Origin of the sequence: Rubrivivax sp. JA1026 (assembly GCF_011065555.1) — a bacterium.
Classification (GTDB): Bacteria; Pseudomonadota; Gammaproteobacteria; order Burkholderiales; family Burkholderiaceae_C; genus Rubrivivax; species Rubrivivax benzoatilyticus.
In genome coordinates this window covers 110,082-164,425 of record NZ_JAALCQ010000006.1, presented here as the reverse complement: position 1 = coordinate 164,425, position 54,344 = coordinate 110,082, and the positions used below count along the sequence as shown (strand labels likewise).

Sequence of the window (54,344 nt, the reverse complement as noted above, 5' to 3'; positions counted from 1 at the left end):
TCGTCTTCGGCCTGCTGCTGCTGGCCGGGCTGCTGTGCTTCGCGATGTACATCGCCACCGGCCAGGCCGGCTGGCGCCGGCGCGGCATCGTCATCGTCAAGTGGACGGTGCTGGCGGCGATCGGCTTCTTCGCGGTGCTGATCCTCGAGCGCCTGGCGCTGATGCTGTAGCGCTCGGCGCGGCGGTTATGCTCGCCGCGCCATGATCGTCGAGTCCTTCTTCGGGCTGTCCCGCGAGCCGTTCTCGATCGCGCCGGACCCGCGGTTTCTCTACCCCAGCGAGCAGCACCGCGAGGCGCTGGAGCTGCTGAACTACGGTCTGGCGCGCGGCGCGAGCTTCGTGCTGCTGACCGGCGAGATCGGCGCCGGCAAGACGACGCTCTGGCGCACGTTCCTGGAGCAGCTGCCGTCCAACGTCGACGTCGCCAGCGTCGTCAACCCGAAGCTCGGCGTCGACGCGCTGATCGCCCGTGTCTTCGAGGACCTGCACGTCGAGCTGCCGGCCGCCGACGGCCCGGTGGACATGATCGACGCGCTGCACGGCCACCTGCTGCTGGCCCATGCCCAGGGCCGGCGCACGCTGATCGTCATCGACGAGGCGCAGGCGCTGTCGCACGAGGTGCTGGAGCAGTTGCGCCTGCTGACCAACCTGGACTCCAGCGGCCGCAAGCTGCAGGTGCTGCTGATCGGCCAGCCCGAGCTGCGCGGCATGCTCGCGAGCCCGGAGCTCGAGCCGCTGGCGCAGCGCATCGTCGTGCGCGCCCACCTGGGCGCGCTGACCGAGGCGCAGACGGCGGCCTATGTCGAGCACCGGCTGCGCGTGGCCGGGCTGCAGGGGGCGCTGCCGTTCGACGGCGAGGCGCTGGGCCTGGTGCACCGCTTCAGCGGCGGCGTGCCGCGGCGTGTCAACGTGCTCTGCGACCGTGCGCTGGCGCTCGCCGCCGAGGCCGGGCAGCGGCGTGTCGACGTCGTGCGGCTCGAACGCGCCGCGCACGACGTCGCCGGCCCGCCGGTGCGGCCGGCGCCGCCGCCGTCGGCCGTGATCGCCGCGTCGGGCGGCGCCCCGGCGCGTGTGGCGCCCTGGGCCTTCGTCGCCGGGGCCGGGCTGGCGCTGGCGGCGACGCTGGGCGCCCTGTCCTGGCGCGATGCCGCGCCGCCGGCGGCCGTGGTGGCTCCGGCGGCTCCGGCGCCGGCCGCGACGGTGGCCGCGGCCCCCGCACCCGCCGCGTTCGCCTCCGCACCCGTGGCCGCACCCGTGGCCGCACCGGCGATCGCCCCGGTGGCCGCGCCGCCCTCGCCAACGCTGCCGCCGGCCGCACCGGCGTTGCCGGCAGCGGCCCCGAGCCCGCTGGCGGCACGCGCCGAGCTGCCGCCGCAGGCCTTGCTGCCGGCGGTGCACGACTACGCCTGGTTCAGCGGCGACGGTGCCGACGAGGTCGGTGCGCGGCGCCGGCTGGCACGGCTGTGGGGCCTGGGGCGTGTCGTCGGCGATCCCTGCGCGGCGGCTGCGGCGGCGGCCGGCCTGGCCTGCTGGAGCGGCCGGGTGCCGCTGTCGACGCTGCGTCAGCTCGACCGTCCCGGCCTGCTGCATCTGGCCGACGAACGCGGCCGGCCGGGTTACGCGCTGCTGGTGGCGCTGGACGAGGACACGGCGACGCTGCAGGTCGCCGAGCGCCGCGAGCATGTGCCGCTGCTGAAGCTGGCGCGCTGGTGGCACGGCGGCTTCACGACGCTGTGGCGGCCGCCGTCCGACACCGCGTGGACGGCGCGGCTGCAGGCGCTCGACGGCGAGACCGCCACCGACGCGGCCTCGCTGGCGCGGCGCATCGCCGGTTTCCAGCGCGCCCGCGGCCTGGCGGTCGACGGTGTCGCCGGCCCGCAGACGCTGATGCTGCTGGCGCGCGACGAACACGACGCCGAGCCGCGCCTCGGCCGCTGATCAGCCGTTCAGCGTCGCGGCCAGGAACTGCAGCGCACGCCCGTGCGCCAGCGCCGCGGCACGCGGTTCGTAGCTGGTGCGCGCCCAGCAGTTGAAGCCGTGCGGCGTGCCGGGGTAGACGTGGACCTCGGCGCCGGCGTGGCCCGCGAAGGCGGCACGCACCGCGTCGACGGCCGGCGGCGGGATGTACTCGTCGTCGCCGGCGTAGTGGAACTGGATCGGCACGCCGACCTGCGGCGCCAGCGCCAGGTGGTCCTGGATGCGGCCGCCGTAGTAGGCGACCGCGGCGTCGGCGCCGGCGGTCGCGGCGGCGAAGTAGGCCAGCCGCCCGCCCATGCAGAAGCCGAGCGCGCCGCAGCGCTGGCCGGCGACCTCGGGCAGGGCGCGCGCCGCGGCCATCGCGGCGGCGACGTCGGCGAGCTGCTCCGCATGGGTGTAGCCCTGGTGCAGCGCCAGGCCCTGCGCGTGGTCGTCGCCGGAGTAGGCCAGCTCGACGCGCGGCGCGCGGCGGTGGAACAGGTCGGGCGCGAGCACGACGAAACCGTCCAGCGCCCACTGCCGCGCGACGGCGCGGATGTGCGTGTTGACGCCGAAGATCTCCTGCAGCAGCACCAGGGCCGGCCCGCGGCCCGCCGGCGGCAGCGCCAGGTAGGCGGCGAAGCCGGGCGCGATGTCGATCCAGCGTGTGCTGACGGGGTCTGCGGCGGTGTTCGGGATCATCGGCTCCTCCGGTGGGGCGCGGCGCGGTAGGCGCGGCCGCGGCGGTACTGGGCGTGGGCGCGGCGCGCCAGCGGCGTGGCCTCGGCCAGCGCGGCCAGCGTGCCGCCGGCGTGGGCGTGCGCGATGGCGATGCCCAGCGCGTCGGCGGCGTCCTTGCCGGGCACGCCGGGCAGGGCGAGCAGCCGGCGCACCATCTCCTGGATCTGCTCCTTGGACGCCAGACCGTGGCCGGTGACGGCCTTCTTCATCTGCACCGCGGTGTACTCGGCCACCGGCAGCCCGGCCGAGACCAGCGCCGCCAGCGCCGCACCACGCGCCTGGCCGAGCAGCAGCGTGCTCTGCGGGTTGGTGTTGACGAAGACGATCTCGGCCGACGCGGCCTGCGGCTCGTAGCGCGAGACGACCTCGGCGACGCCCTCGAAGATGATCTTCAGGCGCTGCGGCAGGTCGCCGCGCGGCGCCTCGGCGGTGTCGATGACGCCGCTGGCGACGTAGGCCAGCCGCGGGCCGTCGGCGTCGATGACGCCGAAGCCGGTGCGTTGGAGACCGGGGTCGATTCCGAGTATGCGCATGGGGCGGGCCGCCGGGCGGCGGCGCAGTATCTCAGACGCCCTGGCCGCGGCCGGGCTACTGGATCAGCCCGTTCTTCAGCGCGTAGTAGGTGAGGTCGCTGTTGCTGGCGAGCTTGAGCTTCTCCAGCACCCGGGTGCGGTAGGTGCTGACCGTCTTGACGCTGAGGAACATGCTCTCGGCGATGTGGCCCACCGTCTCGCCCTTGGCCAGGCGCAGGAAGACCTGCAGCTCGCGTTCGGACAGCGCCTCGTGCGGCAGCTTGTCCAGGCCGCCGGCCATCGTGTCGGCGAGCAGCTCGGCGACCTGGCTGGTGATGTAGCGCCGGCCGCGCGCGACGGTGCGGATCGCCTTGACGATCTCGTCCGGGTCGCACTCCTTGTTGAGGTAGCCGCTGGCGCCCTGGCGCAGCAGCGTCGTCGCGTAGTGCGTCTCGGGGAAGCCGCTCAGGATCAGGATCGGCAGCTCGGCAGCGCGGGCGCGGATCGCCGCCAGCGCGTCGACGCCGCTCTGCCCGGGCATCGACAGGTCCATCAGCAGCACGTCCACGTCGCCGCGGCGCACCAGCTCCAGCGCCTCGGCGCCGTTGGCGGCCTCGCCGGTGACACGCAGGTCGACCTGCTCGGACAGGAACTGGCGCAGCCCGGTGCGCACGATGGCGTGGTCGTCGACGATGCCTACGCGGATGATCAACGGCTTCTCCTCGGTCGCCGCCGCCAAGGCGGCCCCGCGGCAGTGTAGCCAGCCCAATCCCCGCCTGCAGACGGGGTCGGGCACGGCCTAACCGCGGAACTGGAAGTACCAGCGCACCGAGTGGAAGAACACCGGCGCGGCGAAGCACAGCGGCGCGACACGGTCGAGCAGGCCGACGGCGCCGGTGATCGCGCTGCGGTTGCCCCAGGACGGCACGCCGGCGTCCTTCTTCAGCGCCTTCATGACGAAGTCGCCGAAGCTGCCGGCGCCAGCGGCGATGAAGGCCATCGCCAGCGCCTGGCCGGCCTTGAACGGCGTCGTCCAGTACAGCGCCGCGCCGACGATGGCGGCGGTGGTCGCGCCGATGGCCCAGGCGCGGTACGAGAACGACCGGTCGATGTGGCGCGCCACCGGCCGGCGGCGCAGCCAGCGCGCCGCGCCTTCCTGCGTGCGCTGCGCGGTGGCGACGACGACGACCAGGAAGAACACGAGGAAGGCGCCGCGCCCCTCGTAGTTCTTGAACTCCAGCAGCAGCAGCGCCGGGGCGTGGCTGAGGCCGTAGATGCAGACCATCACGCCCCACTGGATCTTGGCGTTGCGTTCGAGGAAACGCTCCGGGTCGCCGGCCAGCGCGCTGATCACCGGGATCGCGATGAACACGTAGACCGGGATGAAGACCGTGAACAGGTCGAAGGTCCGGAAGCCGACCAGCAGGTACTGCGCCGGCAGCACCACGAAGAAGGCGAGGATCAGGCTGCGGTGGTCGCTGCGCCGGGTGTGCGCCAGCGTGATGAACTCGCGCAGCGCGAAGAACGAGAAGACGGCGAACAGCAGCGTCGCGCCGACCGCGCCGGAGACCCAGGCCAGCCAGAAGACGATCGCGCCGGCCCAGATCGCGCGCAGCTCGGCCTTGACACGCTGGTGCCAGTGGCTGCCCTCCTGGTCGGAGCGGCGCAGCATGACCAGCCCCGAGACCGCGCTGACGACGACCAGCGCGCCGAACAGGATGACGAACAGCAGGCCGACCTGCTGATCCACGGTGAGCGCTCGAAGATGTCCCATGTCAGCTGGCGTGCGGGCGCAGCGCGACGACGGCCTCGCGGGCGCGGTCGAGGAAGGCGCGCTTGTCCTCGCCCGGCTCGAGCTGGATCGGCGCGCCGAAGGTCACGGTGCACAGGATCGGCACCGGCACCACTTCGCCCTTGGGCATCACGCGCTGCACGTTGTCGATCCAGGCGGGGATCAGCTGCACGTTCGGGAACTGTTCGGCAAGGTGGTAGAGCCCGGTCTTGAACGGCTGCGGCAGCCCCTTGTTGCTGCGTGTGCCCTCCGGGAAGATGACCAGCGAGTCGCCGTGGTCCAGCGCCGCGACCAGCGGCTCCAGCGGGTCCTGGTCCTCGCTGCGCTGGCGGCTGACGTAGACGGCGTGGAACACCTCGCGCGTCAGCCAGGCCTTGAACTTCGACGAGGTCCAGTAGTCGCGTGCGGCGATCGGGCGCGTCGTGGCGCGCAGGTCGCTGGGCAGCGCCGCCCAGATCAGCATCCAGTCCAGGTGGCTCTGGTGGTTGGCGAAGTAGATGCGCTGCTCCGCCTTCGGCGGGCAGCCTTTCCAGTGCCCCTGGGCGCCGGTGATCAGCCGCACGAGCGCCGTCAGCAGCAAGCCCATCAGGTCGGCTTTCGAGGCCATGGCGGGATGCTAGCGGTGCAGGCCAGGCGCCGCGAACGGGCGCATCACGGCATCGCGTGTACAGGTCATGATGGTCAGGCGATAAGCTGCCCGCACGGTCCCCCCGGGGACAGACCGCCGCAGGCGGTCAGGGGGAGCGGCGCCTCCGGAGCGGGCCGAACCCGATCCGGGTCTCCCGGTCGGGTTCGGAGCTTTGCAAGCCGCGCCGGGCCAGTGGCCCGGCTCCTCGCGTGGCGCTGTCCGTCCACTGGACGGGCAGCGTCCCCGCTCGGCCCCCTCGGGGGGGCGGCCGCCAGGCGGCCGGGGGCTCCACTCAATGCCGGAAGTGGCGCGTGCCGGTCAGGACCATCGCGATGCCGCGTTCGTTCGCGGCGGCTATGACCTCCTGGTCGCGCATCGAGCCGCCCGGCTGGATGACGCAGGTCGCGCCGGCGTCGACGACGACGTCCAGGCCGTCGCGGAACGGGAAGAAGGCATCGCTGGCGACCGCCGAGCCGTGCAGCGTCAGGCCGGCGTTGCCGGCCTTGATGCCGGCGATGCGCGCGCTGTCGATGCGGCTCATCTGGCCGGCGCCGACACCTAGCGTCATGCCGCCGCCGCAGAAGACGATGGCGTTGCTCTTGACGAACTTGGCGACCTTCCAGGCGAACAGCAGGTCTTCCATCTGCGCCGGCGTCGGCGCCAGCGTCGTGACGACCCGCAGCTCGCCCGGCTCGACGTTCTTCGCGTCCTGGCTCTGCAGCAGCACGCCGCCGCCGACACGCTTGAAGTCCAGCGTGTTCATCGCGCGTGCCAGCGGCACCTCGAGCAGGCGCACGTTCTGCTTGCCGGCGAAGACCGCACGCGCTTCCGGCGTGATCTTCGGCGCGATCAGCACCTCGACGAACTGCTTGACGACCAGCTGCGCGGCGGCCTCGTCGAGTTCGCGGTTGAAGGCGATGATGCCGCCGAAGGCCGAGGTCGGGTCGGTCTTGAAGGCCTTGGCATAGGCCTCGGCGCAGTCGGCGCCGACGGCCACGCCGCAGGGGTTGGCGTGCTTGACGATGACGCAGGCCGGCACGTCGAAGGTCTTCACGCACTCCCAGGCGGCGTCGGAGTCGGCGATGTTGTTGTAGCTGAGCTCCTTGCCCTGCAGCTGCGTCCAGCCCGACAGCGTGCCTTCGGCCGGCCGGGCGTCGCGGTAGAAGGCGGCGCTCTGGTGCGGGTTCTCGCCGTAGCGCAGGTCCTGGGTCTTGGCCAGCTGCAGGTTGAAGACCGCCGGGTACTCGGTCTTCGCCGGCACGGCCTCCAGCGCCTCCTCGACGCCGGGTTCCAGTGCCGTCAGGTAGTTGGTGATCATGCCGTCGTAGGCCGCGGTGTGCGCGTAGACCTTCTTGGCGAGCATGAAGCGCGTGGCGCGCGTCGTCGCGCCGGTGGCCAGCTCGGCCAGCACACGCTCGTAGTCGGCCGGGTCGATGACGACGGCGACGTCGGTCCAGTTCTTGGCCGCGGCGCGCAGCATCGCCGGGCCGCCGATGTCGATGTTCTCGATCGCGTCGGCCAGCGTGCAGTCGGCCTTGGCGGTCGCCTGCGCGAACGGGTAGAGGTTGACGACCAGCAGGTCGATCGTGGCTATGCCGTGTTCGGCCAGCGCCGCCATGTGCGCCGGCACGTCGCGGCGCGCCAGCAGGCCGCCGTGGATGCGCGGGTGCAGCGTCTTCACGCGACCGTCGAGCATCTCGGGGAAGCCGGTGACCTCGGCCACCTCGGTGACCGGCAGGCCGGCTTCGGCCAGCAGCTTGGCGGTGCCGCCGGTGGACAGCAGCTTGACGCCCAGGCCGTGCAGCGCACGCGCGAAGTCGACGATGCCGGTCTTGTCGGATACGGAGAGGAGGGCGGTGGTCATCGGTGGTCTCAGATCAGCTTGTGTTCGAGGAGTTTGCGGCGCAGCGTGTTGCGGTTGATGCCCAGCCACTCGGCAGCCTTGCTCTGGTTGCCGTCGGCGTGCTGCATCACGACGTCGAGCATCGGCTTCTCGACGGCGGCCAGCACCATCGCGTGGATGTCGTGCGGTTCGGTCCCCTTGAGGTCCTTGAAGTACTGCTCGAGCGTCGTGCGGACGCACTCGTCGATGTGTTTCTTGCTCATGCGCTTCTGACGGCGAGGTCGTCGTTGGCGGCTGTCGCGCAGGGCAGCTGCGGGTGGTGTTCGGCCAGTTCGGAGAAGAAGCCGTCGACGGCGCGCCACTGCGCGCCGGCTTCGGCGATGGTGTTCATCGCGGCGCGGAAGTCCTCGCCGCCGGGCAGGCCGCGCACGGCCCAGCCGATGTGCTTGCGCGCGCTGCGCACGCCGGCGTGCTCGCCGTACAGCGCGTAGTGCTCCTCGAGGTGCTCGAGCAGCCAGCCGCGCACCTCGTGCGTGGCCGGCGGCGCCAGCAGCGTGCCGGTGGCCAGGTAGTGCGCGATCTCGCGGAAGATCCACGGCCGGCCCTGCGCGGCGCGGCCGATCATCAAGGCGTCGGCGCCGGTGCGTGCGAGCACCGCGGCGGCCTTGGCCGGCGAGTCGATGTCGCCGTTGGCGACGACGGGAATGGCGAGCGCGGCCTTCACCGCGGCGATCGTGTCGTACTCGGCCTCGCCCTGATAGCCCTGTTCACGGGTGCGCCCGTGCACGGTGACCATCGCGACGCCGGCGGCCTCGGCGGCCCGCGCCAGGCGCAGCGCGTTGCGCTCCGCCGCGCACCAGCCGGTGCGCATCTTCAGCGTCACCGGCACGCCGCGCGGCGCGCAGGCGCCGACGACGGCCTCGACGATCGACAGCGCCAGCGCCTCGTCCTGCATCAGCGCCGAGCCCGCCCACTTGTTGCAGACCTTCTTGGCCGGGCAGCCCATGTTGATGTCGACGATCTGCGCGCCGCGGTCGATCTCGTGGCGCGCGGCGTCGGCCATCATCGCCGGCTCGGTGCCGGCGATCTGCACCGCGATCGGCGCCCCCTCGCCGGTGTGGTCGGCGCGGCGCGAGGTCTTGCGCGAGTCGCGCAGGTCCGGCCGCGACGTGATCATCTCGCTCACGGCGTAGCCAGCGCCCAGGCGCTTGCACAGCTTGCGGAACGCCCGGTCGGTCACCCCGGCCATCGGGGCGACGAACAGGCGATTCGGCAGCTCGAAAGCGCCGAGTCTCATCATCGGGGGGTGCTGAAAAAGGAGGCAGGAGTATACCGGTCGGCATCGGGGGCACCGGGCCGGCGCCGAGGGCGGCGGATAATCCGCACCGAGATGGAAGCATGGTTCTCCGCGCTGCTGGCGGCGCTGGCGCTGCCGCAGTACGGCCTGTCGACGGTCTTCGTCGTCGCCCTGGTGTCGGCCACGCTGCTGCCGATGGGCAGCGAGCCCGCGGTCTTCGGCCTCGTCAAGCTCGACCCCTCGCTGTTCTGGCCCGCGATCCTCGTGGCCACCGCCGGCAACACCGTCGGCGGCGCGATCACCTGGTGGATGGGCTACGGCGGCGAGATCGCCTACGAACACGCGACGCACCGCCGCCCGCGCGAGGCGCGGCCGCTGCAATGGCTGCGCCGCTTCGGCGCCAAGGCCTGCCTGCTGTCGTGGCTGCCGGTCGTCGGCGATCCGCTGTGCGCGGTGGCCGGCTGGCTGAAGCTGCCGTTCTGGCCCTGCGTGGCCTACATGGCGATCGGCAAGTTCCTGCGCTACCTCGTGATGACCGCCGGGCTGGTCTGGGCCTTCCCGGGCCAGCTCTCGTACTGACCGCGGGCGGCGAAAATCGCGCCCCGCCCCGTTTCCCGAACCTCCGCATGACCGCCACGCCCGCCTACGACGCGCTCGCCGCCACCTGGACCCGTTTGCACCGCCTGGGTCACCTGCAGTCCATCGCCAGCTGGGACCAGTCGGCCAACATGCCGCCCAAGGGCAACGAGGCGCGTGCCCAGGCGATGGCCGAGATGGCGGCGCTGCTGCACGGCCTGGTCACCGACCCGGCGCTGGCCGCGCGCCTGCAAGCCGCCGAGACCGAGCCGCTGGACGAGGCGCGCCGCGCCAACCTTGGCGAGATGCGCCGCCAGTGGCGCGCCGCCAACGTGCTGCCGACCGAGCTCGTCGAACGTCAGCAGATGGCCACCGCACGCTGCGAACACGCCTGGCGCACGCAGCGTCCGGCCAACGACTGGGCCGGCCTGGTGCCCAACCTGAAGGAGGTCGTCGCGCTGGCGCGCGAGGAGGCCTCGCGCCTGGCCGACGATCTCGGCGTGTCGCGCTACGAGGCGCTGATGGACCGCTACGAGCCCGGGCTGACGACGGCCCAGGTCGACCGTGTCTTCGGCGAGCTGCGCCAGTGGCTGCCGGGGCTGATCCGCCAGGTCGTCGAGCGCCAGTCGCGCGAGACCGTGCTGGTGCCCGAAGGCCCGTTCGCGCGCGACGCGCAGCGCCGGCTGTGCGAGGAGACGATGCGCCTGCTGGGCTTCGACTTCGACGCCGGCCGGCTGGACGTCAGCACGCACCCGTTCTGCGGCGGCGTGCCCGAGGACGTGCGCCTGACGACGCGTTTCCGCGACGACGAGTTCCTCGGCAGCCTGATGGGCACGATCCACGAGACCGGCCACGCGCGCTACGAGCAGAACCTGCCGCGCGAGTGGCTGGGCCAGCCGCTGGCGCAGGCGCGTTCGATGGCCATCCACGAGAGCCAGTCGCTGTCCTTCGAGATGCAGCTCGGCTGCCACCCCGGGTTCGTCGCCGGCCTGGCGCCGCGCATCGCCGCGGCCTTCGGCGAGCAGCCGGCCTTCGCGCCGGCCAACCTGCAGAAGCTGCTGACCCGCGTGAAGCCGGGTTTCATCCGCGTCGACGCCGACGAGGTCACCTACCCGGCGCACGTGATCCTGCGCTACGAGATCGAGCGCCCGCTGGTCGAAGGCGAGATCGAGGTCGAGGACATCCCGGCGCTGTGGGACGCCAAGATGGCCGAGCTGCTGGGCGTGGACACACGCGGCAACTTCAAGGACGGCCCGATGCAGGACGTGCACTGGCCGCTGGGGCTGATCGGCTACTTCCCGTGCTACTCGCTGGGCGCGATGTACGCCGCGCAGTGGTTCGCGGCGATGCGCCGCGCGATGCCGCACCTGGACGAGCGCATCGCCGCCGGCGAGCTGGCGCCGGTCTTCGGCTGGCTGCGCGAGAACATCTGGCTGCCGGCCAGCCGCTGGAGCACCGACGAGCTGACGCGCCGCGCCAGCGGCGAGACGCTGAACCCGGCGCACTTCCGCGCCCACCTCGAGGCGCGTTACCTGGGCTGAGTCAGCGCGCGGCGGCCAGCCGGCGCTCGAGATCGTCGAGCACCTCGTCGAGCCGCCGCATCGCCTTCGCGGTGGCGCCGCGCGCCGGGCGTGCGCGGCGTTGCAACGGGATCAGCCGGCGCGTCTCGTCGTCGAGCGCGGCGTCGTCGAGCCGGATGCCGTGCGCCGCCAGCCGCGGCGCCAGTTCGGCGCGGCGCGCGCGCAGGTCGGCCCGCGTCTGCTGGTAGGCGTGTTCGGCCATCGCCCGGCGCTGCGAGTAGCCGAAGGTGTTGGCCAGGAACATCTCCGGGTCGCGCTGGTCGGGCTCGAAGAGCACGATCTCGGTGCCCGGATGCGTCTGCTCGTAGCCGCGCATGCCGAGCTCCAGCCGCGAGTGGATCAGCGTGCGGAAGGTCTGGCTCAGCACCACCGGCAGGCCGCCGTCGGCCAGGCGCGGGATGCGCTGGCCGGCGCGGGCCGTCGGCGTCGCGTGGCGCCCGACATGGCCCGACTCGAAAGGCACCAGCGGGTTCAGGCACAGCACCAGGTCCATGTCCATGTCGAGCAGCACACGCGCGTGCAGCGTCTTCTTCAGCGCACCGTCGACGTAGCAGCGGCCGTCGATCGGCACCGGCGGGAACAGTCCCGGCAGCGCCGCGCTGGCGGCCACCGCGCGCGAGATCGGCACGTGCTCCCAGCCCGGCCGGCCGAAAGGCGCCGACTGGCCGCTGTCGAGGTCGGTGGCGACGATGACCAGCGGCCGCGCGACCTGGCGGAAGTCGTTGCTGCGCCCCGGCGCCGACAGCATGCGCGCGACCTGGCGCTCCAGCGCCTCGTGGCCGAAGAGGCCGGCCGGCAGGGCGCGGCCCAGGCGTTCGAGCGCGGTCAGCAGCGAGCGCCGCTCGAAGGCGTAGTCCCAGGCGGCGTGCGCCACCAGCGCCGGCAGCATCGCCAGCCGGCGGCCGTACTCGCGCCAGGCCGGCTGCACGAACAGCCCCGGGCGGATGACGTCGTCGTCGGGACCCTGGTTGAGGATGAACGAGGTGCAGAGCTGGCGCGGCGTGATGCCGTTGGCCAGCCCGGCGGCGATGAAGCCGCCGGCCGAGACACCGACGTAGCCGTCCAGCCGCGTGAAGTCGACGCCGACGAAGGACTCGTCGAGCGCGCACAGCGCGCCGATCTCGTAGATCGCGCCCAGCGGGCCGCCACCGGCCAGGGCCAGGCCGATGCGCTTGGAGTCGGGTGTCGTCATCGCTTGCCGGGGCGATGCGGCCCGTGGCGGGCCTGCGCCCCGCTCCGTTCAGAGGTGGTGATCAGGCGGTCTTGGTGCGGCGCACGCGCTTCTTCGCCGGGGCCGGCGCCTCGGTAGGCGCTTCGGGGGCGGCTGCGGCCGGGGCTTCGGCCACCGGCGCGGGCTTGGCGGCGGCCTTGCGCGCCGTCTTGCGCGGCGCGGCGGGCCTGGCCGGGGCTGCGGCGGCGTTCAGGCGCTCGACCGCTGCGGCCAGCGCGTCGACCCGGTCGACCAGCGCCTGCACGTCCTTGGCCGTCGGCACGCCCAGGCGCGACAAGGCCTTGGCGGTGCGCTGCTCGAAGATCGCCTCGAGCTTGTCCCAGTTCTGCCCGGCGCGCGCGGTGACGCTGCCGGCCATCGCCGTCATGCGGTCGGTGACCTCGCCGAGCTTCTCCTCGGCGACGGCCTGCGTCTTGCGCTGCAGGTGCACGCCTTCCTTGACCAGGGCCTCGAAGACGCGGCCGCCTTCTTCCTGCGCCTTGGCGAACGCGCCCATGCCGGCCAGCCAGATCTGCTGCGCCGAGTCGCGCACCGCGCCGGCCATCGCCTTGTCGCTGCGCTGGGCGGCTGCGGTCTTGCGGGCGGGCTTCGCCGTCTTGGCCGCGGCCTTCTTCGCTGCCGTGGGGGCCTTCCTGGTTGCCATCGTCGCTCCTCGTCGTCGTTCGTGGGTGCCCTCGTCAATCTTGGACGCAGGGCGGGCGGCCTGCATCCGATTACTCTAGTGAGACGGCTCTATCCACGCGGGCAGCCGTCGCCGCAGCCTTCGCAGCGGTGCACCTCGACCGTCACGTGGCGCAGCGGCGCGATCTCGGCCAGCCGCGCGCGGTAGACGGCCGCCGGCAGCGGCCGGTCGGCGACGATCGCGATCGCGGCCGACCAGGCCTGGGCGCCGACCTGCCAGACGTGCAGGTCCGACAGCCGGGCGTCGCCGTCGGCCTCGATCAGCGTGCGGATGCGACGGCTGATCTCGGGGTCGGCGGTGGCGTCGACCAGCGCGCGCGAACTCTGGCGCATGACGCCCAGCGCCCACTGTCCGATGACCAGCGCGCCCAGCAGCGCCACCGCCGGGTCCAGCCAGCGCCAGTCAAACCACAGCCCGCCGGCCAGCGCGGCGATCGCCAGCACCGAGGTCATCAGGTCGGCCAGCACGTGCAGGTAGGCGGCGCCGAAGTTGGCGTCGTGGTGGTGGTGGTGGTGGTGGCCGTGCGGATGGCCGTGGGGATGCTCGTCGTGATCGTGGTCGTCGTCGTGATCGTCGTGGCGGTGGTGATGCCCGTGGTGGTCGTGCCCGTGGTGGTCGTGCCCGCCGCGCGCCAGCAGCCAGGCGCTGACGAGGTTGACGGCCAGCCCCAGCACCGCCACGCCCATCGCCTCGCCGAAGGCGATCGGGCGCGGCTCGCGCAGCGTGCCGATCGCGTCCCAGGCGATGCCGGCGGCGGCGGCCAGCAGCAGCAGGCCGCTGGTGTAGGCCGCCAGCACCTCGATCTTCCAGCCGCCAAAGGCGTAGCTGCCGTGCGCCGCGGCGCGCCGGGCCAGCCGGTAGGCGAGCACCGCGCCGCCCAGCGCCAGCGCGTGCGTGCCCATGTGCCAGCCGTCGGCCAGCAGCGCCAGCGAGCCGGTCCACCAGCCGGCGCCGACCTCGACGGCCATCGTCACCAGCGTCAGCGCGGTGACCTGCAGCAGCGCCTTCTCGCGCCGGGCGACACCTTCGTCGGCGAAGGCATGCGGGTGCAGGAACGGCGAGAGATCCTTGTGGTGCGAACTCATGGCGCCCGACTGTACGACGCGCCCGGGTGGGGCGCCCTCCGGGGCAACCGGCAGGGCGCGGACCGCGTCCCTACAATGCCCGCCACTCCTGTTTCTGCCGACGGAAAGCCGCCGATGTCCACCGCCGAGACCCCCACCGCCCACATCACCCCGCGCGAGAAGGCCGAGATCCTGGCGCAGGCGCTGCCCTACATCCGCAAGTACCACGGCAAGACGCTGGTCATCAAGTACGGCGGCAACGCGATGACCGACCCGGCGCTGCAGCAGGACTTCGCCGAGGACATCGTGCTGCTGAAGCTCGTCGGCATGAACCCGATCGTCGTGCACGGCGGCGGCCCGCAGATCGACGAGGCGCTGTCGCGCCTGGGCAAGAAGGGCACCTTCATCCAGGGCATGCGCGTCACCGACGAGGAGACGATGGAAGTCGTCGAATGGGTGCTCGGCGGCGAGGTGCAGCAGGACATCGTCGGCCTGATCAACGCCGCCGGCGGCAAGGCCGTGGGCCTGACCGGCCGCGACGGCGGCATGATCCGCGCACGCAAGCTGAAGATGCTCGACAAGAACGACCCGTCGATCGAACACGACGTCGGCCAGGTCGGCGAGATCACCGCCATCGACCCCTCGGTGGTGCAGGCGCTGCAGGACGACCAGTTCATCCCCGTCATCAGCCCGATCGGCTTCGGCGAGAAGAACGAGAGCTACAACATCAACGCCGACCTCGTCGCCAGCAAGCTGGCCACGGTGCTGAAGGCCGAGAAGCTGATGCTGCTGACGAACACGCCGGGCGTGCTGGACAAGAACGGCACGCTGCTCACCGACCTGACGGCGCGCGAGATCGACGGCCTGTTCGCCGACGGCACGATCAGCGGCGGCATGCTGCCGAAGATCGCCGGCGCGCTGGACGCCGCCAAGAGCGGCGTCAACGCGGTGCACATCATCGACGGCCGCGTGCCGCACGCGACGCTGCTGGAGATCCTGACCGACCAGGCCTTCGGCACGATGATCCGCAGTCATTGAGCGGCGCCACGCACGACCGGGTCTGGCTGTTCGACCTGGACAACACGCTGCACGACGCGTCGCACGCGGCGTTCGGCCAGCTCAACGTCGGCATGACCGACTACATCGAGCGTGAGCTGGGCCTGAGCCGCGCCGAGGCCGACGCGCTGCGCCGGCGCTACTGGCTGCGCTACGGCGCGACGCTGCTCGGGCTGATGCGCCACCACGGCGTCGACGCCGCCCACTTCCTCGAGCAGACCCACCGGCTGCCCGGGCTGGAGGAGCGGGTGCGCGGCCAGGCTCACGACTTCGCCGCGCTGGCCCGGTTGCCCGGGCGCAAGGTGCTGCTGACCAATGCGCCGGCGCTGTACACGCAGCGTGTGCTCGGCGTGCTGGGCATCGCGCACCTGTTCGAGCGGGTGATCCCGATCGAGGACATGCGTGTCTTCGGCCAGCTGCGGCCCAAGCCCGATACGCGCATGCTGCGCCGCGTCGCCGCGCGGCTGAAGGTGCCGCCCGGGCGCTGCATCCTCGTCGAGGACACGCTGGGCCACCTGAAGGCGGCGCGCTCGATCGGCATGGGCACGGTCTGGATGCAGCGTTTCGCGCGCCGCACGCGCGTGGCGATGCCGGTCGCCTCGCGGCTGACGCTGGTGCCGCCGTACGTCGACCGGCGCATCGTGCGCCTGTCCACGCTGCTGCGCGGCTAGCGCGGCGCGGCCGTATGCCAGAATCCCAAAGTCCCCTCCCGCCCCCACGACATCCTCTTCTCGCCGCCCGAATGGAAGACCAGAGCGCCCACGCCGACCCGCTGGCCCCGGCGACGGTCTCCGAGCCGGTGACGCCGGCGGTCGCCACCGCCGCGCCGGCGCGCAAGCGCCCGCGCCCCGGCGAGCGCCGCGTGCAGATCCTGCAGACGCTGGCGCAGATGCTCGAGCAGCCGGGCGCCGAACGCATCACGACGGCCGCGCTGGCGGCGCGCCTGGACGTCAGCGAAGCGGCGCTGTACCGCCACTTCGCCAGCAAGGCGCAGATGTTCGAGGGGCTGATCGAGTTCATCGAGTCCAGCGTCTTCACGCTGGTCAACCAGATCGCCGAGCGCGAGCCTTCGGGCGCGGCGCAGGCGCGGCGCATCGTCGCGGTGCTGCTGCAGTTCGGCGAGAAGAACCCGGGCATGACGCGGGTGATGGTCGGCGACGCGCTGGTCTTCGAGCACGAGCGCCTGGCCGCGCGCATGAACCAGTTCTTCGACCGCCTGGAGTCGCAGCTGCGCCAGAGCCTGCGCGCCGCGGCCGACGAAAGCGGCTCGGCGACCCCCACGGTGGACGCCAACGCGATCGCCTCGGCGCTGGTCGCGTTCGCGGTCGGCCGCCTGCACCGCTACGCACGTTCGGGCTTCCGCCGCTCGCCGACCGAGCTGCTCGAGCCGGCGCTGCAACGCCTCGCCGCCTGAGCGCGCGGTGGTCCACGTCGAGCTTGCCGGGCAGGCGCTCGTCCTGCTGCCCGAACGCTGTGCCTTCCTGCCAGCCGAGCGCATGCTGCTTGTCGCCGACGCCCACCTGGGCAAGGCCCAGAGTTTCCGCAGCCTGGGCGTGCCGGTGCCGGCGGGCACCACGAGCCGGACGCTGGAGATGCTGGACGCCGCCATCGCCGCCACCGGCGCCGAACGCATCGTCTTCCTCGGCGACCTGATCCACTCGTCGCGCTCGCGCACGCCGGGCACGGCGCAGGCCGTGGCACGCTGGCGCGCGCGCCATCCGGGCCTGGCGCTGACGCTGGTGCGCGGCAACCACGACCGCCACGCCGGCGACCCGCCGCCGGACTGGGGCATCGACTGCGTCGACGGCCCGCTGCGTGTCGGCGCGCTGGCGCTGGCCCACGAACCCGAGCCGATCGCCGGCGCCTACGTCATCGGCGGCCATCTGCACCCGGCGGTGGCGCTCGGCGGCCCGGCGCACGACCGCCTGCGGCTGCCGTGTTTCCACTTCGGGCCCGAGGTCGGCGTGCTGCCGGCCTTCGGCGCCTTCACCGGCTGCGCCACCGTCGAGCACCGCCCGGGCGACCGGACCTGGGTCGTCGTCGACGACACGCTGCGCCCCCTACACTCGGTTCCATGATCCCGACGTCTTCCGTGGAGGCGCTGCTCGCCCGCGCCGAATCGCTGCTCGCGCGGCTGGAGTCGGTGCTGCCGCACCCGCCGGCCGCGCCCGACTGGGCCGCGTCGCCCGCCTTTCGCTACCGCCGCCGCGGCAACGCCGGCGTGCTCGAACCCGTGCGCCACGTCGCGACGATCCGCCTCGCCGACCTGAAGGAGATCGACGGCCAGAAGGAACGCCTGGTGCGCAACACCGAGCAGTTCGTCGCCGGCCGCGGCGCCAACAACGTGCTGCTGACCGGCGCGCGCGGCACGGGGAAAAGTTCGCTGATCAAGGCCTGCCTCAACGAGTACGCGCCGCGTGGCCTGCGCCTGATCGAGGTCGACAAGGCCGACCTCGTCGACCTGCCCGACATCGTCGACCTGGTTGCCGACCGCCCCGAACGTTTCGTCGTCTTCTGCGACGACCTCAGCTTCGACGAAGGCGAGCCCGGCTACAAGGCGCTGAAGAGCATGCTCGACGGCTCGGTGGCGCAGACCGCCGACAACGTGCTGATCTACGCCACCAGCAACCGGCGCCACCTGCTGCCCGAGTACATGCGCGAGAACCTCAGCTACACGCACACCGACGACGGCGAGGTGCATCCGGGCGAGGTCGTCGAGGAGAAGATCTCGCTGTCCGAGCGTTTCGGGCTGTGGATCAGCTTCTACCCGTTCTCGCAGAACGAGTATCTGGCGATCGTCGCGCAGTGGCTGCGGGCCTTCGGCGTCGGCGAGCAGGCCATCGCCGCGGCGCGCCAGGAGTCGCTGGTCTGGGCGCTGGAGCGCGGTTCGCGCTCGGGCCGTGTCGCGCAGCAGTTCGCACGCGACTACGCCGGGAGGCTGGGCGATGGCTGAGGCGAGCGAGCGCACGCCGGTCGACGTCGGGTCATCTGAACCGCGCCGTCCGGTGGACGTCGCGGTCGGGGTTCTCGTGGCCCCCGACGGCCGCTTCCTGCTGACCAGCCGCCCCGAGGGCAAGGTCTACGCCGGCCACTGGGAGTTCCCGGGCGGCAAGCTGGAGGCCGGCGAGACCGTCGAAGAGGCGCTGCGGCGCGAGCTGCACGAGGAACTCGGCATCACGATCGGCCCGGCCGAGCCCTGGAAGATCGAGCTGATGGACTACCCGCACGCTCGCGTGCGGCTGCACTTCTGCAAGGTCTACCGCTGGGAAGGCGAGTTCGAGATGCGCGAGCGCCAGCAGATGGCCTGGCAGACGCTGCCGGTCGAGGTGAGGCCGGTGCTGCCGGGCACGGTGCCGGTGCTGGCCTGGTTCGCCGAGGAACGGGGATTCACCGGCCCGACGCACACGGCTGCGTAAACTGCCCCCATGGACTGGCTCGACAGCGTGAAGTGGGGCGACGACGGCCTGGTGCCGGCGATCGCCCAGGAAGCGACCACCGGCGACGTGCTGATGGTCGCGTGGATGAACCGCGAGGCCCTGGCCGAGACCGCGCGCCGGGGCGAGGCGGTCTACTGGAGCCGCTCGCGAAAGCGCCTGTGGCACAAGGGCGAGGAATCGGGCCACGTGCAGACCGTGCACGAGCTGCGCCTGGACTGCGATGCCGACGTGATCCTGATGAAAGTCACGCAAACCGGGCACGAACCGGGCATCGCCTGCCACACCGGTCGGCACAGCTGCTTCTTCCGGCGTTACGAGAACGGGGCCTGGCAGACGGTGGAGCCGGTGCTGAAGGACCCCGAGAGCATCTACAAATGAACGAACCCGTTTCCGCGTCGCCGGCTGCCGGCGACGACACGCTGGCGCGGCTGGCCGACGTCATCGACTCGCGCCACGGCGGCGACCCCGACAAGAGCTACGTCGCGCGCCTGTTCCACAAGGGCACCGACGCGATCCTGAAGAAGGTCGGCGAGGAGGCCACCGAGGTCGTCATGGCGGCCAAGGACGGCGTGCCCGAGCGCCTGGTCGGCGAGGTGGCCGACCTGTGGTTCCACAGCCTGGTCGCGCTGTCGCACTTCGGGCTGCGGCCCGAGCAGGTGCTGGCGGAACTGCGGCGCCGCGAAGGACTCTCCGGACTGGAGGAGTTCGCGCTGCGCAAGGTGCGCCAGCGCGAGAGTTCCGAAGGAGGATGACGATGACGAACGATGTCGTGGCCGCCGCCGAGCGCGAGGCCTCGCTGAAGACGCTGGGGCACGTGAGCTACCTGCTGCACGCGATCGTCGCGGTCAGCGCGGTCGTGCCCGGCATCCAGGCGAGCATCGTGCTGCTGCTGATCGCCTTCGTCATCGACCTCGTCAAGCGCGGCGACGCGCTGGGCTCCTGGCAGGAGTCGCACTTCCGCTGGCGCATCCGCAGCGTGATCTTCGCCGGGCTGGCCTACCTGCTGACGATCCCGCTGTGGCTGCTGTTCGTCTTTCCGGGCTGGATCGCCTGGATGCTGATCTCGATCTGGTTCCTCTACCGCATCGTCCGCGGCTGGAGCGCCCTCAATTCCAACCAGGCCCTCCCGGCATGAAGCACGACCCGAACTGCATCTTCTGCAAGATCGCCGCCGGCCAGATCCCGGCGAAGAAGGTTTACGAGGACGACGAACTGCTCGTCTTCCACGACATCAACCCCTGGGCGCCGGTGCACGTGCTGGTGATTCCCAAGGAACACGTCGCGACGCTGGCCGACACCGGCCCCGAGCACGAGGCGCTGCTCGGCCGCATGCTGGCGCTGGCGCCGAAGCTGATGCGTGAGCTGGGCGTCACCAACGGCTTCCGGGTCGTCGTCAACAACGGGCCCGACGGCGGGCAGGAGGTCTACCACCTGCACATGCACGTGATGGGCGGCCCGCGGCCCTGGGCCAAGGGCTGACATCACCGGCCCCGGGGTGCCGGGCGCTCTCGCCATAGAATTTGCGGTTCCTCCAAAGGAGTTAAGACATGGGTTCCTTCAGCATCTGGCACTGGCTCATCGTGCTGCTGGTCGTGGTGTTGATCTTCGGCACGAAGAAGCTGAAGAACATCGGCGCCGACCTCGGCGGCGCCGTCAAGGGCTTCAAGGACGGCGTCAAGGGCGCCAACGAAGCCGAAGACACGCCGCCGGCGCCGCCGCAGCAGGTGACCACGGCCCAGCGCAACGACGCCAACACCGTCGACGTCGACGCCAAGACCAAGCACTGATCCCGTGCTCGACTTCGGTTTCGACAAGATCGCGCTGATCGGCGCGGTCGCGCTGATCGTCATCGGGCCCGAAAAGCTGCCCAAGGTGGCGCGCACGCTCGGACACCTGTTCGGCAAGGCGCAGCGCTACGTCGCCGACGTCAAGGCCGAGGTCAACCGCTCGATCGAGCTCGACGAGCTGCGCAAGATGAAAGACCAGTTCCAGGACGCCGCGCGCGACGTCAGCCAGACGGTGCAGCGCGAGGTGCAGGCCGCCGGCAGCGCCGTCGAGTCCGAGTGGCGCGAGGCCGCCGACGCCTGGTCCGGCGGCTCGCCGGCCACGGCGACCGAGGCGCTGTCCACCCCGGTGCCCGAGTACCGGCCGCCGAAGAAGAACTGGCGCCTGAAGCGCGGTGCCACGCCTCTCTGGTACAAGCAGCGCCACGGCGTGCGCACCCGCGCGCAGTCCGGCGCGGCGCGTGTCGCGCGCTTCCGTCCGCCCGGTCTCGGGCCGCGTCGATGAGCGCGCCGGACCCCAAGGACGACGAACTCGCCGGCACCGAAGCCCCGTTCGTCTCCCACCTGATCGAACTGCGCGACCGGCTGATCCGGGCGCTGATCGCGATCGGCATCGCCTTCGCCGTGCTCGCCCTGTGGCCCGGGCCCTCGGCGCTGTACGACCTGCTGGCCGCGCCGCTGGTCGCGCACCTGCCCAAGGGCGCGACGCTGATCGCCACCAACGTCATCTCGCCGATCCTGGTGCCGCTGAAGATCACGCTGATGGCGGCGCTGATGCTGGCGCTGCCGATCGTGCTCTACCAGGTCTGGGCCTTCGTGGCGCCAGGGCTGTATTCGCACGAGAAGAAGCTGGTGCTGCCGCTGGTGATCAGCAGCACCATCCTGTTCATCGTCGGCGTGGCCTTCTGCTACTTCATCGTCATCCCGGGGATGTCGAAGTTCATCCAGGCCTTCGCGCCGAGCGCGATCACCGCGGCACCGGACATCGAGGAGTACTTCGGCTTCGTGCTGACGCTGTTCCTGGTCTTCGGCGTCGCCTTCGAGGTGCCGGTGGCGGTGGTCGTGCTGGCGCGCATCGGCATCGTCACGATCGCCCAGCTGCGCAAGGCGCGCGGCTACTTCATCGTCGGCGCGTTCATCGTCGCCGCGGTCGTGACGCCGCCGGACGTGATCTCGCAGCTGGCGCTGGCGATCCCGATGATCCTGCTCTACGAGGCCGGCATCATCGCCGCGCAGCTCTTCATCCGGCACACCAAGGCGCCCGAGGAAGCGGCCGACGGCAGCCAGAAGCCGGGCTGAGCCCGGCCGGGCTTCAGCGCGGCACCCGGCGCATCGCCGCCGGGCGTTCGCCGATCACCAGCCGCACCTCGAGCCCGCGCTCCCCGCGCTGCACCGCGATCAGCGCCTCCGAGCGCGGCCGCAGCGCCGCCACCGCCGACATCAGCTCGGTCGTGTTGCCCACCGCGGTGTCGCCGATGCGGGTGACGACGTCGCCCGGGCGCAGGCCGCCGCGGCTGGCCGGCCCGTCCTGCAGCACGCCGGTGATCAGCACGCCGTTGTTCACCGGCAGGCCCAGGCTCCTGGCGATCTCGGGCGTCAGGTCGCGCGGCTCGACGCCGATCCAGCCGCGCGTGACGCGGCCCTCGCTGACGATGGCCTCCATCACCTGGCGCGCGATGTCCACGGGGATCGCGAAGCCGATGCCCATGCTGCCGCCGCTGCGCGAGAAGATCGCGGTGTTGATGCCGACGAGGTTGCCGGCCGCGTCGACCAGCGCGCCGCCGGAATTGCCGGGGTTGATCGCGGCGTCGGTCTGGATGAAGTTCTCGAAGGTCGACAGGCCGAGCTGGTTGCGCCCCAGCGCGCTGACGATGCCGGCGGTGACGGTCTGGCCGACGTTGAACGGGTTGCCGATGGCCAGCACGACGTCGCCGACCTGCAGCGAGGGCGCGTCGCCGAAGGCGATGATCGGCAGCTTGTCGAGCTCGATCTTCAGCACCGCGAGGTCGGTCTCGGGGTCGGCGCCGATGACACGCGCACGCACCTGGCGGCCGTCGACGAGCTGGACCTCGATCTCGTCGGCGCCTTCGATGACGTGGTTGTTCGTCAGCAGGTAGCCCTCGGGCGAGGCGATGACGCCCGAGCCCAGGCCGGTCTGCGCCTGCGGGCGCGCCGCCTCGTCGCCGAAGAAGAAGCGAAAGCGCGGGTCGTCGGCGTGCGGGCTGCGCCGCGCCATCTTGGTCGCGACGATGCTGACGACGGCCGGCGTGGCGCGCCGCGCCGCGGCGCTGTAGCCGCCGGCGTGCAGCCCGGCGGCGGCCGAGGCCGCGCTCAGCGGCGCCGGGGCCTGCAGGATCGTCGCGCCCGGCAGGACCGGGCCGCCGCGCGGCAGCCAGTCGGGCTTGAGCGTCTCGACGACGAAGAGTCCGCCCAGCGCGACGGTGACCGCCTGCGAGAATACGAGCCAGGTTCTGCGCAACATGGACGAGAAGGAGACGGCGCCGGTGGCCGAGCTGAAAGAGATCGACGCCTTCCTCAAAGGGCTGCTGAAACCCGAGGCGTTCCGGGATTATGGGCCGAACGGCCTGCAGGTCGAGGGCCGTGCCGAGGTGCGGCGCATCGTCTCGGGCGTCACCGCCAGCCGCGAGTTCATCGACGCCGGCATCGCCGCCGGCGCCGACCTGCTGTTCGTGCACCACGGGCTGTTCTGGCGCGGCCAGGACGGGCGGCTGACCGGCTGGCTGGGCGAGCGCGTGCGCCGGCTGATGAAACACGACCTGAGCCTCGTCGCCTACCACCTGCCGCTGGACGCCCACGCCGAGCTCGGCAACAACGCCCAGCTCGGCCTGCGCCTGGGCCTCGCGGCCGACGCCCGTTTCGGCGAGCAGGACATCGGCTTCATCGGCCCGGCCGCCGGCATCGCCGATGCCTCGGCGCTGGCGGCGCGTGTCGAGCAGGCGCTCTCGCGAGAGCCGCTGCTGCTGCCCGGCGACGGCCGGCCGCTGCGGCGCATCGCCTGGTGCAGCGGTGGCGCCCAGGGCCACTTCGAGGCCGCGATCGCCGCCGGCGCCGACGCCTTCCTGACCGGCGAGGTCTCGGAGCAGCAGGCCCACCTGGCGCACGAGACCGGCGTCGCCTTCCTGGCCTGCGGCCACCACGCCACCGAGCGCTACGGCGCGCCGGCCGCCGCCGCCGCGGTGGCGGCGCACTTCGGCCTGGAGCACCGCTTCATCGAGATCGACAACCCGGTATGAACACGCCGCTGTTGATCACGATGGGCGACGCCGCCGGCGTCGGGCCGGAGATCGTTGCCGCGGCCTTCCGCCGGGGCGAGGCCGACGGCTGCGTCGTCGTCGGCGACCCGGCGGTGCTGCGCCGTGCCGGCGCCGGCATGGTCGCGGTGATCGACTCGCCGGCCGATCTCGCGGAGGTGCCGCCGGGATGCCTGCCGGTGCTGGTGCCGCCCGCGCTGCCCGAAGGCCTGGCGGCGCTGCCCTGGGGCCGTGTCGACGCCCGTGCCGGGGCGGCGGCGGCGGCCTGCATCGAGGAGGCGGTGCGCCGGGTGCGTGCCGGCGAGGCTTCGGCCCTGGTCACCGCGCCGATCCACAAGGAGGCGCTGGCGGCCGCCGGCGTGCCGTTTCCGGGCCACACCGAGATGCTGCAGGCCCTGGCCGCCGACGGCGCCGCGCTGCCGCCGGTGCGCATGATGCTGGCCAACGAGGAGCTGCGTGTGGTGCTGGTGACGATCCACGTCGCGCTGCGCCAGGCGATCGAGCTCGTCACCCACGACGCCGTGCTGCGCACGCTGCGCATCGCGCATGCGGCCGCCGCCGCCTGGGGGCAGCGCGCGCCGCGCATCGCGGTGGCCGGGCTGAACCCGCATGCCGGCGAGGGTGGGCTGTTCGGGCACGAGGAGATCGAGATCATCGCCCCGGCCATCGAGGCCGCACGCGCCGAAGGCATCGACGCGCAGGGCCCGTTCCCGCCGGACACGGTGTTCATGCGCGCGCGCCGCGGCGCCTTCGATCTGGTCGTCGCGATGACCCACGATCACGGCCTGATCCCGGTGAAGTACCTGGGTGTCGAGCACGGCGTCAACGTGACGCTGGGCCTGCCCTTCGTGCGCACCAGCCCCGACCACGGCACCGCGTTCGACATCGCGGGGCAGGGCCGGGCCGACCCGGCCAGCCTCGTGGCGGCGATCCGCTGGGCGCGTGCGGCGCTGGCCGCGCGCGGCGGCTGACTCAGGCGCCGCCGCCGACGCCGGCGAGCTGGCGCCGCGCGCGCGCCGTGGCGCGTTCGAGCAGGTAGGCGTTCTCGAAGGCGCGCAGCCGGCCGGTCTCGCACAGCCGCACCAGCATGCGGTGGGTCAGCGAGATCGTCTCCTTGTGGCGCGAGCCGTGGTGGAAGACGAAGAACGTGCGCCCGGCGCTGACGTGCACCAGGCGCACCTTCTGCCAGGCGTCGGCGATGTGCATGCGGTAGGCGAAGCCGACCTGCACGTGCTCGGCCAGCGCGCGGCCCTCGGTCGGCTCGACCGGCTCCGACGGCAGCGGCAGGCCGCCGATCGCGGTGTCGGCAGCGGTGACCGGCGCGTCCTCGCCGACGACGATGTCGATCTGCCCGTCCCAGTCGACCTGGCTCTCGTCGACCAGGCCCACGCAGGCGGCTTCCTCGGGGCTGAAGCGCGGCTCGGCGATGACGTCGTCGAGCACCGGCAGGTTGGCCGGCGCGCCGCGCAGCTCCTCGGGTGTCGGCAGCGGGCGCTGCAGCGCGCCTTCGACCTCGCGCGCGAGCAGGTTGAAGTCCAGCGGCCGCAGCGGCGTGGCCTTCAGCGACTCGGCATGCGCCGGCAGCAGGCGGCCGAAGAACTCGCGCCGCGAGGCTTCGGGCCAGCCGATCAGGTCCAGCCCTTCGCCCAGCTCCTTCATCAGCTTGGGCAGCTCGGCGAGGAAGGCCTTGCGCTGCGCCGACGAGGTCTTGGCCTGCACGCTCATGAAGAGCTCGCGGCCGACCTGGCGCAGCTGGCGCACCGACTCGGCCTCGGCGCCGTCGCGTGCGCTGGCGGCGACGACGACCTGGCTCCAGACCTGGCTGATGAAGTCGCGCAGGAACGGCGGCGCCGACAGGTCCTTCAGCTCGCCGTGCAGCTGCTGGGCGTAGAGCTGGCGCAGGCGCAGCTCGTCTTCCTTGGCGGCGAGCAGATCGGCGGCACCCTGCTCGCCGGCCTCGGCGCGGCCCTGTTCGGCGACGAAGGCCTCCAGCGCGGCGAGCTTGCTCTGGTAGACCTCGAGCTGGTCGAAGTCGCCGTCGACGACCTCGTCGACGAGGCCGCGGATGCGCGCCAGCACACGCTGCGCGCCGTCGTCGCCGATGTCGTCGAAACCCGCGCCCAGCGAGGCGATGCGGTTGACGAAGCGGCGCACCGGATGGCGCCGCGACGAGAAGAAGCTCGGGTCGCCGAGCGCGGCACGCAGCACCGGCAGCTGCAGCCGCGCGATCTGGCGCGCGACCTGCGGCGGCACCTTCGGGTCCGACAGGATCTGGTCGAACAGGCTGCCGATGACGTCGATGACCATCAGGTCCAGCGACCCGGCGGCGGCCTGGCGCAGCTCTTCGCGGTGGACGTGGATCAGGTTGGGCAGTGCGGCGCCGCTGGCGCCGGCGTCGGCGGGCTCGCCGATGGCCGCGGCCTCGGCGTAGGCGATGCGGCGCATCAGCGCCATCATCGCCGGGTCGACCTCGCCCAGCGGCGTGCCGCGGCTGGCCGCGGCGCCGCCGGAACGTGTGCTCGGCGCGAAGTGGCTGGCGCCGGCGCGGCGGCTGCTCCAGCGGCTGTCGGCGTCCGGGGAGAAGGCCGCGCGCTCGGACACGGTGCCGCGCTCCGAGGCGCCGAAGCCGGTGCTCGGCGCGCCGCTGCGCGAGTCGGCGTTGCGCACCGTCAGCCCCGCGGGCTGGATGCCGGCACGGCGCAGGTCGGAGACGATCTCGGCATAGGCCGTGCGCAGCAGCGTCGCCAGCGAGCGCGCCATCTCCTTGGCCAGCGCGGCGCGCACCTCGGGGCGTTCGGAGACGGTCTCGATGGCCTGGTACATCGCGTGGCCGACGATCTCGGGGCGCAGCGGGTTGCGCGGCTCGCGGTCGCCGCGGGCGCCCTCGAGCAGCGCGCCGACGTAGGCGCCGAGTTCACGCAGTTCCCACTCGCAGGCGTGCGCGGTCTCCAGGCCGAAACGTTCCGCGGCGACCTCGATCTCGAGCTCGCGGTCCTCGACGAGGCGCAGCGACTCCCAGCTCGCGCTCTGCGTCGAGTCCTCGCTCGCGCGCGGCGCGACCTCGCGCAGCACGCGCCGGTCGAACTCCTCGTTGAACGCCAGCGCGAAGACGGCGGACTTGCGGTTGAGCTCGAACTGCGCGCCCAGCAGGCCGTCGCGCTGGAAGGCGTTGTTCGACGCGAGCGCGGCGAGCCCCAGGCTCTCGATGGTGCGCTCGGTGGCCTGCCGCGCCGCCAGCTTGACGCGCTGGACGGCGGCTTCGAGCGGGGCGGGCAGGCGGTGGACGGGGTGGGGATTCATGCGCGCGACGAGAGTCCCCAAGTATGCGGCAACTGCCGCATCCCTCTCCCGGATTACGCCTTGCGGGCGAGCGCGTCGCGGATCTCGCGCAGCAGCAGCACGTCCTCGGGCGTCGGCGCGGGGGCCGGGGGCGGCGGCGGCGGTGCGTTGCGCTTGATGCGGTTGATCTGCTTGACCATCACGAAGATGATGAAGGCGAGGATCACGAAGTTGACGGACACCGTGATGAAGCTGCCGTAGGCGAACACGGCGCCGCCCTTCTTGGCCTCGGCCAGCGTCGTGGCGGCCTGTCCGGCCAGCGGGATGAAGTAGTTGCTGAAGTCCAGCCCGCCGAAGACCTTGCCCACGAGCGGCATGATGACGTCGCCCACCAGCGACTCGACGATCTTGCCGAACGCGCCGCCGATGATCACGCCAACGGCGAGGTCGACGACGTTGCCCTTGGTGGCGAACTCCTTGAATTCCGATGCGAAGCTCATGCGAGCCCCCTCCTGCTTGTCGTTGAAGTGGTCCGGCCCTCGGTCGCGAAGGTCTTTCGGGGCCCCGGGCACGGTAGGTCGGGGCCTTGGCCTCGTCAAGCACGCCGGTGAGCGGCGGATGTCCCTTCGGCGTCGGTTAGAATCACGGGTTGACCCGAATCCCCCCTCCCGAGCAACACCCGAGGACATCCATGAGTGACGCTGCCGTCGACCAAGGACGACGCACCTGGATCGCCATCACCTGCGGCGCTGGTGCCGTCGGTGGCGCGGCGGTCGCCGTTCCGTTCGTCAGCACTTTTGCGCCTTCCGAACGGGCCCGCGCCGCTGGCGCTCCCGTCGAAGTCGACATCAGCAAGCTGGCCCCCGGTGACCGCATGACCGTCGAATGGCGCGGCAAGCCGGTCTGGATCCTGCGTCGCACGCCGGAACAGATCGAGCAGCTGAAGTCGCTCGACGGCCAGCTCGCCGACCCGAACTCCGAGCGCACCGCCTACCCGATCCCCGAATACGCGAAGAACACCGGGCGCTCGATCAAGCCCGAGTTCCTGGTCGTCATCGGCATCTGCACGCACCTGGGCTGCTCGCCCGGCGGCGTGGCCAAGGGCAGCGGCAACGCCAGCGTGCCCGCCGACTGGCCGGGCGGCTTCCTCTGCCCCTGCCACGGCTCGACCTTCGACCTGGCCGGCCGCGTCTACAAGAACAAGCCCGCGCCGGACAACCTCGAGGTTCCGCCGCACATGTACCTGTCCGACACCGTTCTGCTGATCGGTGAGGACAAGAAGGCCTGACGCCGCAAACCACGAAGTCCGAGGTCAATTCGATGGCTGAATTCAAGCAAGCGCGGCCGGGTGCGCCGATGGCCGAGCAGTTCATGACATGGGTGGACAACCGGTTCCCGGCCACCAAGCTCTTCAAGGAGCACATGTCGGAGTACTACGCTCCGAAGAACTTCAACGTCTGGTACTTCTTCGGCTCGCTGGCGATGCTGGTCCTGGTGATCCAGATCGTCACCGGCATCTTCCTCGTGATGCACTACAAGCCCGACGCCGCGCTCGCGTTCGCGTCGGTCGAGTACATCATGCGCGACGTGCCCTGGGGCTGGCTGGTGCGCTACATGCACTCCACCGGCGCCTCGGCGTTCTTCATCGTCGTGTACCTGCACATGTTCCGCGGGATGATCTACGGCAGCTACCGCAAGCCGCGGGAGCTGGTGTGGGTCTTCGGCTGCGCGATCTTCCTCGCGCTGATGGCCGAAGCCTTCATGGGCTACCTGCTGCCGTGGGGCCAGATGAGCTACTGGGGCGCCCAGGTCATCATCAACCTGTTCGCCGCGATCCCCTTCGTCGGCAACGACCTGTCGCTGCTGATCCGCGGTGACTTCGTCGTCGGCGACGCGACGCTCAACCGCTTCTTCAGCTTCCACGTCATCGCCGTGCCGCTGGTGCTGCTGGGCCTGGTCGTCGCGCACATCATCGCGCTGCACGAAGTGGGCTCGAACAACCCCGACGGCATCGAGATCAAGGCCAAGACCGACGCCAAGGGCGTGCCGCTGGACGGCATCCCGTTCCACCCGTACTACACGGTGCACGACATCTTCGGCGTGGCGATCTTCCTGATCATCTACAGCGCCGTGCTGTTCTTCGCGCCCGAAGGCGGCGGCTACTTCCTGGAGTTCAACAACTTCATCCCGGCCGACCCGCTGAAGACGCCGCTGCACATCGCGCCGGTGTGGTACTTCACGCCGTTCTACTCGATGCTGCGCGCGGTGACCGACGACATGGTCACGGTGCTGGTGGTCCTGGTGGCCGCGGCCGGTGTGCTCGGCTTCCTGAAGGGTGGCTTCAAGGGCCCGTGGAAGTTCGCTCCGCTGATCGGCGCCGTTGCGCTGGTGGTGCTGCTGAAGGTCTTCGACGCCAAGTTCTGGGGCGTCGTGGTGATGGGCGTCGCGGTGCTGATCCTCTTCTTCCTGCCCTGGCTGGACCGCAGCCCGGTGAAGTCGATCCGCTACCGCCCGACCTGGCACAAGGTGGTCTACGGCGTGTTCGTCGTCAACTTCGTGGTGCTCGGCTACTACGGCATCCAGCCGCCGTCGACCGCCGGCACGATCATCTCGATGGTCGGCACGCTGTTCTACATGGGCTTCTTCCTGCTGATGCCCTGGTGGAGCCGCATCGGCGAGTTCAAGCCGGTGCCTGAGCGCGTGACCTTCCGCGCCCACTGAGCCGACGAGAGCGGAGTCCTAGACACCATGAAGAAACTGATTCTCTCCCTGCTCGCCAGCCTGGCCTTCGTCGGCGCGGCCCACGCCTCGTCGGCCGGCCCGGCCTGGGACAAGTTCCCGACCGAGCGCCTGAACGACCAGGCGGCGCTGCAGCGCGGCGCGCAGACCTTCGCCAACTACTGCCTGAACTGCCATTCCGCCTCGTACATGCGCTACAACCGCATGCTCGAGATCGGCCTGACCGAGCAGCAGATCCGCGAGAACCTGATCTTCACCGGCGTGAAGGTCGGTGACCTGATGACCGCGTCGATCGATCCGCGCGACGCCAAGGAATGGTTCGGCGCCACGCCGCCGGACCTGACGCTGGTGGCGCGCTCGCGTGCCGACGGCTCCAAGGGCAGCGGCGCCGACTACCTCTACACCTACCTGCGCGGCTTCTACCGCGACGACAGCCGTCCCACCGGCTGGAACAACATCGTCTTCCCCGCCGTCGGCATGCCGCACGCGCTGTGGGAGATGCAGGGCACGCAGCACGCGGTGTTCGAGGAGCACAAGGATCCGCAGGACCCGACCAAGGTCACGCACGTGTTCAAGGGTTTCGAGATCGAGACCCCCGGCACGATGTCCAAGGCCGAGTACGACGCCACCGTCGCCGACCTCGTCGCGTTCATGACCTGGATGGCCGAGCCGATGCGTTCCACCCGCACCCAGCTGGGCATCGGCGTGCTGATCTTCCTGGCCATCTTCACCGTGATCGCCTGGCGCCTGAACGCGGTGTACTGGAAGGACGTCAAGTAGACGTCCACCACGCCCGGCGGTGGGCCGGGCCATGGAGCGCAGTGGCAGCCTTCGGGCGACCACTGCGTTCGCTTCTTTTGACGCGGGGCCCGTCCACGGCCCCCACTGACGATTGAGGGCCCCACGCCATGATGGTGCTTTACTCCGGAACGACCTGCCCCTACTCGCACCGCTGCCGCTTCGTGCTGTTCGAGAAGGGCATGGATTTCGAGATCCGCGACGTCGACCTCTTCGCCAAGCCCGAAGACATCGCGATGATGAATCCGTACAACGAGGTGCCGATCCTCGTCGAGCGCGATCTCATCCTCTACGAGTCGCACATCATCAACGAGTACATCGACGAGCGTTTCCCGCATCCGCAGCTGATGCCGGGCGACCCGGTGGCCCGTGCGCGCGTGCGCCTGTTTCTCTTCAACTTCGAGAAGGAACTGTTCGCCCACGTCAACCTGCTCGAGGGCCGCGGCATCAAGGCGACCGACAAGCAGCTCGAGAAGGCGCGTGCGCAGATCCGCGACCGCCTGACGCAGCTCGCGCCGATCTTCCTGAAGAACAAGTACATGCTCGGCGACGACTTCTCGATGCTCGACGTCGCGATCGCGCCGCTGCTGTGGCGCCTGGACTACTACGGCATCGACCTGTCGAAGAACGCCGTGCCGCTGCTGAAGTACGCCGAGCGCATCTTCTCGCGCCCGGCCTACATCGAGGCGCTGACGCCCTCGGAAAAGGTGATGCGCAAGTAAGCCGACAGGGCCTCGAGCGATGAGCGCGACCAGCGACAACCAGGGTTCCTCCACGCGCCCGTACCTGCTGCGGGCGCTGCACGACTGGTGCACCGACAACGGCTTCACGCCGTACCTCGCGGTCTATGTCGACGCGAGCGTGCAGGTGCCGATGGAGTACGTGAAGAACCACGAGATCGTGCTCAACGTCGGCTTCGAGGCCACGTCCGGGCTCAAGCTCGGCAACGAGTTCATCGAGTTCAAGGCCCGCTTTGGCGGCGTGCCGCGCGACATCGTCGTGCCGGTCGATCACGTCGTCGCGATCTACGCGCGCGAGAACGGGCAGGGCATGGCCTTCCCGGCGCCGGCCGAGGCGGCCTCGCCGGCGGCGGCGGCCGAGCCGGCGCGCGCGCCGACGCCGCTGCGCTCCGGGCTGCGTCTGGCGTCCGAGTCCGGCGAGCCGCCGGCGCCCGCCGACCACGCGCCTCCGCCGGACGATTCTCCCGAGCCCGGCGGCTCGGGCGGCCGGCCCTCGCTGAAGCGGATCAAGTAGGCGCTCCTACAATCCCCAGCTCGCGCCGGCTTAGCTCAGTTGGTAGAGCACCCGCCTTGTAAGCGGAAGGTCGTCAGTTCGACTCTGACAGCCGGCACCAGACTCCCGTCAGCCCCGCCTCAGCGGCGAATGCCCGGCTCGGGCGGCAGCACCCGCACCTTGATCGCCACCGGCGCCCAGCCGGCACCGCGGAGACGCGCGTCCAGCCGCGGCAGCAGCTGGCGCAGCTTGGCTGCGGCCGCCCCGTGGTTGGCCAGCAGCGTCCAGCCTTCCTCGTCCAGCGGCCCGGGTCGCACCGCGCCGCGCAGGCCGCCGGCCAGCAGCGGCGCGATCGCGTCGTAGCGTTCGCGCGACTCGCGCACCCGCTGCAACAGGCCCGCCAGCGGCGCATGGCCGCCGAGCGCGTCGCTGAAGCTGAGGGTGCCGGCGAGAGGGGAGCGGGGGGCCATCACGGCAGTCTAGCCGGATGGCCGCGGGACGGCGGGGCTGCCGTTGGCCGGCAATGTCCGGGTGCTAAACTCGTCGGCTTCGTGCCCGTGCGCCAGCGCGACGCCCGAGCGCCACCGAGCGAACCGCCCGACCCCGCCGCCGCACGGCCCGGGGTCGCCATGCGCGGCTCGCCTGAGCCCGCCCGGCCCGCAGCGCGGGCACCGCACACACCTCGAGCGCGGACTTCATGTTTCCCAAGATCCTGACCCAGATTTTCGGCAGCCGCAACGAACGCCTGCTGAAGGGCTACCGTCGCACGGTCGAGAAGATCAATGCGCTGGAGTCTCAGCTGCAGAAGCTCGACGACGCCGCCCTGCGCGCCAAGACCGACGAGTTCCGCCAGCGCCTGGCGCAGGGCACCGCGCTCGACGACCTGCTGCCCGAGGCCTTCGCCGTCGTGCGCGAGGCCGGCAAGCGCGTGCTGAAGATGCGCCACTTCGACGTCCAGCTGATCGGCGGCATGGCGCTGCACGACGGCAAGATCGCCGAGATGCGCACCGGCGAAGGCAAGACGCTGGTCGCGACGCTGCCGGTGTACCTGAACGCGCTGCCCGGCAAGGGCGTGCACGTCGTCACCGTCAACGACTACCTCGCGCGCCGCGATGCCGAGTGGATGGGCCGGCTCTACGGTTTCCTCGGCCTCACGGTCGGCGTCAACGTGCCGGGCCTGTCGCGCGAGGAGAAGCAGGCCGCGTTCGCCGCCGACGTCACCTACGGCACGAACAACGAGTTCGGCTTCGACTACCTGCGCGACAACATGGTCTACGACGTGCGCGAGCGTGTCGCGCGCGGCCTGAACTACGCCATCGTCGACGAGGTCGACTCGATCCTGATCGACGAGGCGCGCACGCCGCTGATCATCAGCGGCCAGGCCGAGGACCACACCGAGCTGTACGTCAGCGTCAACGCGGTGATCCCCAAGCTCAAGAAGCAGATCGGCGAAGCCGACCCGCGCACCGGCGAAGGTGTCATCGAGCCCGGCGACTTCACCGTCGACGAGAAGGCGCACCAGGTCTTCCTGACCGAGGCCGGCCACGAGAAGGCCGAGCAGATCCTCTCCGAAGCCGGCCTGCTGGCGCCGGGCGCGAGCCTGTACGACCCGGCCAACATCGCGCTGATGCACCACGTGTACGCGGCGCTGCGGGCCCACCAGCTCTACAACCGCGACCAGCACTACGTCGTGCAGAACGGCGAGGTCGTCATCGTCGACGAGTTCACCGGCCGCCTGATGACGGGCCGGCGCTGGAGCGACGGCCTGCACCAGGCCGTGGAAGCCAAGGAAGGCGTCCGGATCCAGAGCGAGAACCAGACGATGGCCTCGGTCACGTTCCAGAACTACTTCCGCATGTACGGCAAGCTCGCCGGCATGACGGGCACGGCCGACACCGAGGCCTACGAGTTCCAGGAGATCTACGGCCTCGAGACGGTGGTCATCCCGCCGAACAAGCCGACGATCCGCAAGGACGAGAACGACCTCATCTACAAGACGGCCAAGGAGCGCTACGACGCCGTCATCGCCGACATCCGCGACTGCTACGAACGCGGCCAGCCGGTGCTCGTCGGCACGACCTCGATCGAGAACTCGGAGCTGATCTCCGATCTGCTGAACAAGGCCGGGCTGCCGCACCAGGTGCTCAACGCCAAGCAGCACGCCAAGGAAGCCGAGATCGTCGCCCAGGCCGGCCGGCCGAAGATGGTGACCATCGCCACCAACATGGCCGGCCGCGGCACCGACATCGTGCTCGGCGGCAACGTCGAGAAGCAGATCCAGTTCCTCGAGGCCGACCCGGCGCTGTCCGACGAGGAGAAGCAGGCGCGCGCCCGCCAGCTGACCGACGAGTGGCAAGGCCTGCACGAGCAGGTCAAGGCGCTGGGCGGGCTGCGCATCGTCGCCACCGAGCGCCACGAGAGCCGGCGCATCGACAACCAGCTGCGCGGCCGCTCGGGCCGCCAGGGCGACCCGGGTTCCAGCCGCTTCTACCTGAGCCTGGACGATCCGCTGATGCGCATCTTCGCCGGCGACCGCGTGCGCGCGGTGATGGACCGGCTGAAGATGCCCGAAGGCGAGGCCATCGAGGCCGGCATCGTCAACCGCTCGATCGAGAGCGCGCAGCGCAAGGTCGAGGCGCGCAACTTCGACATCCGCAAGCAGCTGCTCGAGTACGACGACGTCTCCAACGACCAGCGCAAGGTCATCTACCAGCAGCGCAACGAGATCCTCGAGTCGGCGTCGCTGGACCAGCAGATCGCCAACCTGCGCCGCGCGACGATGGAAGACGTCGTGCGCACCTACGTGCCCGCCGAGAGCCTGGAGGAGCAGTGGGACCTCGAGGCCCTGGAGCGCGTGCTGCGCGACGAGTGGCAGCTCGAGCTGCCGCTCAAGAGCATCGTCGAGGGCAGCGAGAGCATCACCGACGAGGAGATCGTCGAGAAGGTCGCCGCGGCCGCCGACGCGCACTTCCAGGCCAAGGTCGACCTCGTCGGCGCCGACCAGTTCACGCCGTTCATGCGCATGGTGCTGCTGCAGGCGATGGACTCGCACTGGCGCGAGCACCTCGCCGCGCTGGACTACCTGCGCCAGGGCATCCACCTGCGCGGTTACGCGCAGAAGAACCCGAAGCAGGAGTACAAGCGCGAGGCCTTCGAGCTCTTCAGCCAGCTGCTCGACGTCGTGAAGATGGAAGTCACGCGCGTGCTGATGACGGTGCGCATCCAGTCGCGCGACCAGGCCAGCGAAGCCGCCGAGGCGATCGAGGAGCAGGCCAGCCAGGTCAGCAACGTGACCTACACCCACCCCAACGAGGACGGCAGCGTCTCGCAGGAGGCCGACCCGGCGACCGCCGTGGCCGAGGTGCCGCGTGTCGGCCGCAACGACCCCTGCCCCTGCGGCAGCGGCAAGAAGTACAAGAACTGCCACGGCAAGCTGGCCTGAGGCCCGCCGTGCGGGGCCGCCGGCCCGTGCACGCCTGACCCGGCGCCGCCAGCGCCGCATTCGACGGGGCCCTTCGGGGCCCCGTTTCGTTGGCCGCCGCGGCGATGAAAAAGGGGCCCCGAAGGGCCCCTTGGACGGCGCAGCCTGCGTTCAGGGCCGCGCGATGGTGATGACCGGCGAGGTCCAGGTCTCCCAGTCGGTGGCCGTGCCCTCGTTGCCCAGCGCCTTCAGCACCGAGACCTTGACGACGTAGCGCCCGTTCGGCACGGTCGTCCAGGCGCGCGGGTTCTGGCCCTTGCCGCGGAAGGTCGTGCCGTCCCAGGTGTAGGCGAAGAAGCCGCCCGGCGTCGAGTTGCGGGTCACGTACTCGTCCAGGCTGACGCGGTGCCAGGACTTGCCGGTGTCGGCGTCGTAGGCCTCCAGCACCACCTTGCGCGACAGGTGGTCGAAGTGCACGAGGAAGTACGGGATGTCCCCGTCGGCCATCGTGTAGCTCGCGCCTTCGGGCTGGTTGGTGTAGGTGCCGGCCGCCAGCTTGCTCAGCCAGGGGAAGCCGTTGGCCGTCGGCGTCAGCACCACCGTCGACTGGTAGTCGCCCTTGAAGCCGGCATACGGCACGCGCAGCGGGGCCGTGCCGTTGGTCGGCGTCAGCACGATGTAGCCGCCGTACAGGCCGCGCTCGACCAGGGAGGCGTTGGCCGTGATCGTGGCGCTGAACTTGGCCGTGCCGCGGGCCGGCACCGTCAGCGTCGACTGGCTGAAGCTCACCGTGGCCGGTGCCGCGAAGACACCACTGAGGTTGTAGCTGGCGCCGGTCGTCGTGTTCGGCCCGCTCGCCAGCGCCTCGACGTGCGAGATCGTGTAGGTCACCGGGGCGCCCGAACGGTTGCTCACCGTCAGCGTGCGCTGCGACGGCCCGGCCGCGCTCTCACCCAGCGCGAGCTGGCTCGGCGACACCGTCGCGGTGTTCTGGATCACGCCGACGATGTCCAGCATGCCCGAGCCCTGGCGGTGGGCGAAGTCGAGGTAGCCGAGCGCCGGGTTGCCCGACCAGTTGACCGGATCGGCGGTGTTGTAGATCCGCTCGGCCACCTGCGCCGGACGCAGCCGCGGGTTGGACTCCAGGATCAGCGCGACGCCGCCGGCCACGTGCGGCGAGGACATCGACGTGCCCGACAGGCTGGCCGCGCCGCCGAGCTCCAGCGGGTAGCTCGAGTAGATGCCGCCGCCCGGGGCCCCGACGTTGGGCTTGAACGAGAGATCCGCGGCCAGGCCGTAGGAGCTGAAGCCGGAGATCAGGCCGCCGGTGCCGTAGGGCCAGGAGACGTAGCTGCCGGTCCAGGCCAGGCTGGCGTTGCCGGCGGTGATGGCGGCGTCGAGCGCCGCGCCCTGCTCGGCGGTGACGGCGACGACCGGGATCGTCACCGCCGGGGTGCCGGCCACCGTCGGGCTCAGTGCGCCGGCGGCGTTGTTGTAGAGGATGACCGCCGCGGCGCCGCCGAGCTGCGCGTTGTAGGCCTTCTGGTAGAAGCTGCAGGTGCCGCGGCGGATCAGCACCGCCTTGCCGGTCAGGCTGTCGGCCGCCGGGGCGACGCAGGCGTCGTCGGCGGTGGTCGTGGTGCCGGTCTTGGCCAGCGGCAGCGAGCCGCTGGTCGGCGCCATCGGCGAGCCGGTGGCGGCGGTGTAGCCGAACGGCGTGGTGCCGACCTTGAACGACAGCTGCGCGTTGTCGTAGGAGGCCACGCCGATGACCTTGTCGCCGACGCCGGGCGCACCGGCGGCGTACAGCGCGTCCGGCGACGAGCCGCCCGGGCCGTTGTTGCCGATCGACGCGACGACGACCACGCCCTTGGACACCAGCTTGTCGGCGGCCTTGGCGGTCGGGTACTGCGGCCACTGCCGCGCCGCGCCCAGGCTCATGTTGATGACCTGCATGCCGTCCTCGTAGGCGCGCTCCATCGCCGCGAGCATGATGTCCGACGAGGTCGTGCCGGTGCAGCCGAACACCCGGTAGGCGCCGAACGTGACCTTGGGCGCCACGCCGAGCAGGCCGCCGCCGTTGGCGCCGACGATGCCGGCGACGTGCGTGCCGTGGCCGCCGCAGTCGTCCGGGTTCTCGTCGGGCACCGGCACGAGCGCGTCGCCGCTGCCGCCGCTGTTGTAGGCGTCACCGACGAAGTCGTAGCCCTTGACGACCCGGGCGGTCGGGAACGCGGTCGTGCCGTTGCTGCCGCTGCCGCCGAAGGCCGGGTGGTCGATGTCGATGCCGGTGTCGATGATGCCGACCTTGACGCCCTGGCCGCTGAGGCCCAGCTGCTGCTGGGCGACCGCGGCGCCGGTCATGTGGATCGCCGCGGCCAGGTCGGGCGCGGTGCCGGCGCCCTTCACGGGCTCGGGGGCCGCGATCTGGGTCACGGGGTAGATCGCCTGCACGCCGGGCAGCATCGCCAGCTTGGCGCGGTCGGCGGCGTCGACCTTGACGACGAAACCGTTGAACAGCGTGTCGTAGGCGCGGCGCTCCTTCAGGCGCAGCTTGGCGCCCTTGATGGCCGTGCGCATCGCCGCCTGTTCGGCGCGCACCGAGGCGCGCGTGTTGCCGTCGGCCACCGGCTTGCCCGCGAGTTCGACGAACCAGAGGCTGCCCGATTCGGCCGCAGAAGCCGGAACCGAACCCGACGCGGCCTGCGCCGACGCGCCGAACAGCGCGACTGCCGCCGCGACGGCGGTCAGCATCGGCACGAGGTGATGCTTTCTCATGAGGTCATTCACTCCTGTGCGGGCGCCGTCTCGCGGCGCCTCTGTGGCGGCCATGGGGTGGAGATGCGAGCGAGAGCTGCCGGTTCGGGGCGTGGCCCGCGGGGCAGCCGTCGAATGCGTTTCGGGTGGCAGGCTGCCGGTCCGCCCCCGAAGTGCGAACGATTATGGGTAGTGGCCCCCTGGGCGTGCAGCGCCGCGGCAGGCCCCCGGGACCCCCCATCCCGCGACTGCGGGGGCGGGTTGGACCGGGGTTCCCCGCGGCGGCGCAGCGCTGCACCGCACGGGGGCAGGGTTGCACCGGAGGCGCTCCTAGAATCCGCTTTCCATCCGCCTCGCCGTTGCGCCGCCGCCATGCCCGTGAACCTGTCCGCCCCTGTTCCCGCGTCCCTGTTGCCGGTCGCCGGCGTGCGCCTGGGTGTCACGATGGCCGGCATCCGCAAGGCCGGCCGGCGCGACCTCGTCGTCTTCGAGCTCGCCGAAGGTTCGGCGGTGGCCGGCGTGTTCACCCAGAACCGCTTCTGTGCCGCGCCGGTGCAGGTCTGCCGCGAGCATCTGGCCGGCGGTGACGGCATCCGCGCGATCGTCGTCAACACCGGCAATGCCAACGCCGGCACCGGCGCCGACGGCCTGGCGCGCGCGCGCCGCAGCTGCGACGCGCTGGCCGCGGTGGCCGGCGTCGCGCCGCGCCAGGTGCTGCCGTTCTCGACCGGCGTCATCATGGAGACGCTGCCGGTCGAGCGCCTCGAAGCCGGCCTGCCGGCCGCCTGGGCCGCGCTGCGTGCCGACGGCTGGGCCGAGGCCGCCGAAGGCATCATGACCACCGACACGCTGCCGAAGGCGGCGTCGCGGCAGGTGCAGATCGGCGGGCGCACGGTCACCGTCACCGGCATCGCCAAGGGCGCCGGCATGATCCGCCCGAACATGGCGACGATGCTCGGCTTCGTCGCCACCGACGCCGCCGTCGATGCGGCGCTGCTGCAGCCGCTGGTGCGCGAGGCCGCCGACCTGAGCTTCAACCGCATCACGATCGACGGCGACACCTCGACCAACGACTCGTTCGTGCTGATCGCCACTGGCCAGGCCGGCCACGCGCCGATCACCACGCTCGACTCGGCCGAAGGCCGCACGCTGCGCGACGCCGTCATCGCGGTGTCGCAGCAGCTCGCGCAGGCCATCGTGCGCGACGGCGAAGGCGCGACCAAGTTCATCACCGTCACCGTGCAGGGCGGCCGCGACGAGGCCGAATGCCGCGCCGCGGCCTACGCGGTGGCGCATTCGCCGCTCGTCAAGACGGCGTTCTTCGCCAGCGACCCCAACCTCGGCCGCATCCTGGCGGCCGTCGGCTACGCCGGCATCGCCGACCTCGACCAGGGCCTGATCGACCTCTTCCTCGACGACGTGCACGTCGTGCGCGAAGGCGGCCGCCATCCGGCGTACCGCGAGGAGGACGGCCAGCGCGTGATGAAGCAGGCCGAGATCACGGTGCGGGTCGACCTGCACCGCGGCGCGGCGGCGGCGACGGTCTGGACCTGCGACTTGTCGCACGACTACGTCAGCATCAACGCCGACTACCGCTCCTGATCCCTTCTCCGGCGGTCGTGCCGCCGGTCCGGGGCTGCTAGGATCGCCGCCCCTTCCCCCCTCGACGGCCGGCCGGCGTCCACCGCCCCAGCCGCCGTCGACAGGCCGGCGCGCCGCGCGCCGGCCGCGGGCCGCCGATCGTGTCGTCTCGGTGTCGCCCGTGTTCCGCGGCAGGCCCGCATCCGACGACCGGAGATCCGCACGATGACCCGCGCGCTGCTCGCCCGCCTGCGCGCCGCCCTGACGCTGCCGCCGGGCGACCTGCTTCGAAACGCCACCTACCGCCGGCTCTGGACCTCGATCCTCATCAGCTCGCTCGGCGGCCAGGTGACGATGCTCGCGCTGCCGCTGACCGCGGCGGTGCTGCTGCATGCCACGCCGACGCAGATGGGGCTGCTGACGGCGATGGAGATCGCACCGTTCGTGCTGTTCTCGCTGCCGGCCGGCGTCTGGCTGGACCGCGTGCGCAAGCTGCCGGTCTACATCGCCGGCGAGGTGCTGATCGGCGTCGCGGTGGCCAGCGTGCCGCTGGCCTGGGCGATGGGCTGGCTGGCGATGCCCTGGCTGTATGCCGTCGGCTTCTTCATCGGCTGCATCTTCACGGTGGCCGGCACCGCCTCGCAGATCGTGCTGACCCAGGTCGTCGAACGCGATCGCCTGGTCGAGGCGCACGCCAAGAACGCGCTCGCGACCTCGGGCTCCGACGTCGCCGGCCCCGGGTTCGCGGGCCTGCTGATCAAGCTCTTCGGCGCGCCGCTGGCGCTGCTGGTCGACGCGGTGCTGGTCATCGTCTCGGCGGCCATCCTGCGTGGCATCCATGTCGACGAACGGCGCACGCCGCGCCCCGACGCGCGCTTCGGCCGCGAGCTGGCCGAAGGTCTGCGTTTCGTCGCCGAGCACAAGCTGCTGGTCGCGCTGGCCGTCGCCGTCGGCACCTGGCAGCTGTGCCAGAACGCGGCCCAGGTGGTGCAGATCCTGTTCGCGACGCGCACGCTCGGTCTGTCCGAACACGCCGTGGGCCTGTGCTACATCGCGCTGGGCGCCGGCACCGTGACGGCCAGCGTCTGGGGCAACCGCATCAGCCGGCGCATCGGGCCAGGGCCGAGCATGGTGCTGGGCTTCGGGGTCTGCGGCAGCGGCTGGCTGCTGCTGGCGGCGGCGCCGGTCGGCCCCTGGGGCGTGGCCGCGTTTGCCGCGACGCTGGCGCTCTACGGCGCCGGCGCGGTGCTGGCCTTCATCAACTTCCTGGCGCTGCGCCAGGCGGTGACGCCGGAGCCGATGCTCGGCCGCATGACGAGCACGATGCGCTGGCTGATCCTGCTGCCGGCCGGCCCCGGTGCGCTGATCGGCGGCTGGCTCGGCGAGCACCACGGCCTGCGCTCGGCGCTGGCCTTTGCCGGCGGCGTGTCGATGCTGCTGGTGATCGCCGCCTGGTGGCACCCGGTGATCCGCGGCGTGCGCTCGCTGCCCAGCGCGGCCAAGCCGGTGACGGCCGGCGGCGCCTGAGCCGCGGCTTCAGTCGACGACGCGTGCGGCGTCGGGCGAGAAGCGGTCGACGGCGTCGGTGATCAGCCCGGCGACGCCGGCGGCGAGCAGCCGGCGCGCCTCGGCCGGGTCGTTGACGGTGTAGCAGAGCACGCGCAGGCCGTCGGCGCGCGCGCGTTCGACCAGCGCCGCGTCGACGAGGCGGTAGTTCGGGATCACGGCGACGCAGCCGAGCGCCAGCGCCTCCTCGTACCAGCCGTCGCGCAAGGTGTCGATCAGCAGCGCCCGCGGCAGCTCGGACGCCGTGGCGCGCGCCCCGGCCAGCGCCTCGGGCTGGAACGAGCTGAGCAGCGGCGGCACGTCCTGGCCGGCCCACAGCCGGCGGCAGGCGGCGGCGACGACCTCGCCGGTGCGGCGCTCGGTGCCCGGTGTCGGCTTGATCTCCAGGTCGAGATGGAAGCCGTTGCGCAGCAGCCAGGCGGCGATCGCCTCCAGGCTGGGCGGCGGCTCGCCCGCGTAGGTCCGCGAGTGCCAGCTGCCGGCGTCCAGCCGGGACAGCTCGCTCCAGGGGCGGTTGCCGGCGACGCCGCTGCCGTTCGTCGTGCGCTCCAGCGTCGCGTCGTGCAGCAGGAAGGGCACGCCGTCGGCACTGAGCTTCACGTCGCACTCGTAGGCCCGGTAGCCGTGCGACGCGCCGAGGCGGAAGGCGGCCAGCGTGTTCTCCGGCGCCAGCTTGCCGGCGCCGCGGTGCGCCAGCCACAGCGGATAAGGCCAGGCTTGCATCAGCCGACCCGCTGGCCGCTGGCGGCATCGAACCAGTGCAGATGCTCGGGCCGCACGACCAGGCCGACGGTGTCGCCTGCGGCTGGGGGCACCAGCGTGCCGTCGATGCGCAGCGTGAACGCGGCGGTGCCGACGTGGCCGTAGACCAGGCGCTCGGCGCCCAGCATCTCCAGCATCTCGACCTTCAGCGGCCAGCCGCCGGCGCCCAGCGCGGCGTGTTCGGGGCGCACGCCCAGCGTCAGCGCGCCGTCGCGCGGCGCCGCGGCCGGCAGGGCGATCGTCGCGCCGCCGAGCTCGAAGCGGCCGCCTGCGGCCTGGCCGGCCATCAGGTTCATCGGCGGCGAGCCGATGAAGCCGGCGACGAAGGTCGAGGCCGGGCGGCCGTAGACGTCCTCGGGCGTGCCGATCTGCTCGATGCGGCCGGCGTTCATGACGATCAGCCGCTGGCCCAGCGTCATCGCCTCGACCTGGTCGTGGGTGACGAACAGCGAGGTGACGCCGAGCTCGCGGTGCAGCTTCTGGATCTCCAGCCGGGTCTGGGCGCGCAGCTTGGCGTCGAGGTTGGACAGCGGCTCGTCGAACAGGAAGACCGCCGGCTGGCGCACGATCGCGCGCCCCATCGCGACCCGCTGGCGCTGGCCGCCGGACAGCTCGCGCGGGCGGCGCTGCAGCAGCGTGCCGAGCTCGAGGATCTTCGCCGCCTTCTGCACGCGGCGCTCGATCTCGTCCTTGGGCACCTTGGCGATCTTCAGGCCGTAGGCCATGTTGTCGTAGACCGTCATGTGCGGGTACAGCGCGTAGTTCTGGAAGACCATCGCGATGTCGCGCTGCGCCGGCTCGAGCTGGTTGACGACACGCCCGCCGATGTCGATCTCGCCGCCGGAGATGTCCTCGAGCCCCGCCACCATGCGCAGCAGCGTGCTCTTGCCGCAGCCCGAGGGGCCGACGATGACGATGAACTCGCCGTCCGCGATCTCGGCGTCGACGCCGTGGATCGCCTTGAAGCTGCGCGCGCCGGCGCCGTAGGTCTTCTCGACCTGTCTGAGGGAAATCGAACCCATGTCTTCTCGCGTGTCTTGTCGATGAGCGCGTGGATCACCCGCGCTCGGCCCGATCAAGCGGCCGCCGCGGAACCGGCTTCTCCGGGCCGCTGGCGGCGCCCCCCTGGGGGGGAGCGCCGAAGGCGCTTCGGGGGGGATTCATTTCTCGCTGTCGGTGAGGCCCTTGACGAACCACTTCTGCATCAGGATGACCACCGCCGCCGGCGGCAGCATCGCCAGGATCGCGGTGGCCATCACCGCGTTCCACTCGGTCTGCGCGTCGCCGCCGGAGATCATGCTCTTGATGCCCATGACCACCGGGTACATGTCCTCGCTGGTCGTGATCAGCAGCGGCCACAGGTACTGGTTCCAGCCGTAGATGAACTGGATGACGAACAGCGCCGCGATCGAGGTGCTCGACAGCGGCAGCAGCACGTCCTTGAAGAAGCGCATCGGCCCGGCGCCGTCGATGCGTGCGGCCTCGACCAGCTCGTCGGGCACGGTGAGGAAGAACTGCCGGAACAGGAAGGTCGCGGTCGCCGAGGCGATCAGCGGCACCGTCAGCCCGGCGTAGGTGTTGAGCATGCCGAGGTTGGAGACGACCTCGTAGGTCGGGCCGATGCGCACCTCCACGGGCAGCATCAGCGTCACGAAGATCATCCAGAAGACGAGGCCGCGGCCGGGGAAGCGGAAGTAGACGACGGCGAAGGCCGACAGCAGCGAGATGACGATCTTGCCGATGGCGATGACCAGGGCCATCACCAGGCTGACCTCTAGCATCGGCAGCACCGGCGCGATCTTGCTGCCGTAGCCGCTCTGGCCGCCGAACAGCGCCAGCTTGTAGCTCTCGAGCATGTTGTCGCCGGGCAGCAGCGACATCGGCACGTTCTGCACGATCTGCTCGGCGGTCTGCGTGCTGGCGATGAAGGTGACGTAGACCGGGAAGGCGACGATCAGCACGCCGAGCGCCAGCACGAGGTGCGACAGCAGCGTCGCGACGGGGCGGTTCTCGACCATCAGTAGTTGACCCGTTTTTCGACGTAGCGGAACTGGATCACCGTCAGCGCGACGACGATGACCATCAGCACCACGCTCTGCGCGGCCGAGCCGCCCAGGTCCAGCGCCTTGAAACCGTCGTAGTAGACGCGGTAGACGAGGATCGCCGTGTCCTTGCCCGGGCCGCCGTGGGTGGCCGCGTCGACGATCGCGAAGGTGTCGAAGAAGGCGTAGACGATGTTGATGACCAGCAGGAAGAAGCTGGTCGGCGTCAGCAGCGGGAACTGCACCGTCCAGAAACGCCGCCAGGGGCCGGCGCCGTCGATCGCGGCGGCCTCGATCAGCGACTTCGGGATCGACTGCAGCCCGGCCAGGAAGAACAGGAAGTTGTAGGAGACCTGCTTCCAGACCGCGGCCATGACGATCAGCGCCATCGCGTCGCCGCTGTCGAGCAGGTGGTTCCAGTCGATGCCGGCCTCGCGCAGCCAGTAGCTGACGATGCCGATCGACGGCGCGAACATGAACAGCCACAGCACGCCGGCCAGCGCCGGCGCCACCGCGTAGGGCCAGATCAGCAGCGTGCGGTAGAAGCGCGCGCCGCGCACCACGCGGTCGGCCATCACCGCCAGCACCAGCGACACCGAGATGCCGACGACGGCCACCAGCGTCGAGAACACGGCGGTGATCTGGAACGACTGCAGATAGCTCTCGTCGTCGATCAGGCGGCGGAAGTTCTCCAGCCCGACGTACTCGACGCTGGTGCCGAACGCATCCTGCTGCAGCAGGCTGTAGTGCAGCGCCTGCGCCGCCGGCCAGAAGAAGAAGACGAGGATGACCGCCATCTGCGGTGCGATCAGCACCCAGGGCAGCCACGCGTTTTTGAAGCGGACTCTTTTTTCTGCAGCCAACGCTGGCTTCCCGTCACGACGACGGCGGGCGCCCGCCAGGGGAACGCCCGCCGCCCGGAGCGCCCCGCAGGGCGCGAAACAAAGACCGCGAGCCTAACAGGCTCGCGCGCCGCGTCCACCCGGCAATGGATGCGCGGGGGCTGCGGCGACACTCACGACCGGTTGGCCTTCTCGAAGCGCTGCAGCTGCTCGTCGCCGCGCTTCTTGGCCGCTTCCAGCGCTTCCTTGGCGGTCTTCTTGCCGCCCCAGACCTGCTCCATCTCCTCGTCGACGATGGTGCGGATCTGCACGAAGTTGCCCAGGCGCACGCCGCGCGACTTGTCGGTGACCTTGCGGATCATCTGCGTCACGGCGACGTCGGTGCCCGGGTTCTCCTTGTAGAAGCCGGACTTCTCGGTCAGCTCGTAGGCCGCGGTCGTGATCGGCAGGTAGCCGGTGCGCTGGTGGCTGGCGGCCTGCACCTTCGGGTCCGAGATGTACTGGAAGAACTGCGCGACGCCCTTGTACTCGGCCGGCTTCTTGCCGCTCATCACCCACAGGCTGGCGCCGCCGATGACGGTGTTCTGCGGCGCGCCTTGCACGTCGGGGTAGTAGGGAAGGGCGCCGATGCCGCCGGTGAACTTGGCGTTGCGCTTGACGTTGCCGTACAGGCCCGAGGAGCCGGTCATCATCGCGCACTCGCCGGAGACGAAGGTGGCGTCGGCGGCGTTGCCGCGGCCCTTGTAGACGAACAGGCCCTGCTTGGCCATGTTGGCCAGGTTCTCGATGTGACGCACGTGCAGCGGCGTCGTGAACGCCAGGCGCGTGTCCAGGCCGCCGAAGCCGTTGCGCTTGGTCGCGTACTCGACGTTGTGCCAGGCCGAGAAGCTCTCCAGCTGCGTCCAGCTGACCCAGCTCGTCGTGAACGGGCACTTGTGGCCGCTGGCCTTGAGCTTGGCGGCGGCCAGCGCCACTTCCGGCCAGGTGGTCGGCGGCTTGTTCGGGTCCAGGCCGGCGGCCTTGAAGGCGTCCTTGTTGTAGTGGAAGACGGTGGTCGAGCTGTTGAACGGCAGGCTCATCATCTGGCCGTTCGGCGCCGTGTAGTAGCCGGCGACGGCGCTGATGTAGCGCGTCGGGTCGAACTTGACGCCGGCTTCGGTCATCAGCTGGGCCACCGGCTTCACCGCGCCCTTGCTGGCCATCATCGTCGCGGTGCCGACTTCGAAGACCTGCAGGATGTGCGGCGCGTTGCCGGCGCGGAAGGCGGCGATCGCGGCGGTCATCGACTCGTCGTAGGTGCCCTTGAACACCGGGACCACCTTGTAGTCCTTCTGCTGGGCGTTGAAGTCCTTGGCGAGGTCGTTGACCCATTCGCCCAGTGCGCCGCCCATCGAGTGCCACCACTGGATCTCGACCTGGGCCTGCGCGGGCACGGCGAACAGCGCCGCCACCGTGGCGGCGGCGGCGAACATCGGCTTCTTGATCATGAAAGAGGGCTCCTGCAGCGAGTTGTCAGCACGCGAAGCATGCGTGCCATTTGTGACAGTTGCCGGTTCTGTCACGCGCCGCCCGGCGCGGACACCCGGGTTTACCCGCTGGCACTCAAGACCCGGATCCGGTCTCGATGTTGCACTGCGGTAGCATGCGAGGTTCTCCATGAACGCGCCGCAAGCCTTTGCCACACCTCAAGTCCCGGCCGACGCCGCCCTGCGTGGCGCCCCGGACCGTGGTGACGACGCACCCGCGCGGCTGCGCGAGATCCCGTACAACTACACCTCGTTCTCGGACCGCGAGATCGTGCGCCGCCTGCTCGGCGCGCGTGCCTGGGAACTGCTGGACCGGCTGCGCCAGGAGCGCCGCACCGGGCGTTCGGCGCGCATGCTCTACGAGGTGCTGGGCGACATCTGGGTCGTCCAGCGCAACCCGTACCTCGAGGACGACCTTCTCGACAATCCGAAGCGCCTGCGCCTGCTGACCGACGCGCTGGAGCACCGGCTGCGCGAGATCGAGCGCCGCCGCCAGCCCGACGACACCGAGCGCGACGGCCACGTCGGCGAACTGCTGGCCGCCGCGCGTGCCGCCGTCGCGCGTTTTGCCGGCCGCTTCGAGGAAGTGCGCGCGCTGCGCCAGCGCGCCCGCCGCGTGCTCGGCCGCGTGACGGCCAAGGACAACATCAAGTTCGACGGCCTGTCGCGCGTGGCGCACGTCACCGACGCCACCGACTGGCGCGTCGAGTACCCCTTCGTCGTGCTGACGCCCGACACCGAGGCCGAGACGGCCTTGCTGGTCAAGGGCTGCATCGAACTGGGCCTGACGATCATCCCGCGCGGCGGCGGCACCGGCTACACCGGCGGCGCCGTGCCGCTGGCCTGGAACAGCGCCGTCATCAACACCGAGAAGCTCGAGTCGATGACCGAGCTCGAGCGCGTGACGCTGCCCGGCCTGGACGAGCCGGTGGCCACGATCTGGACCGAAGCCGGCGTCGTCACGCAGCGCGTGGCCGACGCCGCCGAGCGTGCCGGCCACGTCTTCGCCGTCGACCCGACCTCGGCCGAGGCCTCGTGCATCGGCGGCAACATCGCGATGAACGCCGGCGGCAAGAAGGCGGTGCTGTGGGGCACGGCGCTGGACAACCTGGCGTCCTGGCGCATGGTCACGCCCGAGGCCAAGTGGCTGGAGGTGGTGCGCATCGGCCACAACCTCGGCAAGATCCACGACGTCGAGACCGCCGTCTTCGAGCTGCGCACCTACGACACCAGCGGCCGCACGCTGGAGCACACCGAGCGCCTGGAGATCCCCGGCCGCGTGTTCCGCAAGGAAGGCCTGGGCAAGGACGTCACCGACAAGTTCCTCGCCGGCCTGCCCGGCATCCAGAAGGAAGGCTGCGACGGCCTGATCACCAGCGCACGCTGGGTCGTGCACCGCATGCCGGCGCACACGCGCACCGTCTGCCTGGAGTTCTTCGGCAACCCGAAGGAGGCGGTGCCGTCGATCGTCGAGATCAAGGACTACCTGTTCGCCGAGGCGAAGAAGCCCGGCGGCGCCATCCTGGCCGGCCTGGAACACCTGGACGACCGCTATCTGAAGGCCGTCGGCTACGCGACCAAGAGCAAACGTGCGCTCAAGGGCAAGGGCCTGCCGAAGATGGTGCTGATCGGCGACATCGTCGGCGACGACGAGGACGCCGTCGCGCGTGCCACCAGCGAGGTCGTGCGCATCGCCAACAGCCGCAGCGGCGAGGGTTTCGTCGCCGTCAGCGCCGACGCGCGCAAGAAGTTCTGGCTCGACCGCAAGCGCACCGCGGCGATCGCGCGCCACACCAACGCCTTCAAGGTCAACGAGGACGTCGTCATCCCGTTGCCGCGCATGGGCGAGTACACCGAGGGCATCGAGCGCATCAACGTCGAGCTCTCGCTGCGCAACAAGCTGGCGCTGGTCGACCGCCTGAAGGCCTTCTTCGCCGACGGCCCGCTGCCGATCGGCCCCGGTGGCGAAGCCGGCGAGATCCCCGGCGCCGAGATCCTCGAGGACCGCGCCGCCGAGGCGCTGACGCTGCTGTCCGAGGTCGGCGCGCTGTGGCGCTTCTGGCTCGAGAACCTGGACGTGGTGCAGGCCGACAGCGGCCGCACGGTGTTCGCGCTGCTGCAGGACGACACGCTGCGCGCGTCGTGGAAGCGGCAACTGTACAAGCCGCTGCAGGCGGTGTTCGCCGGCGGCGCCTTCGCGCCCATCCTCGACGCCTGCCGGGCGATCCACAAGGAGGTACTGCGCGGGCGCGTCTGGGTGGCGCTGCACATGCATGCCGGCGACGGCAACGTGCACACCAACATCCCGGTCAACAGCGACAACTACGAGATGCTGCAGACGGCGCATGAAGCCGTCGCCCGCATCATGGCGCTGGCGCGCCGGCTGGGCGGCGTCATCAGCGGCGAGCACGGCATCGGCATCACCAAGCTGGAGTTCCTGACCGACGAGGAGCTGGCGTCGTTCGCCGCCTACAAGGCCAAGGTCGATCCTGAGGGTCGCTTCAACAAGGGCAAGCTGATGCGCGGCGGCGTCGCCGGCGCGATGGCCGCCGACCTGAGCGACGCCTACACGCCGAGCTTCGGGCTGATGGGCCACGAGTCGCTGATCATGCAGCAGAGCGACATCGGCGCGATCAGCGAGAGCATCAAGGACTGCCTGCGCTGCGGCAAGTGCAAGCCGGTGTGCTCGACGCACGTGCCGCGTGCCAACCTGCTGTACAGCCCGCGCAACAAGATCCTCGCCACCTCGCTGCTCGTCGAGGCCTTCCTCTACGAGGAGCAGACGCGCCGCGGCGTCAGCCTGCGCCACTGGGAGGAGTTCGAGGACGTCTCCGAGCACTGCACCGTCTGCCACAAGTGCCTGACGCCGTGCCCGGTGAAGATCGACTTCGGCGACGTCTCGATGAACATGCGCAACCTGCTGCGCAAGATGGGGCAGAAGAGCTTCCGTCCTGGCAGCGCGGTGGCGATGACCTTCCTGAACGCGACCAGCCCGCAGACCATCAAGCTGATGCGCGGCGCGATGGTCGGCGTCGGCTTCAAGGCCCAGCGCCTGGCCAACGACCTGCTCAAGCCCGTCCTGCGCCGCCAGACCGGCGCGCCGCCGGCGACGCTGGGGCCGGCGCCGGTGAAGGAGCAGGTGCTGCACTTCATCAACAAGAAGCTGCCCGGCGGGCTGCCGACGAAGACCGCGCGTGCGCTGCTGGACATCGAGGACCGCGAGTACGTCCCGATCATCCGCGACCCGCAGGCGACGAGCGCCGAGACCGAGGCCGTCTTCTACTTCCCCGGCTGCGGCAGCGAACGATTGTTCAGCCAGGTCGGCCTGGCGACGCAGGCCATGCTGTGGCACGCCGGCGTGCAGACCGTGCTGCCGCCGGGCTACCTGTGCTGCGGCTACCCGCAGCGCGGCAGCGGCCAGTTCGACAAGGCCGAGAAGCTCATCACCGACAACCGGGTGCTGTTCCACCGCGTGGCCAACACGTTGAACTACCTGGACATCAAGACCGTGGTCGTGTCCTGCGGCACCTGCTTCGACCAGCTGCAGGGCTACAAGTTCGAGGACATCTTCCCCGGCTGCCGCATCGTCGACATCCACGAGTACCTGCTGGAGAAGGGCGTCACGCTGCCCTCCGGCAGCGGCGCGTTCCTCTATCACGACCCCTGCCACACGCCGATGAAGCAGCAGGACGCGATGAAGACCGTCAAGGCGCTCGTCGGCCCCGACGTCGTGAAGAGCGAGCGCTGCTGCGGCGAGAGCGGCACGCTCGGCGTCTCGCGCCCGGACATCAGCACCCAGGTGCGCTTCCGCAAGGAAGAGGAGATCCGCAAGGCCGAGGCCGCGCTGCGCGCCTCGGGCGCGGTGGCCCCGGGTGCCGGTGTGAAGATCCTCACCAGCTGCCCGAGCTGCCTGCAGGGCCTGAAGCGCTACCAGGACGATCTGGCGTCCGGCCTGCTCGAGGCCGACTACATCGTCGTCGAGATGGCGCGCCGCATGCTCGGCGAGACCTGGCTCGAGGACTACGTCGCCCGCGCCAATGCGGGCGGCATCGAACGCGTCCTGGTGTAAGGCCGGCGCGCCCGGCCGCTGCGCGGGCGCCGCCGCGGCGCATGCGGTGGCCGGCGACGTGTCACGGCCCCACTTGGGTCAAGGGCGGTGCCGGGCCGGGCCCTGATTTCGTGGGGGGCGGCGATACACTCGCGCGTCCCGTTCACGCCCCCCGCCAGCATGAGTCCGCCCCGCGCGCCGCAACCCACGTCGATCACCGTCCACCAGGCGTCCCGCGTGCTGGAGGTCGGCTTCGAGGACGGCGCCCGGTTCCGCATTCCGTTCGAGCTGATGCGCGTGTACTCGCCGTCGGCCGAGGTCCAGGGCCACGGCCCCGGCCAGGAGACGCTGCAGACCGGCAAGCGCGGCGTGCTCGTCGAGGCGCTCGAGCCCGTCGGCCACTACGGCGTGCGCCCGACCTTCTCCGACGGCCACGACAGCGGCATCTACACCTGGGACTACCTCTACCGCCTGGGTGCCGACGAGGCCGCCCTGTGGACGCGTTACGAGGAGCAACTGGCCGCCGCCGGTGTCGACCGCGACGCGCCGATGCCGCCCAAGCCCGCCCGCTCCTGCGGCTCCCACCATTCCTGAACTCCCATGGCCCAGACCCATTTCGGCTACCAGACCGTCGACGAGAGCGAGAAGGCGCGCCGTGTGCGCGGCGTCTTCGACTCGGTCGCCTCCCGCTACGACCTGATGAACGACCTGCTGTCGATGGGCATGCACCGGGCGTGGAAGGCCTACACGGTGGCGGTGGCCAACGTGAAGCCGGGCGACCGCGTGCTCGACATCGCCGGCGGCACCGGCGACCTGGCGCGCGCCTTCGCGCGCAAGGTCGGCGAGAGCGGCACGGTCGTGCACACCGACATCAACGAGGCCATGCTGCGCACCGGCCGCGACCGCCTGCTCGACGAGGGCCTGGTGCTGCCGACGACGACCTGCGACGCCGAGCACCTGCCGTTCGCCAGCGGCAGCTTCGACCTCGTCACCGTCGCCTTCGGCCTGCGCAACATGACGCACAAGGACGCCGCGCTGCGCGAGATGGGCCGTGTGCTGCGCGACGGCGGCCGGCTGATGGTGCTGGAGTTCTCCAAGGTCGCCGCGCCGCTGGCGAAACCCTACGACTGGTATTCCTTCAACGTCATGCCGAAGATCGGGCGTTTCGTGGCCGGCGACGAGGACAGCTACCGCTACCTCGCCGAGTCGATCCGCATGCACCCCGACCAGCAGACGCTCAAGACGATGATGAAGGAAGCCGGCTTCGGCCACGTCGACGTGCACAACATGAGCGCGGGTGTCGTCGCGCTGCACGTGGGGATCAAGTGCTGAGTCGGCTGGCGCGCCTGAAGCGGCGCGTCGTCCCGCTGCGGCCCGTCGCGCGTCCCGCCCCCGTGGCGGCCGCCGGCGACGACGTCGAGGCTTTCCTGCGTGTCGCGCGGGCCAGCTTCGTCGAGCTGCAGGCCGCCTGGGACGCCGCCGATCTGCGCGCGCTGGCCGCCATCACCACCGAGGAGCTGCTGGCCGAGCTGCGCGAGCAGCTCGAGGTGCGCGGCCCCGGTCCCAACCGCACCGAGGTGCTGGCGCTCGAGGCCCGGCTGCTCGGGCTCGACGAGGTCGGCGACGGCCTCGTCGCCAGCGTCGAGTTCTCGGGCTGGATCCGCGAGCGCCTCGAGGAGCGCGCCGCGCCGTTCCGCGAGCTCTGGCTGCTCGCCAACCTGAAGTCCGCCGACCGCGGCTGGCAGATCGCGCGCGTCCAGGCGCTGAGCTGAGCGCCCCGTGCCGTGCCGGCGCCGGATGCGCGTCGGCAGGCCGCCCAGCGCCTACACTCCCGGCCAGTCGTTTGCCAGGAGCGTTCACGTTGAAAGTCACCGTCGTCGGTACCGGTTATGTCGGCCTCGTCACAGGCGCCTGTCTGTCCGAGATGGGCAACCACGTCGTCTGCCTCGACGTCGACGAGCGCAAGATCCGCATCCTCAACGAGGGCGGCATCCCGATCCACGAACCCGGGCTCGAGGAGATCGTGCGCCGCAACGCCGCCGCCGGCCGGCTGCAGTTCACGACCGACGTCGAGGCCGCCGTCGCGCACGGCACGGTGCAGTTCATCGGCGTCGGCACGCCGCCCGACGAGGACGGCTCGGCCGACCTGCAGTACGTGCTGGCCGCGGCGCGCAACATCGGCCGCCACATGACCGACTACAAGGTCATCGTCGACAAGAGCACGGTGCCGGTGGGCACCGCGGCCAAGGTGCGCGAGGCGGTGCGCCAGGCGCTGGCCGAGCGTGGGCTGGAGATGGACTTCTCGGTCGTCTCCAACCCCGAGTTCCTGAAGGAGGGCGCCGCGGTCGAGGACTGCATGCGTCCGGACCGCATCGTCGTCGGCGCCGACGACGAGCGTGCGGTGCTGCTGATGCGCGCGCTGTACACGCCGTTCATGCGCAACCACGACCGCCTGCTGGTCATGGACCTGCCCAGCGCCGAGTTCACCAAGTACGCCGCCAACGCGATGCTGGCCACGCGCATCAGCTTCATGAACGAGCTGTCGCGCCTGGCCGAGAAGGTCGGCGCCGACATCGAGAGCGTGCGCAAGGGCATCGGCAGCGATCCGCGCATCGGCACCCACTTCCTGTACGCCGGCACCGGCTATGGCGGCAGCTGCTTCCCGAAGGACGTCAAGGCGCTGATCCACACCGGGCGCGAGAACGGCGTGCGGCTGGAGGTGCTGGAGGCCGTCGAGTCGGTCAACGACCGGCAGAAGCTGGTGCTGGTCGACAAGATCGTCGCGCGCTACGGCGAGGACCTCGCCGGCCGCACCTTCGCGCTCTGGGGCCTGGCCTTCAAGCCCAACACCGACGACATGCGCGAGGCGCCCAGCCGCGTCGTCGTCGAGGCGCTGCTGGCGCGTGGAGCGCGGGTTCGCGCCTATGACCCGGTGGCGATGGACGAGGCGCGCCGCGTGATGGAAGGCCTGCAGGGCGTCGACTTCGTCGCCTCGCAGGCCGAGGCGCTGGCCGGCGCCGACGCGCTGGTGCTCGTCACCGAGTGGAAGGAGTTCCGCAACCCCGACTTCGACGGCATCAAGGCGGCGCTGAAGCAGCCGGTGATCTTCGACGGCCGCAACCTCTACGACCCGGCCTACATGAAGTCGCTGGGCTTCGAGTACCGCGCGATCGGCCGCGCCGGGGCCTGATCCCGACCCCGGGGCCCGGCATGGCGCCGGGCCCGTGCCGGTTCAGCCGGCGGTGCGCCCGTAGGTGTCCTCGAAGCGCACGATGTCGTCCTCGCCGAGGTAGCTGCCCGACTGCACCTCGATCAGCTCCAGCGGCAGCTTGCCCGGGTTGCGCAGCCGGTGCGTCTCGCCCAGCGGGATGTAGGTGCTCTGGTTCTCGGTGAGCAGGATCACCTTGTCGCCGACCGTCACCTCGGCGGTGCCGCTGACGACGATCCAGTGCTCGGCGCGGTGGTGGTGCATCTGCAGGCTCAGGGATGCGCCCGGCTTGACCATGATGCGCTTGACCTGGTGGCGCGGCCCGGCGTCGACGCTGTCGTACCAGCCCCAGGGCCGGTGCACCTTGCGGTGCAGCGTGTGCTCGCCGCGGCGGGCGCTGCCCAGCCGGTTGACGATCTGCTTGACCTCCTGGCTGCGCGCGCGGTCGGCCACCAGCACCGCGTCCGGCGTCTCGACGACGACGACGTCGTCGAGCCCGACCACGCCGACCAGCCGGCTCGTCGCGTGCACCAGCGTGCCGCGGCTGTCGTGCACGATGGCGTCGCCGACCGCGGCGTTGCCGTCGGCGTCCTTGGCGGCGACCTGCCACACCGCCTCCCAGGCGCCAAGGTCGTTCCAGCCGGCGTCGAGCTCGACCATGCGGATGTCCTGGCCGCTGCCGGGGCAGCGCTCCATCACCGCGTAGTCGACCGACTCGGCCGGCACCGCCGCGAACTCGGCCTTGCCCGGACGCACGAAACGCTGGTCGGTGCTGCGCGCGGCCCAGGCCGCGCGGCTGGCCGCGGCGATGTCCGGCCGCCAGCGCTCCAGCGCCGCCATCCAGACGCTGGCCTTCAGCACGAACATGCCGGCGTTCCAGAAGTAGCCGCCTTCGGCCAGGTAGCGCGCCGCGGTCTCGGCGTCGGGCTTCTCGACGAACTGGGCGACGACTCGCGCACCGCTGGCGCGTTCGGTGCGGATGTAGCCGTAGCCGGTCTCCGGCCGGTCGGGCGTGATGCCGAGGATGACGATCGAGCCCTGCGCCGCGACCTCGATCGCCGCGGCCATCGCGGTGCCGAACGCGGCCTCGT

General features: G+C 71.1%; 54 protein-coding genes and 1 tRNA gene (2 of these 55 cut by a window edge). 33 read left to right on the top strand and 22 right to left on the bottom strand.

Translation table 11 applies throughout. The features are described 5' to 3' along the window. Together G5B56_RS12100 and G5B56_RS12095 are read left to right on the top strand one after the other, a co-directional pair. A protein-coding gene (locus G5B56_RS12100; RefSeq protein ID WP_014427223.1) for a hypothetical protein crosses the window boundary here: on the top strand, positions 1-170 show its 3' portion. The gene continues 16 nt to the left of window position 1, outside the view; the window shows 170 of its 186 coding nt (coding positions 17-186); its start codon lies beyond the left edge, outside the window; its stop codon occupies positions 168-170. Positions 171-201: 31 nt separating this feature from the next. Then, positions 202-1,938 (top strand): ExeA family protein, encoded by a 1,737-nt coding sequence (locus G5B56_RS12095; protein ID WP_240920801.1) that lies wholly within the window; start codon positions 202-204, stop codon positions 1,936-1,938. On the opposite strand, the gene G5B56_RS12090 is transcribed toward G5B56_RS12095, so the two are convergent. The 8 genes from G5B56_RS12090 to dusB all read right to left on the bottom strand — a co-directional run bounded on the left by G5B56_RS12090 (position 1,939) and on the right by dusB (position 8,769). Then, positions 1,939-2,658, bottom strand: a complete 720-nt coding sequence (locus G5B56_RS12090) for a dienelactone hydrolase family protein (RefSeq protein WP_009856585.1) — start codon at positions 2,656-2,658, stop codon at positions 1,939-1,941. Next, positions 2,655-3,230, bottom strand: coding sequence for a crossover junction endodeoxyribonuclease RuvC (ruvC, locus tag G5B56_RS12085; RefSeq protein ID WP_009856586.1), 576 nt, complete (start codon positions 3,228-3,230; stop codon positions 2,655-2,657). Before ruvC ends, G5B56_RS12090 begins: the two co-directional genes overlap by 4 nt. 55 nt (positions 3,231-3,285) lie before the next feature. After that, the gene (locus tag G5B56_RS12080) at positions 3,286-3,918 is read right to left on the bottom strand and encodes a response regulator transcription factor (protein ID WP_029718665.1); all 633 of its coding nucleotides are present in this window, start codon (positions 3,916-3,918) and stop codon (positions 3,286-3,288) included. 90 nt (positions 3,919-4,008) lie between these two features. Then, complete coding sequence (locus G5B56_RS12075) at positions 4,009-4,983, bottom strand: phosphatidate cytidylyltransferase (protein ID WP_164963349.1); 975 nt, start codon at positions 4,981-4,983, stop codon at positions 4,009-4,011. A 1-nt stretch (position 4,984) separates the two neighbouring features. Next, positions 4,985-5,608, bottom strand: a complete 624-nt coding sequence (locus G5B56_RS12070) for a 1-acyl-sn-glycerol-3-phosphate acyltransferase (protein ID WP_164963348.1) — start codon at positions 5,606-5,608, stop codon at positions 4,985-4,987. Between the two features lie 313 nt (positions 5,609-5,921). Then, positions 5,922-7,493 carry a bifunctional phosphoribosylaminoimidazolecarboxamide formyltransferase/IMP cyclohydrolase gene (gene purH, locus G5B56_RS12065; RefSeq protein ID WP_164963347.1) on the bottom strand — a complete coding sequence of 524 codons (1,572 nt, stop codon included), beginning with the start codon at positions 7,491-7,493 and terminating at the stop codon, positions 5,922-5,924. 8 nt (positions 7,494-7,501) lie between these two features. Continuing rightward, the gene (locus tag G5B56_RS12060; RefSeq protein ID WP_009856591.1) at positions 7,502-7,735 is read right to left on the bottom strand and encodes a Fis family transcriptional regulator; all 234 of its coding nucleotides are present in this window, start codon (positions 7,733-7,735) and stop codon (positions 7,502-7,504) included. Next, on the bottom strand, positions 7,732-8,769 hold the full coding sequence (gene dusB, locus G5B56_RS12055) for a tRNA dihydrouridine synthase DusB (protein WP_164963417.1): 1,038 nt from the start codon (positions 8,767-8,769) through the stop codon (positions 7,732-7,734). The genes G5B56_RS12060 and dusB overlap by 4 nt, the downstream gene beginning before the upstream one ends. A 93-nt stretch (positions 8,770-8,862) precedes the next feature. On the opposite strand from dusB, the gene G5B56_RS12050 reads away from it, so the two are divergent. Then, complete coding sequence (locus tag G5B56_RS12050) at positions 8,863-9,348, top strand: YqaA family protein (RefSeq protein ID WP_009856593.1); 486 nt, start codon at positions 8,863-8,865, stop codon at positions 9,346-9,348. A 47-nt stretch (positions 9,349-9,395) separates the two neighbouring features. After that, complete coding sequence (locus G5B56_RS12045) at positions 9,396-10,886, top strand: carboxypeptidase M32 (protein WP_164963346.1); 1,491 nt, start codon at positions 9,396-9,398, stop codon at positions 10,884-10,886. A gap of 1 nt (position 10,887) precedes the next feature. On the opposite strand, the gene G5B56_RS12040 is transcribed toward G5B56_RS12045, so the two are convergent. The 3 genes from G5B56_RS12040 to dmeF form a co-directional block, all read right to left on the bottom strand. Further along, positions 10,888-12,117, bottom strand: coding sequence for a patatin-like phospholipase family protein (locus tag G5B56_RS12040; protein ID WP_164963345.1), 1,230 nt, complete (start codon positions 12,115-12,117; stop codon positions 10,888-10,890). Between the two features lie 61 nt (positions 12,118-12,178). Next, positions 12,179-12,799 carry a phasin family protein gene (locus tag G5B56_RS12035; RefSeq protein WP_164963344.1) on the bottom strand — a complete coding sequence of 207 codons (621 nt, stop codon included), beginning with the start codon at positions 12,797-12,799 and terminating at the stop codon, positions 12,179-12,181. A gap of 89 nt (positions 12,800-12,888) precedes the next feature. Beyond that, entirely contained in the window at positions 12,889-13,923 is a 1,035-nt protein-coding gene (gene dmeF / locus G5B56_RS12030; RefSeq protein ID WP_164963343.1) for a CDF family Co(II)/Ni(II) efflux transporter DmeF, read from the bottom strand. A 114-nt stretch (positions 13,924-14,037) separates the two neighbouring features. Between dmeF and argB the strand changes: the two genes are divergently transcribed. The 13 genes from argB to tatC all read left to right on the top strand — a co-directional run bounded on the left by argB (position 14,038) and on the right by tatC (position 21,478). Continuing rightward, complete coding sequence (gene argB / locus G5B56_RS12025) at positions 14,038-14,940, top strand: acetylglutamate kinase (protein WP_009856598.1); 903 nt, start codon at positions 14,038-14,040, stop codon at positions 14,938-14,940. Then, positions 14,937-15,629: a pyrimidine 5'-nucleotidase gene (locus G5B56_RS12020; protein WP_164963342.1), complete on the top strand. Its 693-nt coding sequence runs from the start codon at positions 14,937-14,939 to the stop codon at positions 15,627-15,629. Before argB ends, G5B56_RS12020 begins: the two co-directional genes overlap by 4 nt. 71 nt (positions 15,630-15,700) lie before the next feature. Further along, positions 15,701-16,372, top strand: coding sequence for a nucleoid occlusion factor SlmA (gene slmA / locus G5B56_RS12015; RefSeq protein WP_009856600.1), 672 nt, complete (start codon positions 15,701-15,703; stop codon positions 16,370-16,372). A 7-nt stretch (positions 16,373-16,379) separates the two neighbouring features. Then, positions 16,380-17,036, top strand: a complete 657-nt coding sequence (pdeM, locus tag G5B56_RS12010; RefSeq protein ID WP_009856601.1) for a ligase-associated DNA damage response endonuclease PdeM — start codon at positions 16,380-16,382, stop codon at positions 17,034-17,036. Beyond that, positions 17,033-17,911 carry an ATP-binding protein gene (locus tag G5B56_RS12005; protein ID WP_029718662.1) on the top strand — a complete coding sequence of 293 codons (879 nt, stop codon included), beginning with the start codon at positions 17,033-17,035 and terminating at the stop codon, positions 17,909-17,911. Before pdeM ends, G5B56_RS12005 begins: the two co-directional genes overlap by 4 nt. Continuing rightward, the gene (locus G5B56_RS12000) at positions 17,904-18,374 is read left to right on the top strand and encodes an NUDIX domain-containing protein (protein WP_240920800.1); all 471 of its coding nucleotides are present in this window, start codon (positions 17,904-17,906) and stop codon (positions 18,372-18,374) included. The genes G5B56_RS12005 and G5B56_RS12000 overlap by 8 nt, the downstream gene beginning before the upstream one ends. Before the next feature lie 9 nt (positions 18,375-18,383). Then, the gene (gene hisI / locus G5B56_RS11995) at positions 18,384-18,773 is read left to right on the top strand and encodes a phosphoribosyl-AMP cyclohydrolase (RefSeq protein ID WP_043815435.1); all 390 of its coding nucleotides are present in this window, start codon (positions 18,384-18,386) and stop codon (positions 18,771-18,773) included. Then, positions 18,770-19,147 carry a phosphoribosyl-ATP diphosphatase gene (locus G5B56_RS11990; RefSeq protein ID WP_009856605.1) on the top strand — a complete coding sequence of 126 codons (378 nt, stop codon included), beginning with the start codon at positions 18,770-18,772 and terminating at the stop codon, positions 19,145-19,147. Before hisI ends, G5B56_RS11990 begins: the two co-directional genes overlap by 4 nt. Positions 19,148-19,149: 2 nt before the next feature. Then, positions 19,150-19,530 carry a membrane protein gene (locus G5B56_RS11985; RefSeq protein ID WP_009856606.1) on the top strand — a complete coding sequence of 127 codons (381 nt, stop codon included), beginning with the start codon at positions 19,150-19,152 and terminating at the stop codon, positions 19,528-19,530. Further along, positions 19,527-19,874, top strand: a complete 348-nt coding sequence (locus tag G5B56_RS11980) for a histidine triad nucleotide-binding protein (protein ID WP_164963341.1) — start codon at positions 19,527-19,529, stop codon at positions 19,872-19,874. The genes G5B56_RS11985 and G5B56_RS11980 overlap by 4 nt, the downstream gene beginning before the upstream one ends. A 68-nt stretch (positions 19,875-19,942) precedes the next feature. Continuing rightward, positions 19,943-20,182 (top strand): Sec-independent protein translocase subunit TatA, encoded by a 240-nt coding sequence (gene tatA, locus G5B56_RS11975; RefSeq protein ID WP_009856608.1) that lies wholly within the window; start codon positions 19,943-19,945, stop codon positions 20,180-20,182. A 4-nt stretch (positions 20,183-20,186) separates the two neighbouring features. Further along, a complete protein-coding gene (tatB, locus tag G5B56_RS11970) occupies positions 20,187-20,684 on the top strand; it encodes a Sec-independent protein translocase protein TatB (protein ID WP_009856609.1) in 498 nt (165 codons plus the stop codon). Further along, positions 20,681-21,478: a twin-arginine translocase subunit TatC gene (gene tatC / locus G5B56_RS11965; protein ID WP_009856610.1), complete on the top strand. Its 798-nt coding sequence runs from the start codon at positions 20,681-20,683 to the stop codon at positions 21,476-21,478. Before tatB ends, tatC begins: the two co-directional genes overlap by 4 nt. Positions 21,479-21,491: 13 nt before the next feature. On the opposite strand, the gene G5B56_RS11960 is transcribed toward tatC, so the two are convergent. Then, entirely contained in the window at positions 21,492-22,658 is a 1,167-nt protein-coding gene (locus tag G5B56_RS11960; RefSeq protein ID WP_029718660.1) for a S1C family serine protease, read from the bottom strand. A 1-nt stretch (position 22,659) separates the two neighbouring features. Between G5B56_RS11960 and G5B56_RS11955 the strand changes: the two genes are divergently transcribed. Then, positions 22,660-23,433 (top strand): Nif3-like dinuclear metal center hexameric protein, encoded by a 774-nt coding sequence (locus tag G5B56_RS11955; RefSeq protein WP_164963340.1) that lies wholly within the window; start codon positions 22,660-22,662, stop codon positions 23,431-23,433. Next, complete coding sequence (pdxA, locus tag G5B56_RS11950; RefSeq protein ID WP_164963339.1) at positions 23,430-24,422, top strand: 4-hydroxythreonine-4-phosphate dehydrogenase PdxA; 993 nt, start codon at positions 23,430-23,432, stop codon at positions 24,420-24,422. Before G5B56_RS11955 ends, pdxA begins: the two co-directional genes overlap by 4 nt. A 1-nt stretch (position 24,423) precedes the next feature. Here the strand turns inward: pdxA and G5B56_RS11945 are convergent, their stop codons facing one another. Together G5B56_RS11945 and mscL are read right to left on the bottom strand one after the other, a co-directional pair. Beyond that, the gene (locus tag G5B56_RS11945; RefSeq protein WP_164963338.1) at positions 24,424-26,751 is read right to left on the bottom strand and encodes a DUF1631 family protein; all 2,328 of its coding nucleotides are present in this window, start codon (positions 26,749-26,751) and stop codon (positions 24,424-24,426) included. A gap of 53 nt (positions 26,752-26,804) precedes the next feature. After that, a complete protein-coding gene (mscL, locus tag G5B56_RS11940; RefSeq protein ID WP_009856615.1) occupies positions 26,805-27,230 on the bottom strand; it encodes a large conductance mechanosensitive channel protein MscL in 426 nt (141 codons plus the stop codon). 191 nt (positions 27,231-27,421) lie between these two features. On the opposite strand from mscL, the gene petA reads away from it, so the two are divergent. From petA to G5B56_RS11910, 6 genes are all read left to right on the top strand, one after another. Then, positions 27,422-28,018: a ubiquinol-cytochrome c reductase iron-sulfur subunit gene (gene petA, locus G5B56_RS11935; protein WP_009856616.1), complete on the top strand. Its 597-nt coding sequence runs from the start codon at positions 27,422-27,424 to the stop codon at positions 28,016-28,018. Positions 28,019-28,050: 32 nt separating this feature from the next. Continuing rightward, positions 28,051-29,451, top strand: coding sequence for a cytochrome bc complex cytochrome b subunit (locus G5B56_RS11930; protein WP_164963337.1), 1,401 nt, complete (start codon positions 28,051-28,053; stop codon positions 29,449-29,451). A 27-nt stretch (positions 29,452-29,478) separates the two neighbouring features. After that, positions 29,479-30,249: a cytochrome c1 gene (locus G5B56_RS11925; RefSeq protein WP_009856618.1), complete on the top strand. Its 771-nt coding sequence runs from the start codon at positions 29,479-29,481 to the stop codon at positions 30,247-30,249. Between the two features lie 128 nt (positions 30,250-30,377). Further along, positions 30,378-30,989, top strand: coding sequence for a glutathione S-transferase N-terminal domain-containing protein (locus tag G5B56_RS11920; RefSeq protein WP_009856619.1), 612 nt, complete (start codon positions 30,378-30,380; stop codon positions 30,987-30,989). Between the two features lie 19 nt (positions 30,990-31,008). Next, positions 31,009-31,521, top strand: coding sequence for a ClpXP protease specificity-enhancing factor (locus G5B56_RS11915; protein ID WP_164963336.1), 513 nt, complete (start codon positions 31,009-31,011; stop codon positions 31,519-31,521). A 24-nt stretch (positions 31,522-31,545) separates the two neighbouring features. Beyond that, positions 31,546-31,621: transfer RNA gene (locus G5B56_RS11910), tRNA-Thr, on the top strand. 19 nt (positions 31,622-31,640) lie between these two features. Here the strand turns inward: G5B56_RS11910 and G5B56_RS11905 are convergent. Further along, entirely contained in the window at positions 31,641-31,970 is a 330-nt protein-coding gene (locus tag G5B56_RS11905) for a hypothetical protein (RefSeq protein WP_009856621.1), read from the bottom strand. A 227-nt stretch (positions 31,971-32,197) separates the two neighbouring features. Between G5B56_RS11905 and secA the strand changes: the two genes are divergently transcribed. Further along, a complete protein-coding gene (secA, locus tag G5B56_RS11900) occupies positions 32,198-34,942 on the top strand; it encodes a preprotein translocase subunit SecA (protein WP_009856622.1) in 2,745 nt (914 codons plus the stop codon). A 150-nt stretch (positions 34,943-35,092) separates the two neighbouring features. Here secA and G5B56_RS20080 read toward each other — a convergent pair whose 3' ends face one another. Next, positions 35,093-37,699 carry a S8 family serine peptidase gene (locus tag G5B56_RS20080; protein ID WP_240920799.1) on the bottom strand — a complete coding sequence of 869 codons (2,607 nt, stop codon included), beginning with the start codon at positions 37,697-37,699 and terminating at the stop codon, positions 35,093-35,095. A gap of 351 nt (positions 37,700-38,050) precedes the next feature. On the opposite strand from G5B56_RS20080, the gene argJ reads away from it, so the two are divergent. Next, positions 38,051-39,280, top strand: coding sequence for a bifunctional glutamate N-acetyltransferase/amino-acid acetyltransferase ArgJ (argJ, locus tag G5B56_RS11890; protein ID WP_029718657.1), 1,230 nt, complete (start codon positions 38,051-38,053; stop codon positions 39,278-39,280). 204 nt (positions 39,281-39,484) lie between these two features. Beyond that, positions 39,485-40,786 (top strand): MFS transporter, encoded by a 1,302-nt coding sequence (locus tag G5B56_RS11885; protein WP_164963335.1) that lies wholly within the window; start codon positions 39,485-39,487, stop codon positions 40,784-40,786. A 9-nt stretch (positions 40,787-40,795) separates the two neighbouring features. Here the strand turns inward: G5B56_RS11885 and ugpQ are convergent, their stop codons facing one another. The 5 genes from ugpQ to ugpB form a co-directional block, all read right to left on the bottom strand. Further along, complete coding sequence (gene ugpQ, locus G5B56_RS11880) at positions 40,796-41,548, bottom strand: glycerophosphodiester phosphodiesterase (protein WP_164963334.1); 753 nt, start codon at positions 41,546-41,548, stop codon at positions 40,796-40,798. After that, complete coding sequence (locus G5B56_RS11875; protein WP_164963333.1) at positions 41,548-42,609, bottom strand: sn-glycerol-3-phosphate import ATP-binding protein UgpC; 1,062 nt, start codon at positions 42,607-42,609, stop codon at positions 41,548-41,550. Before G5B56_RS11875 ends, ugpQ begins: the two co-directional genes overlap by 1 nt. A 138-nt stretch (positions 42,610-42,747) precedes the next feature. Next, a complete protein-coding gene (gene ugpE, locus G5B56_RS11870; protein ID WP_009856628.1) occupies positions 42,748-43,605 on the bottom strand; it encodes a sn-glycerol-3-phosphate ABC transporter permease UgpE in 858 nt (285 codons plus the stop codon). After that, on the bottom strand, positions 43,605-44,426 hold the full coding sequence (gene ugpA, locus G5B56_RS11865; protein WP_050801745.1) for a sn-glycerol-3-phosphate ABC transporter permease UgpA: 822 nt from the start codon (positions 44,424-44,426) through the stop codon (positions 43,605-43,607). Before ugpA ends, ugpE begins: the two co-directional genes overlap by 1 nt. 218 nt (positions 44,427-44,644) lie before the next feature. After that, positions 44,645-45,958, bottom strand: coding sequence for a sn-glycerol-3-phosphate ABC transporter substrate-binding protein UgpB (ugpB, locus tag G5B56_RS11860; protein ID WP_206023516.1), 1,314 nt, complete (start codon positions 45,956-45,958; stop codon positions 44,645-44,647). 169 nt (positions 45,959-46,127) lie between these two features. Here ugpB and G5B56_RS11855 point away from each other — a divergent pair, with 169 nt between their 5' ends. The 5 genes from G5B56_RS11855 (at position 46,128) to G5B56_RS11835 (ending at position 53,235) form a co-directional block, all read left to right on the top strand. Continuing rightward, positions 46,128-50,066, top strand: coding sequence for a DUF3683 domain-containing protein (locus G5B56_RS11855; RefSeq protein WP_206023515.1), 3,939 nt, complete (start codon positions 46,128-46,130; stop codon positions 50,064-50,066). 159 nt (positions 50,067-50,225) lie between these two features. Continuing rightward, positions 50,226-50,639, top strand: coding sequence for a gamma-butyrobetaine hydroxylase-like domain-containing protein (locus tag G5B56_RS11850; protein ID WP_029718655.1), 414 nt, complete (start codon positions 50,226-50,228; stop codon positions 50,637-50,639). 6 nt (positions 50,640-50,645) lie between these two features. Next, complete coding sequence (gene ubiE / locus G5B56_RS11845; RefSeq protein ID WP_009856633.1) at positions 50,646-51,377, top strand: bifunctional demethylmenaquinone methyltransferase/2-methoxy-6-polyprenyl-1,4-benzoquinol methylase UbiE; 732 nt, start codon at positions 50,646-50,648, stop codon at positions 51,375-51,377. Beyond that, positions 51,371-51,817 (top strand): TIM44-like domain-containing protein, encoded by a 447-nt coding sequence (locus G5B56_RS11840; RefSeq protein ID WP_009856634.1) that lies wholly within the window; start codon positions 51,371-51,373, stop codon positions 51,815-51,817. Before ubiE ends, G5B56_RS11840 begins: the two co-directional genes overlap by 7 nt. Positions 51,818-51,906: 89 nt before the next feature. After that, entirely contained in the window at positions 51,907-53,235 is a 1,329-nt protein-coding gene (locus tag G5B56_RS11835) for a UDP-glucose/GDP-mannose dehydrogenase family protein (RefSeq protein WP_164963332.1), read from the top strand. Positions 53,236-53,277: 42 nt separating this feature from the next. Here the strand turns inward: G5B56_RS11835 and G5B56_RS11830 are convergent, their stop codons facing one another. Next, positions 53,278-54,344, bottom strand: the 3' portion of a protein-coding gene (locus G5B56_RS11830; RefSeq protein WP_164963331.1) for a mannose-1-phosphate guanylyltransferase/mannose-6-phosphate isomerase. 376 nt of this gene lie beyond the right edge of the window; 1,067 of the gene's 1,443 nt are visible here — the last part of the coding sequence; its start codon lies off the right edge, out of view — the gene reads right to left on this strand; it ends in the stop codon at positions 53,278-53,280.

What these genes read in the sequence shown, in the direction of transcription:
- G5B56_RS12095 (WP_240920801.1), top strand. Translation starts at nt 202, where the DNA reads ATGATCGTCGAGTCCTTCTTCGGGCTGTCCCGCGAGCCGTTCTCGATC.
- G5B56_RS12090 (WP_009856585.1), bottom strand. Translation starts at nt 2,658, where the DNA reads ATGATCCCGAACACCGCCGCAGACCCCGTCAGCACACGCTGGATCGAC.
- ruvC (WP_009856586.1), bottom strand. Translation starts at nt 3,230, where the DNA reads ATGCGCATACTCGGAATCGACCCCGGTCTCCAACGCACCGGCTTCGGC.
- G5B56_RS12075 (WP_164963349.1), bottom strand. Translation starts at nt 4,983, where the DNA reads ATGGGACATCTTCGAGCGCTCACCGTGGATCAGCAGGTCGGCCTGCTG.
- G5B56_RS12070 (WP_164963348.1), bottom strand. Translation starts at nt 5,608, where the DNA reads ATGGCCTCGAAAGCCGACCTGATGGGCTTGCTGCTGACGGCGCTCGTG.
- purH (WP_164963347.1), bottom strand. Translation starts at nt 7,493, where the DNA reads ATGACCACCGCCCTCCTCTCCGTATCCGACAAGACCGGCATCGTCGAC.
- G5B56_RS12060 (WP_009856591.1), bottom strand. Translation starts at nt 7,735, where the DNA reads ATGAGCAAGAAACACATCGACGAGTGCGTCCGCACGACGCTCGAGCAG.
- dusB (WP_164963417.1), bottom strand. Translation starts at nt 8,769, where the DNA reads ATGAGACTCGGCGCTTTCGAGCTGCCGAATCGCCTGTTCGTCGCCCCG.
- G5B56_RS12050 (WP_009856593.1), top strand. Translation starts at nt 8,863, where the DNA reads ATGGAAGCATGGTTCTCCGCGCTGCTGGCGGCGCTGGCGCTGCCGCAG.
- G5B56_RS12045 (WP_164963346.1), top strand. Translation starts at nt 9,396, where the DNA reads ATGACCGCCACGCCCGCCTACGACGCGCTCGCCGCCACCTGGACCCGT.
- G5B56_RS12040 (WP_164963345.1), bottom strand. Translation starts at nt 12,117, where the DNA reads ATGACGACACCCGACTCCAAGCGCATCGGCCTGGCCCTGGCCGGTGGC.
- G5B56_RS12035 (WP_164963344.1), bottom strand. Translation starts at nt 12,799, where the DNA reads ATGGCAACCAGGAAGGCCCCCACGGCAGCGAAGAAGGCCGCGGCCAAG.
- dmeF (WP_164963343.1), bottom strand. Translation starts at nt 13,923, where the DNA reads ATGAGTTCGCACCACAAGGATCTCTCGCCGTTCCTGCACCCGCATGCC.
- argB (WP_009856598.1), top strand. Translation starts at nt 14,038, where the DNA reads ATGTCCACCGCCGAGACCCCCACCGCCCACATCACCCCGCGCGAGAAG.
- slmA (WP_009856600.1), top strand. Translation starts at nt 15,701, where the DNA reads ATGGAAGACCAGAGCGCCCACGCCGACCCGCTGGCCCCGGCGACGGTC.
- G5B56_RS12005 (WP_029718662.1), top strand. Translation starts at nt 17,033, where the DNA reads ATGATCCCGACGTCTTCCGTGGAGGCGCTGCTCGCCCGCGCCGAATCG.
- G5B56_RS12000 (WP_240920800.1), top strand. Translation starts at nt 17,904, where the DNA reads ATGGCTGAGGCGAGCGAGCGCACGCCGGTCGACGTCGGGTCATCTGAA.
- hisI (WP_043815435.1), top strand. Translation starts at nt 18,384, where the DNA reads ATGGACTGGCTCGACAGCGTGAAGTGGGGCGACGACGGCCTGGTGCCG.
- G5B56_RS11990 (WP_009856605.1), top strand. Translation starts at nt 18,770, where the DNA reads ATGAACGAACCCGTTTCCGCGTCGCCGGCTGCCGGCGACGACACGCTG.
- G5B56_RS11985 (WP_009856606.1), top strand. Translation starts at nt 19,150, where the DNA reads ATGACGAACGATGTCGTGGCCGCCGCCGAGCGCGAGGCCTCGCTGAAG.
- G5B56_RS11980 (WP_164963341.1), top strand. Translation starts at nt 19,527, where the DNA reads ATGAAGCACGACCCGAACTGCATCTTCTGCAAGATCGCCGCCGGCCAG.
- tatA (WP_009856608.1), top strand. Translation starts at nt 19,943, where the DNA reads ATGGGTTCCTTCAGCATCTGGCACTGGCTCATCGTGCTGCTGGTCGTG.
- tatC (WP_009856610.1), top strand. Translation starts at nt 20,681, where the DNA reads ATGAGCGCGCCGGACCCCAAGGACGACGAACTCGCCGGCACCGAAGCC.
- G5B56_RS11955 (WP_164963340.1), top strand. Translation starts at nt 22,660, where the DNA reads ATGGACGAGAAGGAGACGGCGCCGGTGGCCGAGCTGAAAGAGATCGAC.
- pdxA (WP_164963339.1), top strand. Translation starts at nt 23,430, where the DNA reads ATGAACACGCCGCTGTTGATCACGATGGGCGACGCCGCCGGCGTCGGG.
- G5B56_RS11945 (WP_164963338.1), bottom strand. Translation starts at nt 26,751, where the DNA reads ATGAATCCCCACCCCGTCCACCGCCTGCCCGCCCCGCTCGAAGCCGCC.
- mscL (WP_009856615.1), bottom strand. Translation starts at nt 27,230, where the DNA reads ATGAGCTTCGCATCGGAATTCAAGGAGTTCGCCACCAAGGGCAACGTC.
- petA (WP_009856616.1), top strand. Translation starts at nt 27,422, where the DNA reads ATGAGTGACGCTGCCGTCGACCAAGGACGACGCACCTGGATCGCCATC.
- G5B56_RS11930 (WP_164963337.1), top strand. Translation starts at nt 28,051, where the DNA reads ATGGCTGAATTCAAGCAAGCGCGGCCGGGTGCGCCGATGGCCGAGCAG.
- G5B56_RS11925 (WP_009856618.1), top strand. Translation starts at nt 29,479, where the DNA reads ATGAAGAAACTGATTCTCTCCCTGCTCGCCAGCCTGGCCTTCGTCGGC.
- G5B56_RS11920 (WP_009856619.1), top strand. Translation starts at nt 30,378, where the DNA reads ATGATGGTGCTTTACTCCGGAACGACCTGCCCCTACTCGCACCGCTGC.
- G5B56_RS11915 (WP_164963336.1), top strand. Translation starts at nt 31,009, where the DNA reads ATGAGCGCGACCAGCGACAACCAGGGTTCCTCCACGCGCCCGTACCTG.
- G5B56_RS11905 (WP_009856621.1), bottom strand. Translation starts at nt 31,970, where the DNA reads ATGGCCCCCCGCTCCCCTCTCGCCGGCACCCTCAGCTTCAGCGACGCG.
- secA (WP_009856622.1), top strand. Translation starts at nt 32,198, where the DNA reads ATGTTTCCCAAGATCCTGACCCAGATTTTCGGCAGCCGCAACGAACGC.
- G5B56_RS20080 (WP_240920799.1), bottom strand. Translation starts at nt 37,699, where the DNA reads ATGAGAAAGCATCACCTCGTGCCGATGCTGACCGCCGTCGCGGCGGCA.
- argJ (WP_029718657.1), top strand. Translation starts at nt 38,051, where the DNA reads ATGCCCGTGAACCTGTCCGCCCCTGTTCCCGCGTCCCTGTTGCCGGTC.
- G5B56_RS11885 (WP_164963335.1), top strand. Translation starts at nt 39,485, where the DNA reads ATGACCCGCGCGCTGCTCGCCCGCCTGCGCGCCGCCCTGACGCTGCCG.
- ugpQ (WP_164963334.1), bottom strand. Translation starts at nt 41,548, where the DNA reads ATGCAAGCCTGGCCTTATCCGCTGTGGCTGGCGCACCGCGGCGCCGGC.
- G5B56_RS11875 (WP_164963333.1), bottom strand. Translation starts at nt 42,609, where the DNA reads ATGGGTTCGATTTCCCTCAGACAGGTCGAGAAGACCTACGGCGCCGGC.
- ugpE (WP_009856628.1), bottom strand. Translation starts at nt 43,605, where the DNA reads ATGGTCGAGAACCGCCCCGTCGCGACGCTGCTGTCGCACCTCGTGCTG.
- ugpA (WP_050801745.1), bottom strand. Translation starts at nt 44,426, where the DNA reads ATGGCGGTCATCCTCGTCTTCTTCTTCTGGCCGGCGGCGCAGGCGCTG.
- ugpB (WP_206023516.1), bottom strand. Translation starts at nt 45,958, where the DNA reads ATGATCAAGAAGCCGATGTTCGCCGCCGCCGCCACGGTGGCGGCGCTG.
- G5B56_RS11855 (WP_206023515.1), top strand. Translation starts at nt 46,128, where the DNA reads ATGAACGCGCCGCAAGCCTTTGCCACACCTCAAGTCCCGGCCGACGCC.
- G5B56_RS11850 (WP_029718655.1), top strand. Translation starts at nt 50,226, where the DNA reads ATGAGTCCGCCCCGCGCGCCGCAACCCACGTCGATCACCGTCCACCAG.
- ubiE (WP_009856633.1), top strand. Translation starts at nt 50,646, where the DNA reads ATGGCCCAGACCCATTTCGGCTACCAGACCGTCGACGAGAGCGAGAAG.